This is a genomic window from Amycolatopsis pigmentata (genome assembly GCF_042684065.1).
In the GTDB taxonomy this organism is placed as follows: Bacteria; Actinomycetota; Actinomycetes; order Mycobacteriales; family Pseudonocardiaceae; genus Amycolatopsis_E; species Amycolatopsis_E pigmentata.
In genome coordinates this window covers 56,679-114,349 of the sequence record NZ_JBHUKR010000006.1, presented here as the reverse complement: position 1 = coordinate 114,349, position 57,671 = coordinate 56,679, and the positions used below count along the sequence as shown (strand labels likewise).

Genomic DNA, 57,671 nt, shown 5'->3' with positions numbered 1-57,671 from the left:
TCCAGCCGAACGGCAGATCCGTCCGCTCGATCAGCGGAGGCCTGCCATCCAGGATCAGCGAAACGAGCTATTCGACTGCTACAAACGGGTAGTTCCACGGTCGCGAGGAATATTCTTCATCCCCCTGACGTCGGCACGGGAAGAAAACTCGCCGCGCTTTCTTTCCAGGGTGGTGGTGGAGATCCTCGATGTCGATTCCGGCGATCCGTCGACGGCCGTTCCGGCGTTCGCCCGGCTGCTGGCCCGGTTGCGCAAGGCGGCCGGGCTGACCCAGGAAGGACTGGCGGACCGGTCGGGCATCAGTGCGCGGGCGATCAGCGACATGGAGCGCGGCCGGGTCAGACGGCCGCAATACCGGACGCGGCTGGCGCTCGCCACCGCGTTCGCGACCGTCGGGCAGTCCTCTCATGATCTTCTGTTGTCCGCCGGGGAACGGAGCGGCCCGGGCGGGGAACCCCTTGCGCGAGCGGACCGCGCCGAGCCAGAACCACGTTTTGAACGGCTGTTACGGGAGTTGCCCCCGGAGGTCGCCGACATCACCGGCCGAGAGCGGGAACTGACCCGCCTCCTGCGCCTGATCAAAGACCGGGCGGCCGACGATCACCCCACCGCGACCGTGATCACGCTGTTCGGCCTGCCCGGTGTCGGCAAGACCACCTTCGCGGTGCACATCGGCCACCGGCTGATCGAGCACTATCCCGACGGTTGTTTCTTCCTGGATCTGCATGGCATGGACGCCGGACGGCTCACCCCGGAGCAGGCACTCGGCCACCTTCTGCTCGCGCTGGGAGTCGCCGAGGGGCGGCTCCCTCAAGGCGTCGAGGAACGCGCCGGGCTCTACCGTTCCCTCCTCCGCAACCGGAAGATCGTGCTGGTGTTCGACAACGTCGCGGACGAGGCGCAGATCCGGCCCCTGCTTCCCGGCAGCCCGCACTGCCTGGTGTTGCTGACCAGCCGCCGGGCCTTGCCCGGTCTGGAATCGGTTCACCGGGTCCTGCTGGACGTGCTGTCTCCCGAGGCTTCGGTTTCCCTGCTCGGTTCCATCATCGATCCGGCCCGTGCGGCGGCGGATCCCGAGGCCGCCGCACGCGTGGCGGAACTGTGCGGCCACCTTCCGCTCGCCCTGCGCATCGCGGGCAACCGGCTGGCCAGCCGCCCCCGGTGGCCCCTCGGCACCTTGGTCCGCCAGCTCGACGACCAGCAGCGCAGGCTGACCGCGCTGACCGCGGGCGATCTGGAAATCCGTTCCGCGTTCGAGGTCTCCTATCGCCTGTGCGAGGAGCCCACCCGGAGCTTGTTCCGGCGCCTTTCGCTGGCCCGGGGAGACGAGATCACCGTCGACATGGCGGCGCAGCTCGCCGCCGTGGAGCCGGACGTCGCGGAACACACCCTGGAAGCACTGGTCGATGCGAGCCTGCTGGACACCTCGGTGGTGGAAGGCCAGTATGTCCTGCATGACCTGCTGCGCTTGTTCGCCCGTGAACGACTGATCGCCGAAGACCCGGCGGACGAGGTCCGGCGGATCGCCGCCCACATGACCGACTGGTTGTCACGCACGGGAGCCCGCGCGGTGCGACTGCTTTCCACCACGCGCGGCAGTGCCGAAAAGCCGCTTCTCCTGCCCAGCGCGTTGGGCACCGACCCGATGGCCGCCGCACTCGGCCTGGACGCTTGACGGGGCGGTCCGTGCCGGGGAAACCGAACCACCGCAGAGGAAATCCCGCCATGACCGACCATGCTCCGGCCCCCGTCGAGCAACCGGTTCTCGACGACCTTCGTGCCCGTCTCCGGGCGTATCGGCGGGTGGACGTGCCACCCGGTTTCGGCTGGGACCGCGGAGCCGACGCGGATTACCTCGCCGATCTGGCCGGGTACTGGGCCGACCGCTATGACTGGCGCGAGCACGAAGCCCGGATCCGGAATCTGCCGTGGGTGCTCGTGGACGCCGGCCACACGCCGGTGCGTGCGGTGCACCTGCGCGCGCCGGACGCCGACGCGGTCCCGGTGCTGCTGCTGCATGGCTGGCCCGACTCGGTCCTGCGGTTCGAGAAGGTGCTTCCCCTGTTGACCGGCCTGCACCTGATCATTCCCGCCCTGCCCGGCTTTCCCTTCGCGGCGCCGTTCCCCCGCCGCGGCCTGTCGGCGCCCGCGATGGCCGAGGCGATCGCGGGCACCATGGCCGGACTGGGCTACCAGCACTACGTCATCTCCGCCGGAGACGTCGGGTGTGATGTAGCCGAAGCGCTCGCGGCCGCCCATCCCGACCGGGTCGCCGCCCTGCACCTGACCGACGTGTCCCAGTACCGATTCCTGGTCGACCCGCCATCGGACCTGTCCGACGCCGAGCGTGCCTACATCCGGTACGGCCGGCACTGGCAGGCGACCGAGGGTGGTTACATGCACGAACAGTCGACCAAGCCGCACACCCTCGCGGTCGCGCTCGGTGACTCGCCCACCGGAATGGCCGCCTGGATCCTGGAAAAGCTGCGCGGCTGGACCGATTGCGGCGGGGACGTGGAAACCGTGTTCACCCGAGACGAACTGCTGACCTGGATCACCGCTTACTGGGTGAGCGGCGCTATCGGTACCTCCTTCACCCCCTACGCGGAGAGCGGAGCGAAACCGGCCGGACGGATCGCGGTGCCGACCGCCTTCACGATCTTCCCCAAGGACCTGGTCAACGCGCCCCGCGAGTTCGCGAACCGGTTCTTCGACGTCCGGTCCTGGACCGAGCACACCGCCGGAGGCCACTTCGCGGCGTGGGAATGCCCGGCGGACTACGCCGCGGGGGTACGGACAGCGGCGGATCTCGCGCGCGCCTGAAAGGGACGCTGCCGGCGGACGGACGAAGACAAGGCCAAGCTGCGCGGAAAGAGCGGCGTCGCGTGCCGTGACCTGGCGCCGTTGAATGGTGCCGCACGGCCTCGCGTGGGACCGTCGACGCATCGGCGCCGTCGGCGCGGGGGGTACATTTTGGCCCAGGCACGGCACAGAAGGTCGCCGCTACCGTGGAGCCCGGTCCGCGACGATGAAACGAACTGTGAGACGACCTATGCCATTTTCCGTGCTCGACCGCTTGGTCGACGCCATCAACAAGCACGACATCGATGCGCTCACCGCGTGCTTCTCGCCCGATTACGTGAGCACCTGGCCGGTGCATCCGGCCCGCACGTTCACCGGCCGGGACCAGGTGCGGCGCAACTGGGAGATGATGTTCGAAGCCCGTCCGGACATCAAGGCCGCGATGACCGCGCGCGCCCCTGCCGGTGACGAGGCCTGGGCGGAGTGGGAGTTCGTGGGCACCGAACGAAACGGCGCCCGGTTCCATCAACGGGGCGTGATCATCGCGGTCGTCGAAGACGATGTGATCACCCGGACGCGCTTCTACATGGAGCCGGTGGACGCGCCGCTGGCACAATGACCGTGTGGAGCGAGACAGCGACTTCGGCGCGACGCTGCGCGCCTTCCGGGAACTGCTGACGCCGGACGCGGCCGGTCTCGCCTCCACCTCGCCCGCCGCGCGGCGCGTTTCCGGCCTCCGCCGGAGCGAGCTCGCCCACCTCGCGGGCGTGTCCGAGGAGCACCTGAGACGGCTTGAGCAGGGCCGTCGACTGCCGTCGGCGAGTGTGGTCGATGCCCTGGCCAGGGCGCTACGACTGGACCGTGACGACCACGAGCGTCTCCGCCTCGCCGCCGGGTTCGCCCCGCACGGTCACCGCGACCGGTGGCACGAACCGGGCGGCGGGCGGGTGCCTCAGGAAATCACCCCGTCCGCACGGCGGATACTGGACCGGGTCACCGAGGTCCCGGCCTGCCTGTGTGATGCCGCTTGGAACGTTCTGACCGGCAACCGCCGCTGGCTGGCTTTCAACTGTCGCGCGGCGACGGCGAGCGGACGCGATCGCAACATGGCCTGGCGGACCTTCACCGACGCGCCGACCACGGTCGTCCGCTCCCCTGGGCGGCTGACCGCCTTCCGCGCCGCCATCGTCGCGGGTCTGCGCACCACGGCCCGCCGCTACCCCACCGACCCGGAGTTGCGCGCCCTCCTCCGCGACCTGCACAAGGTCAGCGAGGACTTCGCCGTCCTGTGGGCCGAGGAAGACCTGCCGCGGCCCCAAGCGGACCGGGTCACCGTCGACGACCCGCGTCTCGGCCGCTTCACGCTGGACAAGGACGTGCTGACGGTGGAGCCGGGCGACCTGCGCGTGGTCGTCCTCAGCGCGCCCGTGAACTCACCGGAGGCCGACCGGCTCGCAGCGATAACCTGTTGAGGAAAGCGGGCATCGACTGCCCACTCGACGGCCTGCTTGCCCGTGAGGCACCCCGTGGCGGCAACCCGATGTAGTGAACCTGTGGCCGGTCACACACTCCGGGATTCTCCGAATGGATCTTGTGCTACACGTTCTCCAACGGTCAGGGCAAGCAGTGCAGCTTCACTCTCCCGAGAGGACGTCATGAGCACCCCGGAAGCCGGAACGGCGGTCGACCCCGTCGACACCGAGAAATACCCGCTCACCGAACCCGGGGGCGCGGCTTGGCGGGAACTCGTCGACCGGACCCGGGCCGAGCTGCGGGAAGTCGGCTGCAGCGTGCTGAAGGACTTCATCCGCCCGGAGTCGCAGGATCTTCTGCGCACCGAGTGCGCCGCCCTCGCGCCCTACGCTCATACCAAGGTGGAACGGGTCAACGCCTACAACATCGCGCTCGACGCGCCGCTGCCGGACGGGCACCCTGGCCGCACGGTCATGGAACGGGGCAACGCCTTCGTGGCCCGCGACCGCATTCCGGCGACCACGATCATCCAGCAGCTCTATACCAGGCCGGTGTTCCAGCGGTTCGTCGCCGACTGCTTCGGCCTGCCCGAGCTGCACGAGCTGGCCGACCCGCTGGCCGGGCTCACGATCAATGTCATCGCGCCGGGCCGTGCCCACCCCTGGCATTTCGACACGAACGAATTCACGGTCAGCCTCCTCACCCAGGAGGCCGACGGGGGCGGGCGGTTCGAATACTGTCCGAACATCCGGTCGGCGGCCAGTGAAAATCTCGACGGCGTCCGCGCGGTGCTGGCCGGGGAAAGCGCTTCCATGGTCCGGCTGGATCTGCGGCCCGGCGATCTCCAGCTGTTCCGTGGCCGGTATTCCCTGCACCGGGTCACCGCCGTGGAGGGCACGACCGCCCGTCATTCGGCGATCTTCGCCTACAGCCGAAGCCCCGGGGTCATCGGCAGCCCGGAAAGGACCAGGCAGCTCTTCGGCCGAGTGCTGCCCGAACACCTCGCCGAGGCCGTTCGCGGCGACGAGCTACTCGACTAGTGAAAAACACAGACCAAGTTCTCCACCCATCAGATACCTTCGAGGACAAGGATGACCGTGAGCGATCCGGAGTGGTCCCCCCGTACGTTCGGCAACGAGGAGAGGCTGCCTCGCGTCCCGCTGCCCACGCTCGAGGACACCTGCCACCGGTTCCTCGAATGGTGCGCGCCGCTGCTGACCGCGGAGGAGCTCGCGCGGACCGAAGCCGCCGTCGCGGAATTCCTGGCGCCGGAAAGCCCGGCGCACGAGTTGCAGGCCTCGCTCGAGGCCTACGAGAGGTCCGAAGGCGTGCTCAGCTGGCTGGACACCTTCTGGCCGTACCGCTACCTGGGCCGCCGGGACCGGATCGCGCTCAACGCCAACTTCTTCTTCCTTTTCCAGCGGTCCCCGCTCGGACAGGTCGAACGCGCGGCGGAACTGGTCGCCTCCGCGGTCGACTACAAACTCAAACTGGACGACGAGCTGATCGCGCCGGTGGTCGTGCGCGGGCGGCCACAGTCGATGCGGCAGCACAAGTTCCTCTTCTCCGCGACACGAATTCCCGGCCGGGTACTGGACATCGCGCGCACGCCTTACCGCGAGGACTGGCCGGGCCCCTCGAACGCGCGGCACATCGTCGTGTTCTTCCGGAACACGCCCTTCCGGATGGACGTGCTGGCACCGGACGGCCGCCCGTACGGCCCGGGTCAGCTGGCGGAGGGCCTGCACTCGATCATGAAGACCGGCAAGGTCACCGGCGATCCCACGGCCGCGGCCGGGCACTTCACGACCAAGGCGCGGGCCGAGTGGGCGTCGACCCGGGAGGCACTGCTGGCCGCGGGCAACGCCGAAGCGCTCGACACCATCGAAACGGCCTTGTTCTGCCTGTGCCTGGAGGACTTCACCCCGGCGGACACCCAGGAGGAGTGCGACAAGCTGCTGCACGGCGACAGCGGGAACCGGTGGTTCGACAAGGCCGTCTCGCTCATCGTGTTCGGTAACGGCGCGGCGGGGATCAACGTCGAGCACTGCGAACTGGACGGGACCACGATCCTCAATTTCACGGACGCGCTGCTGAGCGGAGAACGGACGTCACGGGAAGCGCCGGAGGGCACACCGGCGTTCGAGGCCGTCGAGTTCGTCCTGGACGACGCCTTGCGGGAGGACGCTCGCGCGGCCGGAGAATCCTTCGCCGCCTACGCGGACGCGACGGCGACGAAGACGGTGTCGTTCGACTTCGGTGCCGACCGCGCCAAGCGACTGGGAATGTCGCCCGACGGTTTCGCCCAGATGGCCTATCAACTCGCGCACAAGCGGGCCAAGGGCCTGACCGGCGCGACCTACGAGTCCATCGCGACCCGGCAGTACCGCAACGGCCGGACCGAGGCCATGCGCGTCGTCACCCCGGAAGTGCTGGCGTTCGTCGCGGCGATGGACGACCCGGAAGCCTCCACTGAGGCACGGCGGGCGGCCTTCGTCACCGCCGCGGCGAAACACGTGGCGCGGGCGAAGGAATGCCAGGCGGGTGACGCGCCGGAACAGCATCTTTGGGAGCTGCAGCTGATCCAGAAACGGCGTGGGAGCACCGAAGAGCCGGCGCTGTACTCCTCGCCGGGCTGGACGATCATGCGGGACGACTACTTGAGCACCAGTTCCGCGCCCTCGCAGAACATCCAGTACTTCGGGTTCGGCTCGACCAGTCCTCAGTGCATCGGCGTCGCGTACGTACTCCTCCCGGACCGCTGGAACATCTATCTGAGCACGCCCCGGCACGTCGCCGGGGAGATGGTCCGCTTCGCCGAAGAACTCACCCGCGCCGTCGGAGAACTGCAGGACCTGCTTGCCGGATGACCTCTCGTGGGCCGGTTTCGTGATCAGGCAGCGTCGATCAAGCAATCGATCAAGCAGCTTCGCGCGCCTGTTTGTGACCGACTCCGCCCCAGATCGCCGACTCCTCCGGAGCGGCGAACCGCACCGCGGGAGCGCCGGGACCGCTCGCTTCGGGATGCCAGAGCGAGGTCCAGGTCATGCCCGGTGCTATCCCCGCGAAATCGCCCATCAGCGCGCCGATCTCGGCCCGCGAGCGCCAGATGACCGGGGAGCCGGATTCGTCGTATTTCCTTTTCAGGCCGACCAGGGCATCCGCCAGGCCGACGGGTACCCCGTCGTCGGTGATGTGGGAGATGGCGAGGTAGGACCCCGGTGGCAGCAGCTCCCGGTATCGGGCGACGGAGGCGGGGCCGATCTCGGTCCCGTCGGGCCCGGGTTGTTGCACGTGCAGTACCGCGATCAGCAGCAGCGCGACCGGTTTGCCGAGGTCGATCAGGCCGGTGTCCGCCATCTGCCGCCACAACTCGTCCGGCTCCCGGAGATCGGCGTGGAGCACCGCATGGCGCCGCGGATCGCCGGAGGTTTCGAGCAGCGTCCGCGAATGCGCCACCGCGGTGGGTTCGTGGTCGACGTACACCACGCGCGTATTCCGGCCGGTCTCGTCGGCGACCTGGTGGGTGCTGCCCATGGTCGGCACTCCGGAGCCGATGTCGACGAACTGCGACACACCCCGCTGGGCCAGGTACCGGACGACCCGGTGCAGGAAAAGCCGGTTCGCCCGCGCGATCGGCTTCAACAACGGGAAGTCGGCCAGCACCTTCTCGCCGAACTCCCGGTCGACCTCGTAGTTCGCCGTACCGCCGAGGTAGTAGTCGTACACCCGGGCAACACTCGGCCGGTCCAAGTCGACCTCCAACGGTCCTCGCCGAAAAGCCGCGGCCGGGCTTCCACCGACGGCACTGTCCTCGTCCACTTGTACCAAAGATCGGTCCGTCCGGACCACAGATCACCGGCTTCGGCGGTCACTGGACTTACCCTCCGAGGAGTAAACCTGGGAGTGACCGGTTGTTCATCCGGCGGCCGTCGGGCCTTCACCGCGTCCGGTAACCCCGGCCGGGCATTCACGATGAAGACGCGGACGTCATTCACCGGACATCTGGGACGACCCCCGGTTAGGACACGCGAATGCACAGCGACGACGACCGCTCCAAGCGCGCGGTCAGAATGCCGAGATTCCAGTTGATCGTCACGGACACCGACCTCGTCCGCTGGCGATTGCTCGGTTCGAACAATGTCTGCCTCGGTATGGGTGCCGACGGCTATCCTGGCGCCGGCCACTGCGTCGCCGCGATCCGGCATCTGTGCGAGCACGTCGAAGCGGCGCGTGCCGAATTCCGCCACGACAACGGAATCGACTGGCGCTGGCTGCTCCACGACGGTGCCACGCCGATCGCGAAATCCGGTCACGCCTACGGCCGCAGAATCGAAGCGGTGCGGGGGCACGGCCGTTTCCTCGCCGCGGTCGGTGAGGCCGCCCGCGGAAAAGACGTCGAAATCACCCGGGCGAAACACCGTATTGGGCAGCGGGGTCTGTTCGTCGGGCATTAACCGCAACGCCGTCGGGCGGGAAGGTGATGAACCGGCAATCGTTCAGCGGCGCGCTCGATCTTGGTCTCGGCCACGGAACCCCGTGGCCGAGACCAAGAGGAAAGAGCGCACTGAATATGCGTACTCGCACCGCCCGGTTCGTGGGCGTATCCGCCGCGGCCGCCGGGGTCTGCCTGCTGGCCACGGGCACCGCGAACGCGGTACCCGCCCCCGACGGGATCCCGGAGGTCGTCGCGGCCGCCGGATCGGACACCATCTACGACGTCACCGGCGCGATCTTCACGGCCGCGAACCACGATGCCGGGAACACCGACCCGGACCAGTTCGTCAACGTGCCGCCGGTCCTCGCCGCGGGCCAGACCTTCAAGGTGCCCGGCGACTTCTACGACAACGGAACGACCTACGACGCGACCACCAACACTCCGCCCAACGGCTCCGGTTCCGGCAAGACCGCGCTGGCCAACGCGGCGGCGGCCGGTACCGCGGCGATCGACGTCGCGCGTTCGTCGTCGCCCCGCTCGTCGAGCGACCCGGCGACCTTCGAGTACTACGGATTCGCCAAGGACGGCGTTTCGTGGTCGGCCTCGTCGACCGGTGCCGCCGCGAAGGTCTCCAGCCTCACGCTGGCCCAGTTGCGGGGCATCTACAGCGGCACGATCACCAACTGGAACCAGGTCGGTGGGGCCGACGCGCCGATCAAGGTGTACCTGCCGCAGGCGGGCTCCGGCACGCGGGCGTTCTTCACCGGCACGGTGCTCGGCTTCGACCCGCTCACCAAGCCGGTCACCGTGCACACCTTTCAGGAAAACGAGGGCGCCACGATCCCGGCGGCCGACCAGGCCGCCGCGATCGCGCCGTACTCGGCCGCCCAGTGGGTGGCCCAGGCCAACGGAACCGCCACTGACAAGCGGGGCGGCTTCTTCGAGGGCGACCTCACCGGCGCGGGCACCGACGGTGTCCCGATCGTCGCGAGAACGGGCGCGAAGTGGGCGCCGAACTTCTCCGACGGCTTCCTCGGCTCCCGCACCGTGTACTACGTGCTGGATTCCCGTTCGCCGTCCTACCGCGCGGCCTTGCGTTACGTCGGGTTCGACGCCACCGGCGGCAGCCCGCTGTGCAGCGGCTCGCTGGCCGGCACCTTGAGCGACTACGGCTTCAAGCCGCTGGCCAAGAACGGTAACGGCATCACCTGCACCAAGGAGTAACCCCACTGGCACAACGAAGGCTCGTGAGCGAGGGTGACTCGCTCACGAGCCTTTATGTCCATGCCGGGAGAAGGCGCCAGAGCGCGGCCGCGGCCAGTACCGCCAAAGCCAGCAGCGCCGGCGTCGTGATGATGTAGGTGGAAACCGGGCGCCAGCGACGGTAGAGGTAGGTCGCTCCCGCCGCGGCCGCGAAGAACCCGCCCAGGGACAGCACGAGAGCGGCCCAAGCTCCGCTGTCCCCGGACCGCCCGTCCTGTGCGCCGGCCCTGCCGTTCTGGGGAGTCGGACGGAACGGTTTGCCGTCCATCGCGGCCGTCACCACGGTCGCCCGCTCGGACGAAACCGGCCACCAGGACGCGGACGTGACCAGGGTGAGCCGGTCATTGGGCGTCTTGCCGTAGTCGGCGTCCTCGTCGAGCGCGCGGGTGTCGGTCCGCGTCACGGTATAGACCGATTTGCCCTGCGTAGTGGCCACGACGATCTGATCGCCCGCGGTCAGTTCTCCGACCCGCCCGAACGGTGCGCCGTAGCCCGAATAGCGGCCGGCCAGCGCGGCGTTGCCCGGTTGCCCCAGACCTGCCGTGCCTGGCACATGCCCCGGCCCCGAAGCCGTTTCCCCGGGCGAGACGCCTTCGAAGACGACCTGCTGCAGCCGGAGCCGGGGAATTTCCACGACCGCCACCGGCGAGCCGAACTCCGGCGGCTTGGTCGGTGGCGCCGCGCCGAGGAGGGTCTTGGTCTCCTCCAGTGCTTTCGCCGTCTGGGACCGAATGTCGGTCAGCCCGGCACGCTGGTCGTTGTTCTGCATCATCGGGCCGAGCGCGTACACGACCACGACGAAACACACCACCGTCGTGACGAGCCAGCCCACCACCACCCCGGCCGTCCACTTCGGACTGAACGAGACGGGCCGTTCGAGGACGGTCACGATTTCCTCCGTGGGTCGAGACGTCGTAGGAACCCCATGAGCGCGGGCGGCACCGGTCGCCCGGCCGCCGTGTAGGCGGTCAACGCGGGAAGCCCGACCAGGATCACCAGCGCCAGCAAGGGAAACAGGACCCCGAGAGCGCCCGCGCCCGGGAACAGCGGGATTCGCATGGAAGCCGCCATGTTCTTCGCTTCTCCGACGCTGGCCTGGGTGGGCGCCTTCCGCTCCAGTCCGCCCGCGCCGCCGCCGACGTCCGGGCCGAGCGCGGGCGGGGCGGGAAGTCCGCCGCCCGCGGCGAATCCGCCGGTGCCGCCCAGGGAACCGGCTCCCGGACCGTTCGCGGTCTTGCGTTCCTGGCAGGCGGCGTCCGCGGTGCCAGTGCCGATCTTTCCGGTCGCGTCCTGCGCCTGAGCCATCAGCTCGGGAGTCAGCTGCGTCATGCCCTTGCCCAGGCCGCCCTGCCCGCCGTTGATCGCGGCCTTGACCAGGGTGGTCAGCGTGGCCTGTTTCGCCTGCTGCGGTACGCAGTTCGAGTCGACCAGCGGATTCGTCGGCACGGCAAGGGATTCGACGAACGTGAGCGGATACGCGGCCGGATCCGCGGCCCCCTGCCCTGGCTGGAGCGAACCGTCCTCGCCGACCGTCATGTGCGCGGCCGCGGCGCGCAAGGACGCTTCGGCCGGTGCCACGAAACCGCCGCCGGCTCCGGGCAGCGCGACCGGGACCCAGCCGTATTCGGTGGCCGTGGCCAAGTCGGTGACCACCCAGTTGAGGCAGCCGTTGACGCAACCACCCGCGACGCCCAGCGTCGCCTCGTTGACCTGCTTGCGCACGTTGACCCGGCCGGTCTTCGCGTCCACGTTGTGCACGTTGCCGAGTCCCAGGTTCAGGTCGTTGAGGTCGGTGACCGTGCCGACCGGCTTCCCGCCGAGCATCGTGCCGCCGTCGGAGAAGCTCGCGGTCGTGCCGTACACCCAGGACTGGCGCGCCGCCGTGGACAGCAGTTCGCTCAGCCGGAGCGGTACGGTGCCCTTCCCCGCCTCACCGGTGACGCCGTAATAGCCGGCATCACCGGCGGCAGTGCGGCCCTCCCGCGCGTCCGGCGCTTGGACGGGACTGGCGGGCCCGCTGATCGCCGCCAGCGCCGGGTTACGCGTAACCAGGGCGGAATCGCCGTGAAAAATTCCTCCGCGGCCGGTCGCGTCGGGCAGTTCACCGCCCTTGCTCAGCATGTTCGCCACATCGTCCCAGCTGAAGTCCAGTTTCCTGGAAAGCCGGGAAAGCAACGAGGATCCGTTGTCCGCCCGGTCGGTCGGCGACCAGCCGACGGCCGCGACCACGACCGCGTTGAGCGCGACCGGCACGTACTGTCGCTTTCGGACGGTCTGGCTCGCGAGCCGTCCGCCCGCGCCGGTGATCGCGATATCGGAGTCGCCCTTGTCGAAGGAGGCCAGCCCGGCGTCCTCGGTCTCCGAGACGACGTTGGCCGGCTGCGTGGTCTTGCTCGGCCCGCACAGCATCTGGTTCCACGAGACCGCCGTCTTGCCGAAGCGCTCGGGCATGCTCGCGCTGAGCGTGCCCGCGCCGACGCCCGCGCAGCCCTGGACCTTCAGGCCCGGCGCCGAAGGCGCGAACGAGATCGAGTCGTCGTAGACCGTCTGACCGGACGCGCTGATCTTCACCATCATCGTGCACGGGTTCTTCTCGTCACAGGTGAACGAGTACTGGTGCTTGTCCGGATTGGCGGGCCACACCAGCGTCGCGGTCTTGGCGGTCGCCGTGTACTCGGGGTCGTAGGTGATGAATCCCGGAGCTCTCGAACCGCGCGGCACCGAAGTGTCGAGGACGATGTCCCCGGTCGCGGCACTGCGCGGCCGGTCCGTCACCGGAGTCTTGAACGAGTCCCCGGAGAGCTCGTCGTTGAAGAACACGCAGTAGGCCGCCACCCGCGAGGCCACCGAATGGTCGGGCACCCCCACGATGGTCCTGGTCGCGGTGTCGGGGCGTTGCGTGATCAGGCCGTCCCGCAGGTTCTTCGGGCAGATGGAGAAGTTCGCCGTGGCATTCGCGGGCAGGCCCGAGATGGTGATCCTGAGCGGATCTCCGTCCTGTGCGTTCGAAAGGTCCGCGCCGCTGGTCCGGATGGAGTAGGACAATGGCGGCGTCTGCGCGGCCGCGGATGGCACGCCGAGCAGAAAACCCGCCGCGAACAGGGCGCACAGCAGTAGAACACCAAGTTTCACGCGCTCAACGTCGCCGGTGACCCTCGCGGCCGTCAACGGGCATATCGAGAACCGCCGGACTGATTCATCTACACGCCGTCGGGCCTTCCCTGTTCCGCAACCCCCACCCGATCACCGGCACGCATACTCCCCCCGTGACCTTTCCGATCCGGCGGCCGATCGCCGACGTGGCTTCCGGCGCCGACCGCGCATTCCGCCGGATAACCACGGTGGCCGGCCTCTCCGTACTGGCGTTGCTGATCGTCATCGGGTTTTTCCTGGTGTACCGGGCTGTCCCGGCCTTCGAGGTCAGCGGCTTCGGGTTCTTCACCACCATCCGGTTCAACGCGGCCACGGGCGCCATGGGTGTGCTCGGGCTGCTGTACGGAACCGTCGTGGTCGCCCTTATCGCGGTGGGCGTCGCGGTTCCGCTTTCCGTGCTGGCCGCGCTTTTCATCACCGATTACGCGGGCCCCGGCACACGCGGTTTCCTCACCGGACTGGTGGACCTGCTCGCCGCGATCCCGAGCCTGCTCTACGGATTGTGGGGATTCAGCTTCCTGCGGCCCTACATCACCCCCTTCTCGCAGTGGCTGAGTGACAATCTGGGCTGGTTTCCCCTGTTCTCCACCAGGGCGGGTGCGGTTCTGTTCAATTCCATGTTCCTGGCCGGGCTGGTCGTCTCGCTGATGGTCATTCCCATTACCACCTCGGTGATCCGCGAGGTATTCGTGCAGACCCCGCTCGGTGAGAAGGAGGCCGCCCTGGCGCTCGGCGGCACACGCTGGGGCATGGTGCGCACCGTCGTGCTGCCCTTCGGCCGCGGTGGCATCATCGGCGGTTCGATGCTGGGGCTCGGCCGCGCGCTCGGCGAGACGATCGCCGTTTCGCTGTTGCTCCCCCAGGTTCCCCAGATCACCACCCACCTCCTCGAGTTCGGCGGTGCCACCATCTCGGGTTTCATCGCCAACAACGCCGGCATGTCCGGGATCGGCCTCAACGGGCTCATGGCCGCCGGGCTCGTGTTGTTCCTGTTCACCCTGGCGACCAACTTCACCGCCTCGGTGATCATCTCGCGTAGTCGTTCGGGTGCGGGTGTCGACGCGTGACCGCCACAGTGGTCGAAGAGCGGGTCGAGACGCGCGTGACGCCGCTCGTGCGGCGGCGCACGTCCGCGACCACACCGGCCGACCGGGCCAGCGCGCTCGGATGCGCGGCCTCCGCGGTCCTGCTCACCTGGTTCCTCATGCACGTACTGCTGACCTCCCCCGGCTGGCCGGCGGATCTGGTGGTGGCGTTCCTGCTCTACCTCGCGATGCTGTTCCTGGTCACCTGGGACCGCCTCGGCCGCCTCGCCGCGGTGGACCGGCTGGTGTCCGCGATCGTGGTCAGCGGCGCGACGGGCCTGTTGATCCCGTTGCTGTTCCTGCTCGGTTACATCGTGCTCAAGGGACTACCCGGACTGCGCCTCGGTTTCTTCACCCACGACATGTCCGGCGTCGGCCCGACCGATCCCGCGACCGCGACCGGCGGCCTGCACGCGATCATCGGCACGTTGGAACAGACCGTGCTCGCGCTGGTCTTCGTCGTGCCCCTGGGCGTGCTGACCGCGGTGTTCCTCAACGAAACCCGGGCGAGGCTGCGCAGACCGGTACGGATCTTCGTGGACGCGATGAGCGGGCTGCCGTCCGTGGTCGCGGGCCTGTTCGTCTACGCCGCGCTCATCCTCCCGCCGCTGCAGACCGGGTTTTCCGGCTTCATGGCCACGCTCGCGCTGACGATGATCATGCTGCCGACGGTGACGCGGACCGTGGAAGTGGTTCTGCGACTGGTGCCGGACGGGTTGCGCGAGGCGTCGCTGGCGCTGGGCGCGAGCCGGGCGCGGACGGTGTGGTCGGTCGTGTTGCCGACCGCGCGCACGGGGGTGACCACGGCGGTCATCCTCGGGATAGCCCGGGTGGTCGGGGAGACCGCGCCGCTGCTGTTCACGTCGTTCGGATCCTTGTCGCTCAACGGGAACCCGTTCGCCAACCCGCAGGAGAGCCTCCCCCGGTTCGTCTACCGGTACATCAAGGAACCCCTGGAATCGGCGCAGCAGCGCGGGTACATCGGCGCCCTCGTGCTGATTCTGCTGATCTTCGCCCTGTTCGCGCTGGCCCGCCTGGCGGGCCGGAAGCGGTGGCGGGCACGGCACCAGTGCCGTTCGTTACCAATCCGACGGCAGCCACGGCGGAAACGGGTGTCGACAAGCAGATCGGGCTGCGAACCGTCTCCGCCTACTTTCGGTCGGATTGGTAAAAGGGAGCAAACCCAGTGAGTCAAGCCGTCGACGACGAAGTGATCGCCACCCGCCTGATCGGTGGCCCGCCGCCCGGAGCGGCAACGCTGGAAAGCCGCGGTGTGGCCGCGTGGTTCGGTGACCGGCTCGTGCTCGAAGACGTTTCCCTGCACATGCCCGCCCGCGAGGTCACCGCGCTCATCGGCCCGTCGGGCTGTGGCAAGTCGACCTTCCTGCGCATCCTCAACCGGATGCACGAGCTGGTGCCGAACGCCGGCCTGGCCGGTGAGGTCCTGCTGGACGGCACCGACATCTACGCCGACGGCACCCGTGCGCAACAGGTGCGCCTGCGCATCGGGATGGTCTTCCAGAAACCGAACCCCTTCCCCGCCATGTCCATAAAGGACAATGTGCTGGCCGGGCTGAAGCTGGCGGGTGTGAAATGTGACGACAAGGACCAACTCGTCGAGCGGAGCCTGGAGCGGGCCGGGCTGTGGCGCGAGGTGCGCGACCGTCTCGGCGCTCCGGGCGGTGCCCTCTCCGGCGGCCAGCAGCAACGGCTGTGCATCGCGCGGTCCCTTGCGGTGCGGCCGAACGTCCTGCTGATGGACGAACCGTGCTCGGCCCTGGACCCGACCTCGACCCGGCGTATCGAGCAGACCATCGCCGAGATCGGCCACGAGGTCACCGTCGTCATCGTGACGCACAACATGCAGCAGGCACAACGGGTTTCCGATCACTGCGCGTTCTTCCTGGCCGCGGAGAACGAGCCCGGCCGGGTGGTCGAGCACGGCCCGACCGAGAAGATCTTCTCGGACCCGGAGGATCCACGGACCCACGACTACGTGCACGGGCGGTTCGGGTGAAGAAGCTCGCCGGCTTCGCCGTGTTCGTCATCGTGGCGCAACTCGCGTTCGCGCCCCAGGCCGCCGCGCTGGGGCAACTCAACGGCTCCGGATCGACCTATGTCGGCCTGGCCATGAGCGACTGGCAGAACGGGGCCGGTTCGCGGGGCATCCCGGTCAACTACAGCGCTCTCGGCTCGCCCGCCGGGGTGAACCAGTACGGGGACCGCACGGTCGACTTCGGGGGCACCGAGGCCGAGGTCAGTTCGTTGCAGGCGGCCGGTGGCGGCGGGATCAGCGCCGCCGCACGGGGATACCAGTACGTGCCGGACGTGGCCGGCGCGGTCGCGGTGATGTACAACGTCAGCGACGCGGCGGGCCGGCGAGTCACCACCCTGCACCTGACCCGGGCGACGATCGCCCGCATCTTCGCGCGGAGCATCACCCGCTGGAGCGATCCCGCGATCACCGCCACCAACGGCGGGTTCGCCCTGCCCGACCAGCCGATCACCCTCATCGGCCGCGGCGGGCAGTCCGGCACGACGGCGCTGTTCTACGACTTCGTCGCGCACATGGCGCCGGATGCCTACAACCAGTTCATCGCGCGCAACGTCGCCGAAATCGGCAACCTGTCCGCCGGAGTACGCCCGATCCAACTGCCGACCTCGGGCCAGGACGGCACCGCGTACCGGCTGTTCGCCGATTCCGACCAGATCGCACAGACCGTCGCGAACGGCAGCGTCCCGTTTTCGATCGGATACGACGAATTCGGCTACGCGAAGAAATACAACGCGCCCACCGTGTGGGTGGAAAACCAGTCCGGCGGCTACACCCAGCCCTACGCGCAGAACATCTCCGCCGCACTGACCAGGGCGAACCTCCGGCCGGACCTTTCCCAGGAACTCAGTGGGGTCTACACGAACTCCGATCCGCTCACCTACCCCATTTCCGCCTATTCGTATCTCATGATGCCGTGCTCAGGTGGCCGCGACACGTGCAAGGGTGGCTACGGCGACCAGGGCAAGACGGACACCGCCGCCGCGTTCGTCTCCCACGTCGCCTGCGACGGGCAGATCAACATGGCCCGTATCGGCTATTCGCCGTTGCCCCCGAACCTTTCCCAGGAAATGATGAACGCGGTCGCCCGGCTGACCGGCGCGCCCGCGCGGCAACTGAATCCCGGCAACTGCTCGAACCCGACGTTCCACGGCAGCCTGGGCGCGGGTGCGACCTCGCCGCCGGACCCGTTCGAGGCTCTCGGCGGCGTGAAAGCGCTTACCCACGGCGGCGCGGGCGGCAACCGGCCCTCGGCACAGGCAGGTGCGGGAGGTCCCAGCGGCGCCACCGGAGGCCCCAGCGCGGCCGACGCGTCACTGGCCAACGGCGGCTCGGCCGACTGGCGCGACGCCGAACCGGCCGCCTACGACCGTGACGGCTTCGGCACCTTCGGCCCGATCGCGGCCCTGGTCCTCGCCGTGACGCTCCTTCTCCCGCTTCTCGTCAGGGCAGTGCTCCGCAGGTTGCGCCGCTCCTGAGCCACCAGCCAGGAGTCAGGAGCCCACCTCACCCTCATCAGGCGATGCCCGCCTCCGCGCGCAAGCCGCAAAATCGGGAACCCGTCACGGTGAACGTCGGGAGGCGGGCATGACCGAAGAGGCGGTGCGACCCCGGCCGAGGCCGGCATGAGGATTTCGCTGATCCCCGCCGTGACGCTCGCCGCGGCGCTGCTGTTCGCGGGCGGTTGCGCGACCCCGTCGGAGACGGCGCCCGCGGGCGCCGTCTCCCCCGCCGACAACAGCCCCGGCCAGCCGTGGACGCTCGACAACGTCACCTACACCGTCGACTGGGCCGCCAAACCGGACGGTGACGGCGAAATCCGGGGCCCGCACGTCGAGGTCGACGTGCACGTCGACAACCGGGGCAACACCGACGCCCACTACCCCGACCCGTCCGTCGAATACAACGGCTCCATGGTCGCCGTCGCCGGCTGGACGCAACCGTATCGGGGCGCGCTGGTCTCCCCCGGGCAATCCGCCGATTTCCGGTCGACCTTCCCGACTCCGCCCCCGGGCGGGCAATTGCGGGTCCGGGTGCTCGCGTTCGTCGGGGAGGACGAAACCGAGGTCCACTGGTCCGGCATCCTGAACTGCGCGCCCTACTGTCCGTAGGGTGACCGGCGAAACGCGCACGATGCCGGCACCACGACGATTCCTCTGCTGCAAAGAAAATCCTAACCATCCGGCGCTGGCGGCCGACGTTTGGGCAGCCCCGCGTCCGTGAAGGAGGTGCGGGGATATGCCAAGGTTCGCGGTAGGCGTTGCTTTGGGGCAGCATTGATTCCCCGGACTGCCCCATGACGTTGTCCGAGGATCGGTTTGCACTCTTATCGGCGAGGATGTGGTGGCGTGGTTACGTGCGCATGGAGTGGAGGGTGTTGCGCCGTGGTCTGCGCTCGGGATCCACATAGGACGGTGGGATGTACTCCGGGAACCCTTGCATCATGCGGACTTTCCACTCGCTGTGATGTAAAACTCGATGGTGATAGTGGCAGACGAGGGTCAAGTTCTCCAACGCTGTCGGCCCACCGAAATACCATTCTAAAATGTGGTGAGCGGCGCACCACTTGGCCTTCTTCGCGCACCCCGGAAATGAACAACCGCGATCCCTGCGGATCAGCGCCCGGCGGATAGCACGAGGGACGACCCGGGTGGCACGTCCGATGTCGAGAATCTCGCTCTTCGAGCCCAGTACCACGGGCACGACGGCTGCGTCGCAGGCGATGCGGCGGATCTGGGCGGCGGAGAGGTTCCAGTAGCCATCCACCAGTCCGTGCCCGATCCCTGACTTCAACTCCTCCAACGTGATACTGACCATCAAGGTCGCCGGTTCCCCCGCCTCACTCGGCGTGCTCTCACACTGGGCGGCGAGGGTGAGGATGTCGCGGAACGCGTCGCCGTAACGTTCGCTGCGCGAACGTCGATCGGGCTCGTCTTCTGTGGGCTGCGGTGCGGTGTGCGGGGAGAGCAGGGTCGTCAGGAGTGCTCCGGTTTCGGTGTCGAGGTCGAACCGGCCCAGCACGCGGCCATCCCGGGTCTCCTGCACATCCAGTCGCCGCTGCGGACGTAGCAGGTCCTTGTCTTTCGGCTCGTCGCCGTCGGGATCCAGACGCAGCGCGATCTCGTCGCCGAGTCGTTTGACGTGGGACGGTTCACTGGTGATGGCGGCCTCGCACAGGATCTTCTCCGCGATCGCCCGGTCTTCGGGGGAGGCGGTGTCCGGCAGGCCGGTGACGGCCTTGCGGATCGCCTCCACATGACCTGGCGAGATCATCCCGTCGGCCAAGGCGTCGGCCACCACGGGAAGCTGCGGGTCGATGCGGGCGCCGGTGGGTGTGACCGTGCCGCACAGGGCTTCGGCGTGGGCGACCATTCGCTGTGCCTCGGGGGAGCTGAGGTTGAACATATCCCGCAGCAGCGCGGACGTCTCGATATGGATTCCCCGGCTCGTCGTGATACCCCGCGCCTCGATTTCGGCGACGAGGACAAGCTCGTCTCGATACAGCTGACGGCGCCGGATCTCCGCTTCCCGCAACGCATCCAGCACTGCCGTGTCACTCAGCGAGGACACGTGCACGGGAGTCAGTGGAGCCATGCGCCCATTCTACCGACGTATCGAACAGGTGTTTATACACGTTCGGGTGAGCTTCAACGGAACGAAAGGACCATTCGCTCCCTGGGGCGGGTTCCAGAGGGCAGTGCACCACCCGGGATGACGATCTGGACGGTGGCGGGCGGAGCTGCGGGTGGGCCGTGATCGCCCGTTGGATTTGCTGGAGCGCGAGGCGATCGCGTTGGGGATCAAGAGGCGGCAGCAGACGAAATCGCGCGTCGGCTCGCAGGCCGGATGAACACGCCGCCCGAACTGCTCAACAACAGCATCACCTGCGACCACTGCAACGAAATGACCCGCCAGGCACGGTTCATCATGACCACCGGGATGCTCCTCTACTTCTGCGATCCGCACCCGACCTGGCTGCGCGGCAGCAACGAGAAGACCAACAGCCTCCTGCGCCAGTACTTCCCGAAAGGCGCCGGCCTGCCCGGCCACACGCAAGAAGAACTCGACAAGGTCGCCGGCGGAACGACCGTCCACGACAGACACTCGGCTCAAGCCCACCGAAGTCTTCAACAACCTCTTGCTGGACTCCGCATCCTGAACAGATGTACCGCGTGAACTCGCCCGCGCCGGTTTCGCCGGAACGTCGCCCGCAGGCAGGGCTCAGCTCCGCTCCTCTTCGGTCTCCTCGACCGCCATGTCCATGCCGGGGTCTTCGGGCGTCGCCCGGCGCGCGGCGACGCGGGAGCCGAACGCGTCGACGGCGCGGCGGCTGAACGCGACCAGATACGGGTGGAGCGGCACGCCCAGAAAGGCGATCGCGGTGCCGACAGCGGCTCCGCCCAGTACGTCGTGCGGATAGTGCGCTCCGATATAGACCCGCGAAAATCCTACGAGCACGGCGAAAATCGTGGCGTACACGCCCCAGCGGCGGCGCACCAGGAACACCGCGGCGGCGAACGCGGCGACGGCAACGGTGTGGTTGCTGGGAAACGAATAGACGGTCGGGGCGTCGCACGGCAGCAGGGGGTGCACGCCGGCCAGCGCCCGGCAGGGTCGCGGTTCCGCGATCGTGATCTTGAGAAGCCAATCCACGCCGTAGGCCAGCACCACCGCGCAGGGCACCCACAGCACCCGCGCCGCGGTGTCCACGCCGCGCGTTCGCAACCACCAGCCGATCGCCAGGAACGCCGGGAAGATCAGGAAGATCGCGTACTCGCTGAACGCGACGGCGGGGCCGGACAGCCACGGAAGCGTCTGGGCGAAGCCGGTGACCGAGCGATACCAGCTGTCGTCGATCATCGGCGACCCCGGAACACGAGCCTGCGCATCCAAGGAATTTTACCAATCCGACCAAAAGTAGGCCGAGACGGACCGCAGCCAATCTGCTTGCAGACACCCGTTTCGGCCGTGGCTGTGGTCGGATTGGTAACGATCGGCACAGTACGGCCGGACCCGCCGGCGCGCCGGGTCAGATCTCGATCCGGGAACCCATGATGACCGTGCGCTCGCGGGGCAGCCGGAAGTACTCGGCGGCGTCGGCGGTGATGTAGGAGGTGGCGATGAACAGCCGCTTGCGCCATTCCGCCATCGTCGGCTCGTCCCCGCGCCGGAGTTCGATCTTGGACAGGAAGTAGGACGCGTCGGTGAGCTCCAGCGGACCCTCGGTGGCGTCGGGAGCGAGACCGGCGAGCGCGCCGGGCACGTCCGGGGTTTCCATGTAGCCGAACCGGGCCTCGACATAGGTGATGCCGTCGTCGCGGTAGCCCAGGTCGTCGACGGAGACCCGCTCGCCCGCCGGCACCCGGGGCACCGGCTCGGTCTGGATCGAGAGGATCACGATGTGCTCGTGACGGGCGTGGTTGTGCTCGACATTGGCGCGCAACGCCAGCGGCGCGGTCTTCTGGCCCCGGTTGAGGAACACGGCGGTGCCCGGGATGCGCCACATCGCCGAGCTCTTCTTCCGCAGCTCCTCGACGAACTCCCGCAGTGATCCCTCGTGCCGCTCACGCTCCGCGGTGACGATCGCCCGGCCCCGCTGCCAGGTGGTCATGATCGTGAACGCGGTGAGGCCGATCAGCAGGGGCAGCCACGCGCCGTGGACGAGCTTGGTCACGTTCGCCGCGAAGAACAGCAGGTCGACGGCCAGCAGCACGGTCGCGCCGACGGCGATCAGCCATCGTGGGGTGTCCCACTTCCGGCGGGCGACGCGGAAGAACAACAGCGTGGTGATGGTGATCGTCCCGGTCACCGCCACGCCGTAGGCGAAGGCCAGCGCCGACGAGCTCCGGAACGCGAAGACCAGGGTCAGCACCGAGACCATGAGCAGCCAGTTGATCCACGGGACGTAGATCTGCCCCCTGGTGGACTCCGAGGTGTGCGCGATCCGCAGCCTGGGCAGGTAGCCGAGCTGGGCCGCCTGGGAGGCCACCGAGTACGCGCCGCTGATCACCGCCTGGGAAGCGATCACCGTCGCCGCGGTGGCCAGCAGCACCATCGGGATCCGCCCCCAGCCGGGCACCAGCAGGAAGAACGGGCTGCTCACCGTGCTCTCGTCGCCGAGGATCAACGCCCCCTGGCCGAGGTAGCTGAGCACCAGCGCGGGAAAGACCAGGAACAGCCACGCCCGGGTGATCGCGGGGCGCCCGAAATGGCCCATGTCGGCGTAGAGCGCCTCGGCGCCGGTGACCGCGAGCACGACGCCGGACAGGGCGAAGAACGCGGTGCCGAAATCATTGGCCACGAACTTCAGCGCATAGACCGGCGAAAGCGCCTTCAGGATGTCGGGGTGGTGAAAGATACCGCCCACCCCGAACACGCCGACGACCGTGAACCAGACGATCATCACCGGCCCGAAGATCCGGCCCACCAGTTCGGTGCCCCGGCGCTGCACCAGGAACAGCACGATGATGATCACCGCGGTGATCGGCACGACCAGCTCGGCCAGGGACGGCTCGACGACCTTGAGCCCTTCGACCGCCGAGAGCACCGAGATCGCCGGGGTGATCATGCTGTCGCCGAAGAACAGCGAAGCACCGAAGATGCCCAGCCCGGCCAGCACGAGGGTGGCCCGTCCGCCGCGCTGCGTGCCCCACCGCCGCAGCATCGCGATCAGGGCCATGATCCCGCCCTCGCCGTCGTTGTCGGCGCGCATCGCCAGCAGCACGTAGGTGACCATGACGATGATCACCACCGACCAGAACACCAGCGAGACCACGCCGAACACGTGCTCGATGCTGACCGGCACGGGATGCGGGTCGGACGGGTTGAAGACGGTCTGGAGGGTGTAGATCGGGCTGGTCCCGATGTCCCCGAAGACCACCCCGAGCGCACCGACGACCACCGCCAGCTTGGCCGTCTGAGGCACGCTGGGGCCGGGGTGCGGCCCGTCCGCGTCCGCGTCCGGCGTGGTCACGTAGTGCCGATCGCTCACGGGGCTCCTCCTCCGGCCATGCCGGGGACGATACCGCTCCGTGATCGGGACGGCCGCACGCGGACCGGGGCCCGTCCCGCCGGGGATGGCGACGGGACGCGGCCCCGTAGGTCAGCTCGAAGACTTCTCCAGCGAGATGCTGCGCTGGTTGCCGCCGAACCGGTAGAGGATGAACGCGGGCGCGAGCGTGCCCACGATGACGAACCAGCCGAACCATCCGACGTGGTTCGCGCCCGCGGTACCGCTGTAGAAGGCTCCCGCGATGAGCGGGCCGAAGACCGCGGACACGTGCCCGACACCGTCGGCCCATCCGGTGCCCACCGAGCGCATCCGGGTCGGGTAGATGGCCGCCGAGTAGTTGTACAGGTTGTTGAGCATCACGCCGAACCCGAACATGGCCAGGATCGTGCCGATCACCAGCATCCCGTACGACTTGCCGCCCACGAGGTAGAACACCACGCCGGCGGTGAAGACCAGCGAGGCGAACAGGACGAGCTGGCGGCGTTCGAACCGTTCGTTCAACACGGCGGCGAGGAACACCCCGACGACGCCACCGATGCCGCCGATCATCAGGATCGTGAACAGCTGCGAGGCGCTGAAGCCCTTTGACACGATGTAGACGCCCTGGAACGGCGTGAACCCGCCACCCGGCCCGAAGTAGAAGAACACCCAGACGGTCAGGATCACCATCGTCCGGCGGAGGTAGTGCCCGCGGAAGACATCGGTCATCCTGACCTTCGCGGTGTCGACGATCCGGTGCGCCTCGTAGTCGGGCTCGGCCAGTTCACCGTGCTTCGCGAGGGCCTTCGCCTCCATCTTGGACACGATCGCGTCGGCCTCGCCGTACCGGCCGTGGTCTTCCAGCCATCGCGCGGACTCCGGCATGGTGAGCATGATGAGCGGAATCGTCACCAGCGGCATCCCGGCCAGCACGAACACGTAGACGACGAAGTTCTGAGGCAGGAACACCAACGCGAGGGCGGTCCCGAGGAAAGCCAGCATCATCTGGGACAGCACCTGGGAACCGAGCATCAGCCGGTTCCGGGACGTCGGTGGACACCACTCCGAGTTGTACGACGGGACGATCGCCAGCGCGCCGCCGATGCCGAGCGCCGAAATGCCCACGCAGGCCAGCAGCAACGGCCACGACTTGGTGAAGGCCGCGGGCCAGGCGATGAGACCGGCCACGGCGCACGAGACGATCATGATGCGCTTGCGTCCGTACCGGTCGGCCAGATAGCCGAACAGCACGCCGCCGAGCAGGGGCCCCGCACCGGTCGCGGCGCCGACGAGGACCGAGTACTGGGTCTGGGTGATGATGTGCTTCGGACCCCAGTAGACGGGGTAGATCCGGGCCGCCATCGTGTCCAGCAGGAGGACCGACCCCCACATGAACTGACCGAGCAGGACGAGTTGCCAGTGCCGGAACAGCACCGGAATCCGGTCGAGCCGGGCCGCCACCCGGCTGATTCTCGGCTCCTCCGCCAGTGAAACGTCACTCGATGCTTGCGATTCCCGTGGCTCCATTGCCACCTCCCGATCGTCAGCGATTGGGTGCCGGTCCTTGCGTCGACTTCGACGGCGGCGGACCTGACCGCTGAGGGGGACGGCGAAATCGTCGCCTCCCTCCGTCCACAAAGGACGCTATTGGGCCGGTTCGCCCGGCGATGGTGCTACGGTCGTCAGCGCCACAACCTTTCGCTCTTCGGATGCCGACGGTCCTACTCCGGTATGCGGGTGAATTTCTGCAGCTGGTGCGGCGCGTGGTCGGCGGGCACGCGCCCGGGCCGGATGCCGAAGGTGTCGGTCACCTCGCCGACGTACACCGCGCCACGCGAGTCGACCGCGATGCCGTGCGGCGCGACGAAGTTGCCCGCGCTCGCCCGGCTCACCGTGGAGGCGCCCCACCGCGCGACGACACTCCCCCGCGGATCGAAAATGGTGACCCGGCCGGGCAGATCGGTGGGGGTACGGCCACGCGTGAACGAGCCGGTGCCACGAGGACGCCACAACTCCGCGACATAGACCAGTCCGTCGGCGTCCACCGCGAGATCGCACGGCCGCTGCACGTCTGTCCACTGGGTAATGTAGGTGCCGTCGAGATCGAAGACCTGGATCCGGTCGTTCTCCCGGTCGCCGACCAGGACCCGGCCGTCGGCGGTCACGCAGATCCCGTGCGGCAGATGGAATTCGCCGGGGCCCACGCCGACCTCGCCCCACGACTTGATCAGGGTGCCGTCCGGGCTGAACCGGTGCACGCAGCAGTTGCCGTAGCCGTCGGAGACGTAAAGATCCCCGGTGGGCGCGATGGACAGGTTCGTGCACCGGTTGAACGGACCCGCCGGCCTGCGCACGGTCTCCACGTTGTGGATCACCGCCCGGCCTCCCGGGGTGTGGCCCGTGTCGGTCGCGACGCCGGGCGTGCCGAGCGTCGTCAGCAACTCGCCCTCGGGGGTGAACTTCCGCACCGAATGGTCACCCGCGTCGACGCAGTACACGCTGCCGTCCGGCGCGACGGTGAGGCCGTGCGGCATCGTGAAGATCCCGTCGCCCCAGGAGGTGACGAAGGTTCCGTCGCTCTCGTAGACGAAGACGCGGTGTTCGTTGCGCGTGAAGACATACACGCGGTCGTCGGGTCCGATGTCCACCGCGACCACGTCCGCGTGGTGACGCTCCGCGGGCAGCCGCTCCCAGTCGTCGTCCACAGTGAACCGGGGCCCGAAATCCGTGGTCATTTCCCGCCCTCCGCTCCGGCCGTCGCCGGGAGCCATCCCCAGGGATGTGGGCCCCAGTGCGGATCGACCAGTTCACCGGACTTCACCGTCTGCACCGGAACGATCCCTTGGTCGCCGTGGAACCAGAAGTGGGTCGTGTCGCGGAAGGTGAAGTCGCCACCGACGAGGTCCAGCACGGTGATGTCGGCTTCCCGGCCCACCTGGAGGGCACCGAGGTCCTCCGCGCGCCCGATCGCCTTCGCCGCGTTGGCCGTCGTCATCCGGATGACCTCGGGGAAGGAATAGCCCACCGCCATGAACTTCGCCATGCATTCGACGAGACTGTGGAAGGACTGGCCTCCCGCGGTGAGGTCGCTGCTGATCGTGTCGGGGACCATGCCGCGCTGTGCCTGTTCCCGGGCCACCTCGTAGCCGAAGTTGCCCATGCCCACGGCCGGATCGAGGACGACACCACGCTCCCGCGCCTCGGTCAGGTTGCCCATGGACTCGTCGACCTCCTCCATCACGCCACCGGCGTTCGGGGTGCACAGGTGCGTGAGGATGTCGCCGGGCTCGAGGGTCTTGAGCAGGAACTGGGTGACTTCGGACAGTCGCTTCGGGTCACCGCCGCGGCGGGCGGCGGTGAAGTCGCCGATGTGGGTCATCAACGGCACCCCGTGCTCGCGGGCGACCGCTTTGGCCCTGGTGACCAGTTCCTCCCCGAGATCGGACACGATCGGCCCGACGAGCCGCAACTTCACGCCACTGATCAGGCCCGGGTTGTGCTCGACGCACGAGGCGATCGCCTTTTCGTTGATGTCGTCGAGGCTGTTCACGTCCGCCGGGCCCGGCATGGTGTGCGCGTAGCTGCCGATGTTGACGTAGACGATGACGCGGGTGCGGGCCTTCGGCAGGATGTGCGTCGGGAACACCCCGAGGTTGGCCACCCCGACCGAACCACAGTCGACCAGCGTGGTCACCCCGGACCGCACGCCGATCACGTCGGGATCGCAGCATCCCATGCCCACCCCGGCCGTCGTCGCCCCGTAGCCCACGTGGGTGTGGACGTCGATCAGCCCCGGCACCACGTACCGGTCGCTCCCGCGCAGGTCCAGCACCTGCCGTGCGGTGGAGGGGTCGATGTGCGGCTCGATCGCGGCGATCCGGCCCGCGGTGACGGCGATGTCCATCCTGCCGTCGAGGCCGGAGCCGGGATCGAGGACGTGCCCGTTGGCGAGCAGGAGGTCGTAGGTCACGAAAGGTTCTCCTCACTGGCGGCCCGGTGGGCCGCGACACAGCGCGTCGCGCGGCGGTGCGGAGCACCTCCGGAGGCCGTGACGGCGTTCGTTTTCGGTCAGGACAAGGGATTTGCGGCTCCGACAGGTTCGCCCTCGAGCGTAACCCCAGGTAAACCGCTCGTAGAGCGACAATTCCTTCGCGTTGTGTTGCGCTGGCGTCAACAGTGATCCCGGGTGCACAGACGACATTGACAAGTCGGGCATCCGCTCACAAGACTGCTCGGTGTGGAAGACTCACAGTCGACTCTTCGTCTTCCACCCCTCAACGCGCTCCGCATGTTCGAGGTCGCCGGCCGCAGGCAGAACATTCGTCAGGCGGCGGCCGAGTTGTTCGTCACCCCCAGCGCGGTGAGCAGGCAGGTCCGGGCGCTGGAATCGTGGCTCGGTGTCCAGCTGTTCAACCACAACGGCCGTTCCGTGCGGTTGACCGACGCGGGCGCCCGGTACCTCGAAGCCGTCACGAAGCACCTCGCCGCGATCTCCGAGGCGACCGACGACATCACCGGCCGGCGCCAGCGGGAGGCGTCTCTGCGCCTGCGCTCCTACACGCTGTTCGCCACGAGCTGGCTGGTGCCACGGCTCACCGAGTTCCACCGCGCCCATCCGTGGGTCGAGCTGGAGCTGATCACCTCCAGCCGCGCGGACGACTTCGGCCACTTCGACGTCGACGCCGAGATCCGCCCGGGCAGCGGGATCTGGACCGGGTGCCGGTCGGACCTGCTCGTCTCCGGTGACGTCGTGTTCGTGTGCAGTGCGGACTACCGTGACGAGCACGGGCTCAGCGAGCCCAGGGACATCCGCAAGCTCAACCCGGAGGATCTGCTCCGCTCGACCGCCAGCCCCGGCCTCTGGGAGCGCTGGCTCGAATCGGTCGGGATCGCCGGCGTCGACGTCGACCGAGGCCTGAGTTTCAGCGATTCGTCGCTCACCTGCCATGCGGCGATCGCCGGACAGGGCGTGTGCCTGGCGCCACGGGGGGTCGTGGAAGCCGATCTGGCCTCCGGGCGCCTGGTCGCCCCCTTCCCCTCGGTGGCAGGCCAGGGTCTGGAGTTCTACCTCGTCTACAGCCCGGACCAGCTCTACCGCCGGGCGTTCCACGAGTTCCGCGAATGGCTCGTCACCGCGCTCAAATGACGAACACCTCGAGTGGTGCTCACCGGTTCGCCCAGCGATCGGGCTGGGCGCCGCCGGACCAGCCGAGCTGACGCGAGAGCGCCAGTGAGGCGGTCAGCACCGCGGGCGCGAAATGCCGTGCGGTGGAACGGCTTTGCAGGCCGGTGACCGACACCGCGGCGACCACCTCACCACGTCTGCCGAACAGGGGCGCGCCGACACAGTGCAGGCCGATGCGGGATTCCTCCACGTCGTAGGCCACCCGGTGGCTGCGGATGGTGACCAGTTCGGCACGCAGCACCGCGGGATCCTGGATGGTCTTGGGCGTCATGCGGCGCAGCCCCGCCGCGACGACCTCTTCGAGCAGCGAGGCCGGGGAGAACGCGAGGATCGCCTTGCCCAGCGCGGTGCAATGCATCGGCAGCCGTCCGCCCGTGCGGGTATGCGGCACCGGAGCCGTGGGCGCCACGAACTTTTCCACATAGACCACGTCGAGGCCGTCCCGCACCGCGAGGTTCACCGTGTTCCGGGTGGTCACGTAGAGGTCTTCCAGATGCGGCAGGGCGACGTCACGCAGCTTGCGCGGCGAGGGCACCAGGTGACCGAGTTCGAACAACCGCATCCCGAGGCGCAGACCGCTCGGTGTCCGCTCCAGGGCACGCCACCGCACCAGGTCGGTGACCAGGCGGTGTGCCGTCGATTTCGGCATTCCCGCGCGATCCGCGAGCTCGGTGAGCGTGAGCTCGCCATCGCCGGCGCCGAAGACGTCGAGCAGGGTGAGCGCTCTGCTGAGGGAAGAAATCTGGTTCCGCATGTCGGGACGAAGAGTGGCATCGCGCGCGCCGAATGACAAGGTCCTTCTCAGACAGTGAGCTGGCGGGAGCAAGGAGAAACGGCCCATGGCGCTGGTCGAGGTCACCCGGCTGCGGGAAATCGTCCTCGGCATCCTGCTCGCGAACGAGGTCCCCGAAGCCGCCGCGCTGCTGCAGACCGAGACACTCATCGCCGCCGAATTAAGCGGGCATCCGTCACACGGCGTGCTGCGCCTGCGCCGGATCGTCGAACGCATTCACGCCGGGGTAGCCGACCCGCGAGCGACCGGACGGCACGAGTGGACGGGTGCCGCGCTGCTCGAGGTCGACGGGCTGCACGGACTCGGGCCGGTCGTGGCCATGTCGGCGATCGCCGCGATCACGGAACGGGCGCGCACCACCGGCGTGGCCGCCGCGGTCGTCCGGAACAACAACCACCTGGGCATGCTCGGCTGGTACGCCGAGCACATCGCGCGGGGCGGCCAGTCGGGGATCGTCACCTGCACGAGCGAGGCGCTGGTGCACCCCTGGGGCGGCCGGCGCGCCATGATCGGCACGAATCCGCTCGCCATCGGGGTACCCGCCGAGCCCCACCCGCTGGTCCTCGATATGGCCACCGGGCTGGTGTCGATGGGCAGGATCCACGACCACGCGCAGCGCGGCCTCCCGCTGCCGGAAGGATGGGCGCTGGACGCCGGAGGCGAACCGACCACCGACGCCCGCGCCGCGATCGACGGCTCCATCGCACCGTTCGGCGGGGCGAAGGGTTACGCGCTCGGGCTTTCCCTCGAGGTGCTGGTCGCGTCGCTGACCGCGTCCGCGCTCGGCACCGACGTGCGGGGCACGCTCGACTCGGACCGGCCCAGCTCCAAGGGCGACGTCTTCATCGTCTTCGGTGCGCCCGGCGAGGGCCGCGCCGACGCGATCGGCGCCTACCTCCAGGCGGTCCGTGACACCGAACCGGCGACGGGCGGCGGGCCCGTGACCGTGCCCGGCGACGGGGCACGGACCCGGAGTGAACTGGCGCTCGGACGCGGTATCGAAGTGTCCGATCAGGTGTGGAACGACTTACCGGCGCTGCGGCCGGCCACGGCAGGAAGCGAGCAACGATGAGCACCACAGGCCAGGCCACGACGGAGGCGGGCGCGTCCGGGTTGATCCGTGTGCCGCGCCAGATCATCTTCGGAGCCGGCCAGCGACGCGGGCTCGGGGCGGTCACCGCCGCGCTCGGCACCAACGCGCTGGTCTGTACCGACGCGCGGATGGCCGGAGCGCCGGAATTCCTGGAAATACGGGAAAACCTGCGCGCGGCGGGCGTGGCGGTGCACGTTTTCTCGGCGGTCGAGGCGGAACTGCCCGCCGGCTCGATCGCCGACTGCGTCGACGAGGTGGCGGCGCTGGGGATCGACGTGGTGCTCGGTGTCGGTGGCGGCAGTTGTATCGACCACGCCAAGGTCGTCTCCGCGCTGCTGGTGCACGGTGGCAAACCCGGTGACTACTATGGCGAATTCAAGATTCCCGGCCCGTCGCTGCCGGTGGTCGCGGTCCCCACGACGGCCGGGACCGGATCCGAAGTCACGCCGGTCGCGGTGATCGCCGACCCCGACCGCGAGATGAAGGTCGGCATCTCCAGTCCCCACCTCATCCCGCACACCGCGGTCGTCGACCCGGAACTGACCTACACCTGTCCGCGATCGTTGAGCGCCCACGCGGCGGCGGACGCGCTTTCCCACTGTGTCGAGGCATTCACGGCCATCCGCCGTCCGCCCGACCCCGCGCTGAGCACCGAGCGGGTCTTCGTCGGCAAGTCGCTGCTGACCGACAGCTACGCGCTGTCCGGCATCGAACTGATCGGCCGGAGCATCGTCGCCGCCTGCTCCGGCGGTGACGACCGGTCCGCCCGCGCCGAACTACACCTCGGCGCGCTGTACGGCGGCCTGGCGCTCGGCACCGCGGGCACCGCCGCGGCGCACGCGCTGCAGTACCCGATCGGCGCGCTCACGCACACGCCGCACGGCGCCGGAGTGGGCGCGCTCCTGCCTTACGTGATGGCCTACAACCTGCCCGCCCGGACCGCGGAGTTCGCCGCCGTCGCGTCGGCACTGCGCTGCCCACTGGACTCCGACGCCACGGTTGCCCCCGGCGCGGCGGACTCCGGCAGTGCGGCGGAAAGCGGTCGCGCACGAGCGGCCGTGCGCCGCGTCGCCGAGTTGCTCGGCGCCGTCGGCATTCCCCGCGATCTGGCGGAACTGGGCCTGTCCGAGGACCGCCTCGACTGGGTCGCGGAACGAGGCATGTCGGCCGCGCGACTGGTCGACAACAACCCGCGCCCGCTGGACTCCGGCGAGATGGGCCGCATCCTGCGCGCGGCCTTCGACGGTGATCTGGACGGCCTGCTCGGCTAGGGCGTGTTTCGGTCCGGCGCGTCCTGCCAGCCGGGATCTCCGCTGGTCAGCCACGTCCGGGGAGCGGGTCCGGAATCGGTTTCGGTCACGGCTCGAGGGCACCTGAGGGCTGCCCGCCCTCCCTTCGGTAGCCAAGCTAACTATCCCCTGGAGGGCCAGGATCCCTTATGCCCGACCCGGGGAGCAACCTGGGGCTCTGGGGCTTCGGAATCCCGGCACCTGGGCGAGACGGCCGCTCTTCACCATGCGAAACGCCGTCGCAAAAATGAGACGCCGGAGGCACGGGCCGTCCGTAGCGTGTCCGTCAGGTTCGGACGCGGAGCGCGGCGCCAATATCCTTCACCGGGAAGCACCCGCAGGAAACCTCGGAGGCCAGGAGATGACGACGCTGGCGGCGACTGGTGGGCCGGTGATTCCCCGCACCCCGGCCGAATGGGAGCGCGTGCGGGAAGCCAAGCTCGATGCCCTGGCCCGCGGCCCTCTGGCGGTGGACCCCGCGGACTATCCCGGCGTCCGTCCGGAAGTGGTGGCCTCGTGGCGGCGCTCGATGCTCGCCGGCGTGGACCCGGCGGCCACGCACTACGTCGTGGACAAGGATTTCCAGCCGAACAGCCGCCTCGCCGTGGTCGCCGAACCCATCATGAACCGGCTCAAGGACGAGATCTCCGATCTCAACGCGTGGGCCTTCCTCGCCGACCGCGCCTGCCGCCTGCTGACGCTGGTGGTCGGGGACTTCCCGCACGCCGAGCACGTGCACCGGCAGAACGTGCGGCCGGGAACGTTCTTCACCGAAGACATCATGGGCACCAACGGGATCGGCTGCGCACACGAGACGAAGAACGCGTTCATCATCTCCGGCACGGAACACTTCCGCACGGACACCGAAGTGCTCACCACCACCGGCGTGATCATCCGCGATCCCTTCACCAAGCGGTACGCCGGCACGCTCGGCGCCCACTGCAGGCGCGAATACACCTCCGCCGCCGTGGTGCCGCTGGTGATGGAGATCGGCCGGTCCATCGAAGCGCAGTTGCTGGCCAGCCGGTCGGACAGCGACCGGGAGTTCTTCGACGCCTTCTCCGCCGCCGAGCGCCGCTACCGCAGCCCGGTCGTCGCGGTGAGCAGACGGTTGTGCGTGGTGAGCACCCAGGCCCGTGCGCTCGTCCACGAAGCGGACGAAGAGCTGTTACGCCGACTGGCCCAGCAATCGGGTTCGCGGAACCGGAGCGTCCGGCGGCGCCTGAGTTCCGGGACGACCGTGACCATCCAGGTTCTTCCGGTGGACCAGCCCAAGGGCGAGTTCGCCGCGATCCTGGTGCTGCAACCGCTCGGGAACGCGGCACAGGAAAGCGGTCCGGGGTACGGGCCGGGGCCGCTCCACGACAACCCGATGAACGAGTTCCGTGACCGCCTGTCCCGCGCGATCCGGGACGGCCGCCCGATCCTGCTGACCGGCGAGCGGGGCTGCGGAAAGCGCTATCAGGCGCAAGCCGCCCTGCGGAGCCTCGGCCGTCCCGGACGCATCGCCGAGTTCGACGGCGCGCTGGCGCACCTGGAACCGCGCGAGTGGCTGCGCGGCCTCGTCGCCGTCCTGCGCCGTGGCACGGATTCGGTGCTCATCGCCCGCGTCACCGACGTTCCGGCCGATGTGATGAGAACCGTGGCCGACCTGGTGACGGGGGCGCGCACCCCGGTCATCGGCACCAGCACCGACGACACCGTGGAGCACAGCGCTGCGGTCCTGGTGCGCGAGAGCTTTCCCGTGACGCTGGCGGTGCCACCACTGCGCGAACGGCGGAGCGAGTTCAAGGCGCTGTGCACGAGCCTCCTCGCCGACCTCGCCGAAGGTGGCGGGAAACCGGTGGCGCTGGCGCCCAAGGCCGTCGTCGCCCTGATGGCGAGCGACTGGCCGGGCAACGTCCGCCAGCTCTTCCAGGTGCTGGCCAGCGCTCGGATCCGCGCCACCGGCCCGGTCATCGACCTGGACGACCTGCCGGCGCGGCACCACCGGAACCAGGCGGGCCGTCCGCTGGACGAGGTACAGGCGGCCGAGCGGCGCGTGCTGATGGCCGCGCTGCGCGACGCGGGAGGCGACCGCAACGTCGTCGCGGAGCGGCTCGGCATCTCCCGCGCCACGGTGTATCGCAAGCTCAAGCGCTACGAGCTGCGCTGACGCCGGGCCTCGCCCCCACGAGAGTCCATTGTGGACAAGTGATCGCGGGATACCGCCGGTCCGCGCTCGCGTGTGAAAGCCCGGCTCCGTTCTTTCACGGATGATCCGGTGCAACGTTCCACCTCCCGCGTGCGTCCGCGCGCGAAAAGACGAGTCCCCGTTTCGTTCTCGGAAACTCGGTGTTCGACGGAGCGAAATGGAAAAATCCCGGCGGGCGAAAACTCGCGTACGCGGTTGCCGACCGTGGCCGTCTGCGGACACTCTGGTGCGCATGGGGCGAGACGATTCGTCTTCCTTCCGCGGAATCTTCGCGGTCCGGGAGTTCACGTTCTTGTGGCTGGCGCACGTGCTGTCCGTGGCGGGCGACCAGATCGCGAAGGTCGCGATCACCGTCGTCGTGTACGACCGGACGGCCTCGGCCGGGCTGGCCGCGGCGACCTACGCGATCAGCTACGTGCCGGACCTGGTGGGCGGCTCGGTGCTGGCGGGCCTGGCGGACCGGTATTCCCGCCGTGCCGTTATGGTCGCCGCCGACCTGGCTCGCGCCGCGCTGGTGGCCGTCATGGGCGTGCCCGGCGTGCCGTTGTGGTCCCAGGTCGTGCTCCTGGTCGGCGTGCAGGTGCTGGCGGCACCGTTCGGCGCGGCCCGGCAGGCGGCGCTGCCGGACGTGCTCAACGGGGACCAACTGGTCAAGGGGCTGGGCATCCTGTCGGGTACCTACCAGATCGCTCTGGTGGCGGGGTTCGGCGCGGGCGGCGGGGTGATCGCCGGGCTGGGCACCGGCGGAGCGCTGTGGGCCGACGCGGCGACCTTCGCGGTCTCGGCCGCGCTCATCCGGTTCGGGCTCGGTCGCCACGAACCGGCCACGGACGCTCCGGCGCGCGCCGGGAACAGGCGAACGCCGGTGCTGGCGGGCTGGGTCCGGGTGGCCAGGAACCCGCGTCTGCGGTCGTTGCTGGCGATCGCCTGCTGTGCGGGCTTCTACGTGGTCCCCGAAGGGATCGCGGTGCCGTACGCGGCACAACTGGGCGTGGGCGCGGCCGGCGTGGGCTGGCTGCTCGCCGCCAATCCGCTGGGCACGGTGCTCGGCGTCCTGGTGATCGGGCGGTTGCCGGCGGCGGCCCGGTTACGCCTGCTGGGACCGCTCGCGGTAGGCAGCAGCCTGGTCCTGCTGCCTACCGGATCGGTCCCCGGGCTGATCGTCACGGTGCTGCTGTGGATGATCAGCGGCGCCTGCTCGGCGCACGACATGATCACCCAGGCCGAATACGTGGGAAGCGTCTCCCGTGACGAGCGCGCGCTGGTCGTCGGGGTGGCCATCGCCGCGCTCCGGGTGGCACAGGGCGCGGGCATCGTGCTCGCCGGCCTGGTCGCGCAGATTCTCGCCCCGTCACTGGTGATCGCGGGCGCGGCCGCGCTCGGCACGGTGGGGGCGGCGGCCGCCGCGACGGCATGGGCGCGCGCCAACCGCTCGGCCGCCGCGTCCGGGCACGACGGCACCACGATGTTCGGTGGGGGCGCGGCCCCCACACCCTCGCCGGGGGCAAGCCCCCAGCCGCCCGACTGACCGGCGGCACGACGGGGACGTTCATCAGGTCCAGTTGTTGTCGCGCATCTGGGCACCTCCTTCGTTCAGCCCGCGACCGCGGGTAGTGCTCTCCCGGCTTCCACCGCTCACCAGTTGTTGTCGCGCATCACGCCGCCTCCTCTCACCGCTCCGCCACAGGTCTCGCTTCGATCACCAGTTGTTGTCGCGCATCGCCGCTCCTCCTTCCCCGGCCTGCCGGACAAACCCGCCGGCACCCGTGCCCGGTTTCGTTCCTCGGGACACGCATTCGCTTTTGTTCCGCGAAATTCCCGTATCCGCCAGGCGCCCGCGATCGATCGGTTCCACCATTTCGACCACACCGCCTCCTCGCTGACCGGACACCCGTTCTAGTACGTCACCAGTTGTTGTCGCGCATCGCGACCCCTCCTTAACTCGGTCCCGCGAGCGGGACAAACTCTCCACCACCAGTCCCCGCCCGTAACCGGCCGTCGGCGCGTGCGTCGCGCATCCGGAATACCCGGCCGTGAGCACGGAAACTTTCACGTTCCCGCTTTCGCGTTCACCAGTTGTTGTCACGCACGGCGGCACCTCCTTCGTTCGTCCCGTTCCACCGAACCCGGCCACCGTCACCAGTTGTTGTCTCGCACGATGGCTCACCTCCTTTCCCACGCGCGAACAATCACACGAGCCTCATGCTCGGCTGTCCGGGTGACATCCGGCGCCTCACTTTTGCCGTCACGGTCAATACCGGCGACATGCCGTATGGACTCGATTACGGTAAGGGCATGATCACTCGACTCGCACCCGGCCCAGGGCTGGGATCATGCCGGGCCTGATCGTCCGCACCCGCAACCGGGTGTCGGGCTGGGGGTTGTGGCGCGTTCCGCGCATCGTCCTGACCTACGTGATGACGATCAACGCCGTCGCCATCGCGGCCACGGTGGGCACCGCGTTCCTGCGCCCGGTCCACCGGGCGGATCTGGTGCACCTGGCCACCCTGGTGGTCTTCGCGGTCGTGGCGATCGAGGGCACGCGCCGGGTCGAGCGGATGCGCGAGTACTCGCGCGGGCACAGCGTCGCCTACATCGACACCAAGAGCGTGTGGTCGGTGGCCGGGATGCTCATCCTGCCGCCGGTGCTGGCGAGCGCGCTGGTCGTGCTGACCTATCTCATCGCGTGGCTGCGGGTGTGGCCGCGTGACCGGCCGGTCGCCGGGCACCGCTGGGTGTTCAGCTGTGCCACGGTGCTGATCGGCACCCAGGCCGGGGTGATGATCCTGGCCGCCGGGATGCACCACTATCCGGGCGCCCCGGAGCCGGCCCTGCTGGCCGGTGCGATCGACCTCGCCGTGATCGCCGCCGCCTGCACGCTGCGCTGGGCGATCAACACCGGGCTGGTCATGTCCGCGATCGCGCTGTCCGTCCCGTCGACCACCGCGCGGGAACTGTTCAACGACTTCGAACAGCAGTCGCTCGAAGCCGGTGCGATGGCGCTGGGCCTGGTGTCCGGCTGCCTGCTGATGACGGGCAACCCGCTGGTCGTCTTCGTCGGTGTGATGGTCGCTCTCCTCGCGATGCACGGCGGACTGCTCCTGCCCCAGTTCCGCCGTCAGGCCCGGTACGACACCATGACCGGCCTCGCGGTGCGGAAATGGTGGCGGCAACTCGCCGACGACGCGCTCGGGCACGCCCGGCGCCACGGCGGCACGCTCGGCGTGCTCATGCTGGACCTCGACCACTTCAAGCAGATCAACGACCAGTACAAGCAGCACGCGGTGGGCGACGAAGTCCTCCGCAAGGTCGGCGAACTCCTCCGCCGCAGCACCCGCGACGACGACATCACCGGCCGGTGGAGCGGTGAAGAGTTCGTCGTCGCCGTGCCGGGTCTTCCCGGCCCCGACGAGCTGTGCGATCTCGCCGAACGCCTGCGCCGGGGCGTGGAAAACCTCGCCGTGCCGGTCTCCATCGGGCCCGAAGGGGCCGCGCGGCAGGTCACCGTCAGCGGCCGCACGATCTCCATCGGCGCGGTCTTCTACCCCGCGCCCGGTATGAACAACCTCGACGACCTCATGTGGGCGGCCGACGCGGCGCTCTACCAGGCGAAGAACAACGGACGGAACCAGGTGCACCTCGCACCGACCGCGCTTCCCTGACCACGCTTCGAGGGCTTGTCCGGAAGGAAGACGCGTCAAAGGCGCGCGGGCGATGCCGTCCCGGCGGACCTGGTCGAATCGCGGTTGAGGAATCTCCCCCGCCACACCAGGGAAAGCGCGCATCCCAGCGCGATGGCGAGGCACAACCAGGCGAACCAGTCACCGAAGCGGCTGTAGAGCGTCGCACCGGGACCGCCGGGCAGGTTCGCGACGACCGTGGTGAACGGCCCCGCTCCCCCGGTATGCGCCTCGGCCACCACACGGCCCCAGCCGTCGGCGACCAGCACCGTGCCGTTCTGATCGGACCACACCAGCGGCTGGCCGTTTTCCACGCCCCGCAACAGTGCGGTGCGGCTGTGCTGCCAGCCGTTGACGTTCTCGTCCGACGCGGGAACGGCCAGGAAACCGCTTCCCGTCTTCGCATAGTCACGACTCGGGCTCGGGAAGTCCACGTCGGCGCAGATCTCCACTCCCGCGACGGATTCACCGACCGGCACCTTGACGAGGTCATGCCCGGGCACGCTCACCGTGTCGTGGTGTTTCAGGTACGACACCGGCTCGCCGCCCTCGCCGGGAAAGACCAGGGCGAGGTTCCGGGGAGTCCGCTGGTCATAACGGACGAGGCCGAGCACGATGTCGATCCCACGCCCCCTGGCGGTTTCGCGCATCGGCTCGGCGAGGGCGGAGATGTCGGCGGCATGCGTCCCGAAAGCACCTTCGGGCAGTACCACGACTTTCACACCGGCCGGCAGGCTGTCGATCTGCCGCACATAAGCCGCGACGAGATCGCGACCCGCTGGAGTGCCGACCTCGGGCGCCCACTTGTACTGGTTGGGTGCTACAGCCGCCACCCGCGTCGCGCTGACAGGTGCCTCCGCGAGACGGAGGGCCCCGGACGCGAACGCGAGTCCGAGCACGGCGACGGCCACGGCTCCGGCGCGCAAGCGGACCCACCCCCGGTCGCCGAGGCACACGGCGGCCACGGCCGCCGGCGCGAACATCACCAGGAACTCCACGCCCCACATACCGGTGACCGCGGCGGTCTGCAGCACCAGCGGCACATCACCCTGGTCATTCGCGAGGCTGCCGACCAGCCCCGTCGGGTTGGCCACGCACACGACGTAGAAGGCGCCCACCCACGCCGCCGAAGCCGCGATGGCGGCCGTGAGGACGCGGCCTTTCCTTGCCAGTGCACGGAAAAGCAGCACGGTGAGGACGAACACCAGTGCCGTGCCGCAGTCGATCAGGATGCCGATGGGCACCAGCGCGACGTCGTGGGAACGGGCTTGGTAACTCCAGCTGTTCGCGGTGCCCAGCAGCGCGGCGGTGAACGCCGCGGCGGCCGCGGCCCAGCCCGACAGCCGTGGAGCCAGCAGCAGCAACGGAATCGGAGCGAACCACGTCAGCGCGGCGACCGGAGACAGTCCGGTGCCGAAGAAGAACAGCGTGGCCGAAGCGACCACCGCCGCCACCGTCCAGGAAAGCCTACGCGTGAAGCCCATCGAGAATCCTTTCCACGGTCCGGCGGCACAGCGCTCGGAAGTCCTTTTCGGACAAAGAAAAGCGCCCGCCGAGATACAGTTGAACCAGGCCCAGCACCGGCATGGTGAGGGCCAAGGCGACCTCCACCGGATCGTCGCGCCGCAGTACGCCTTCGCGCATCCCCTGCTCGACGACCTCGACCACCGGCGCGAACGCCGGTGAATCCGCCTGCTCCGGGAACGACCGCGCGCCCTCCCGGCGATCGGTGATCAGGAACGCGTAGAGATTCGGCTTCCCCAGGGCGAAATCCAGGAAGTCGTCGAACAGGCCGAAGAACCGGCCGCGAAAGGCGCGTCCGCCGCGCCGGCCCCACTTCCGGCCCAACTCGGCGAAAGCCTCCTCGGCGACGGCGCGCAGCAGCGTCTCACGGTTGGGGTAATGCCGGTAGGTCGCCATCGTCGTCACGCCGGCGTCCGCCGCGACACGGCGCATGGTCACCGCGGACGCCCCCTCGTCGAGCAGGATCTTCAACGCCGCCGACGCCACCCGGCCCGCCGTTCCGGTCTCTACCATGTGTACAACGTACACCTCCGGCGTGTACGTTGTACACATGGTCGCTGGCCTAAGCTGGTCCCATGACCTGGATTCCGGACCCGAGCCGTTACGACACCATGCGCTACCGCAGGACGGGCCGCAGCGGGTTGCTGCTGCCCCTGCTCTCCCTCGGACTCTGGCACAACTTCGGCCACGACCGTCCATTCGAGACACAACAGGCGATCTGCCGCCGCGCGTTCGACCTCGGGGTGACCCACTTCGACCTGGCGAACAACTACGGGCCGCCGTACGGGTCGGCGGAGGAGAACTTCGGCCGCCTGCTGCGCACCGATTTCCGGCCGCACCGCGACGAACTGGTGATCTCCACCAAGGCCGGCTACGACATGTGGCCCGGCCCCTACGGCAACCTCGGGTCGAGGAAGTACCTGCTGGCCTCGCTGGACCAGTCCCTGAACCGGATGGGCCTGGACTACGTCGACATCTTCTACTCCCACCGGTTCGACCCGGACACGCCGCTGGAGGAGACGATGGGCGCACTGGACACCGCCGTGCGCTCCGGACGCGCCCTCTATGCCGGCATCTCCTCCTACTCGGCCGCCAAGACCGCCGAGGCGGCCGCGATTCTGCGTGAAATGGGCACGCCGCTGCTGATCCACCAGCCGTCCTATTCGATGATCAACCGCTGGATCGAGGACCAGGATCTGCTCGCCACCCTGGACGAAGTGGGCGCCGGCTGCATCGCGTTCTCGCCCCTGGCTCAAGGCCTGCTGACCGACCGGTACCTCGACGGCGTGCCTGCCGACTCCCGCGTGGCCACCGGTGGTGCGCTGAAGCGCGAAATGCTCACCGACGACAACCTCGCCAGGGTGCGGGGACTGAACGAGATCGCCGCCCGGCGTGGTCAGAGCCTCGCCCAGCTCGCCCTCGCCTGGGCGTTGCGTGACGAGCGGATGACCTCACTGGTGATCGGCGCCAGCAGCGTCGGGCAACTGGAGGCGAACATCGGCGCCCTGCGGAACCTGTCCCTCAGCGACGACGAACTCGCCGAAATCGACACCTACGCGCGCGAGGGCGGGATCAACATCTGGGCCAAGTCGAGTACGCGATGAGGTTCTGAAAGCGCTTTCACTCCAGGCCGTCGCGGTCGGCCCATTCCAGCAGGGTTTCCAGCGAATAGGCCTCGTCGTCGATACCCTTGTGCAGGTCGCCGAGCCGGGCGAACCGGGCGGGCACGGTGGCGATGGTGCAGTCGCGCGGGTCCACGTCGTCGATCTCGTCCCAGGTGACCGGCGTGGACACGGTGGCCTCGGGCACGCCCCGGACCGAGTACGCGCTGGCGATCGTGTGGTCCCTGGCGTTCTGGTTGTAGTCGACGAACACCTTCTCCGGGTCGCGGTCCTTGCGCCACCACGCCGTCGTCACGTCGTCCGGCGCGCGGCGCTCGACCTCCTTGGCGAAGGCCAGCGCGGCGCGCCGCACGTCGGAAAAGCCCCACCGGGGCTCGATCCGGATGTAGATGTGCAGCCCGTCACCGCCCGAGGTCTTGGGCCATCCCACCGCGCCGAGTTCGCCGAGCACCTCCCTGGCGACGCGAGCCGTCCGGCGCACGCGGTCGAATCCGCAGCGCGGCATCGGGTCCAGGTCGATGCGCCACTCGTCCGGCCGCTCCGTGTCCGCCCGGCGCGAGTTCCACGGGTGGAATTCCACAGTGGACATCTGCACGGCCCAGATCACGCTGCCCACCTCGGTCACGCACAGTTCGTCGGCGGTCCGGTTGTATCGCGGGAACTTGACCCGCACCGTCTCCACCCAGGGCGGCGCACCATGGGGAATCCTTTTCTGGTGCACCTTCTCCCCCGAGACGCCGGACGGGAAACGGTGCATCATGCACGGGCGCTCGCGCAGCGCGCGGACGATGCCGTCCCCCACCGCGAGGTAGTACCGGACCAGATCGAGTTTGGTCTCCCCGCGCGCGGGGAAATACACGCGATCCGGATGGGAAATGCGCACGGTGCGCTCGCCCGCCTCGACCTCCACCGCGGAATCCTTGGTCATGCGTGTCGAAGGTAGCCGGTAAACCCGGCTACGGCAGGTCCATGGTGATGATGTGTGCCTCCACCTCCCCGACCGGCGCCCGGTAGGTGATCGTGTCGCCGGGCTTGTGCCCGGTCAGCGCGGTCCCGAGCGGGCTGTTGGCGGTGATCATGCTGTCCTCCTGGCCGGCCGGGATCTCCTCGGTGACCGCGACGACCACCATCGTCTGTTCGCTGCCGTCGGCGAACCGCAGCTTCACCCGGGTACCGTCCGGCACCCCTTCGCCCACGCGCCCCCTCGCCAGGAGTTCGGACAGCGAGGCGATGCGGTCGTCGATCGCGGCGAGTTCGTCCCCCAGCCGCAGCGCGAACGCGCTGTCGGCCTGATCGCCCACCGGGTCCCGCGATCGGACTTCGGCGGCCAGCTCCTCACGACGGTCACGCAGCGTGGCGATCTCCTGCTGAATACCCTCGCGCGCGGCGTCGTCGAGCGCGGTACGGCGGGCGTCGGTCATGGGGGCTCCTTCCTGTTGCCTCACGCGCCGACGGGCTTGAACCGCGCTCAGTGGCTCTGGGCACTTCAAGCGCGCTGCCGGTCGCGCGAGCCTTTCGGGCTCACCGTGGTGGTCGCCTTACCTGACCACCCGGTTACCCACTGCCGGTCGGCGGATGCACCGTCGGCCATGGAGAAAGCGGCAGTCCATCAGCCGAGTATCCCCCTGGCCACGAAAACGGGAAACTCGGTGCGCGCGCGATCACGGTGGGTGAAACGTCACCGACCCGCGGAGTGCCCGTGCGCCTTGGACTGATGCGCGTGCCGCATGTCCGCGCCGTGCGAAAACGAAGCGGCCTCGCGTCCGCGCTGCGGTTTTTCCTGCCGTCGCAACCGGGGCAGAATTTCCTTCAGGTCACTCATGAACAGGTCGGCGAGATCGTGGCTGAAACCGTTTCGCACGACGATCCGCAACACCGCGAGATCCTCACGGTTGGCCGGGAACGTGTAGGCCGGGACGAGCCAGCCGTGTTCCCGCAACGCCGCGGAAACGTCGAACACCGAGTAACCGTCGTCCTGGGCGAGCGTGAACGCGAACACCGGGAGCTCCGTGCCGTCACTGAGCAAACGGAACGGGCCGAGTTCGCCGATCCGGCGGGCCAGGTCGGACGCGACCTCGCGGCAGTAGCCCTGTACCCGTCGGTAACCGTCGATGCCGAGGTTCAGGAACGTGAAGTACTGGGCCGCGACCTGCGCACCGGGGCGCGAGAAGTTCAGCGCGAACGTCGGCATGTCACCGCCGAGGTAGTTCACCCGGAACACCAGATCCTCGGGAAGGGCCTCCTGGTCACGCCAGACCACCCAGCCGACGCCGGGATAGACGAGCCCGTACTTGTGGCCCGAGGTGTTGATCGACGCCACCCGGGGCAACCGGAAGTCCCACTCCAGGTCCGGGTCGCAGAACGGGGCGATCATGGCTCCCGACGCGCCGTCCACGTGCACCGGGATGTCCCAGCCGCGCTCGGCCTCCAGACGGTCCAGCGCGGCACAGATTTCGGCGACGGGCTCGTAGCTGCCGTCGAAGGTCGAGCCGAGCACCGCGACCACCCCGATGGTGTTCTCGTCGCAGTACTTGACCGCCTCCTCCGCGGTGAGGTGGTAGCGCTCGCCGTCCATCGGCACCAGGCGGGCCTCCACGTCCCAGTAGTTGGCGAACTTCTCCCAGCACACCTGCACGTTGATGCCCATCACCAGGTTCGGCTTCCCGCCGGTGCGGCCCGCCTTCTCGCGGGCGTGCTGCCACCGGCGTTTCAGCGCCAGGCCGGCCAGCATGCACGCCTCGCTGGAACCGGTGGTGGAGCAGCCGACGGGATGGTCGGGCTCGGGCGCGTGCCACAGGTCCGCCAGCATCCGGACACAGCGCTGCTCCAGCTCGGCGGTGCGCGGATACTCGTCCTTGTCGATCATGTTCTTGTCGAAGCACTCCGCCATCAGCGTCCTGGCCTCGGGCGGCATCCATGTGGTGACGAAGGTGGCGAGGTTCAGCCGGGCGTTCCCGTCGAGCATCAACTCGTCGTGAACGACCTGGTAGGCGATGGCGGAATCGAGTTCGCCGCGGGGCATCCGGTTCCGCGGGATCCGCACCGGCTCCCGCGTGAAGACCGGGTTCACACTGAGTTCTCCGCGACCGGACCGGTGCGGCTGGGACGGATGAGCCAAGGTCATTCGACGATCTCCTAACGGAAGGCTGCCGCCGATAGTAGGAGAATCGTCGCGGAGCGTCCGCTGTCCACGCCGGATACTGATACCGTGATTGTTCTCCCACTCCCCCGGACAGAAGGGAGCGAACGACGATGTTCACCGGTTCCGACGAGGTTCTCCGATTCATCACCGACGAGAAGATCCAGTTCGTCGATGTGCGGTTCTGCGACCTTCCGGGGATAATGCAGCATTTCACCGTCCCGGCGGCCGCGTTCGACGCCGAGGCGTTCGAAGAGGGCGTCGCCTTCGACGGCTCCTCCGTGCGCGGTTTCCAGTCGATTCACGAATCGGACATGCTGCTCCTTCCGGACCCGTACACCGCGCGGCTGGACCCCTTCCGGGCCGAGAAGACGTTGATGATGAACTTCTTCGTGCACGATCCGTTCACCCGCGAGCCCTACAGCCGTGACCCGCGCACCATCGCGCGCAAGGCCGAGCAGTACATCAGCGAGTCCACCATCGCCGACCGGGCGTACTTCGGGCCGGAAGCGGAGTTCTACATCTTCGACTCGGTACGGTTCGACACCACCGAGAACGGCGCGTTCCACCATGTCGATTCGGTGGAAGGCTGGTGGAACACCGGACGCGACGAAACGGGCGGGAACCGCGGCTACAAGACCCCGTACAAGGCCGGGTATTTCCCGGTCGCCCCGCGTGATCACTTTTCCGATCTGCGCGACACGATGGTGCTCAACCTCGCGTCCGTGGGCATCGACGTGGAAAAGGCCCACCACGAGGTGGGCAGCGGTGGCCAGGCCGAGGTCAACTACCGGTTCAACACCCTGCTGCACGCCGCGGATGATCTGCAACTGTTCAAATACATCGTGAAGAACACCGCGTGGGCCGCGGGCAAAACGGTGACGTTCATGCCCAAGCCGCTCTACAACGACAACGGTTCCGGTATGCACTGTCACCAGTCGCTCTGGGACGAGAACGGCCCGCTGTTCTATGACGAAAGCGGCTACGGCGGCCTGTCCGACCTGGCACGGCACTATGTCGGCGGCATCCTCCATCACGCGCCGAGCCTGCTCGCCTTCACCAATCCGACGGTGAATTCCTATCACCGCCTGGTCCCGGGATTCGAAGCGCCCATCAACCTCGTCTATTCCCAGCGCAACCGCTCGGCCTGCGTGCGCATCCCGGTCACCGGATCGTCGCCGAAGGCCAAACGCATCGAATTCCGCTGCCCGGACTCGTCGGGCAATCCGTACCTCGCCTTCTCCGCGATGCTCATGGCCGGACTCGACGGCATCAGGAACAAACTCGAGCCCCCGTCACCGATCGACAAGGACCTGTACGAGTTACCGCCCGAAGAGGCGCACAACGTCGCCCAGGTGCCCGCGTCCCTGGACGCGGTCATCGACCGTCTCGAAACCGACCACGAGTACCTGCTCGCCGGCGGCGTGTTCACCCCCGATGTGCTGGAGAACTGGATCGACTTCAAACGCGAACACGAGATCGACCCGCTCCGGTTGCGTCCGCACCCCTACGAATTCGCGCTCTACTACGACGTGTAGTCCCGGGAGCCGTTTCAGTGCCCGGCCAGCGAAAACGCCGGTCAGGCCACGCTCCCAGGCCGTCTACAGGCCGTCCGAGCGAAGGACACCAGCCGTTTCGCGCTCTTACCGCGGCACCGCGCTCGAAGCTCGGCCCTGGCATCATCCTCGGTCAAGCCGGTGACAATGACCGGTTCGCCTAGCAGGGTTGCGGGAACCGGGAAGGAGATCTCCTCCTCGAGCACGGTCAGGAACGCGGTCGTCTCCTCCGCTTCCCCGTAGGCGTCAGTCAAAATGGTCTCGACATCGTCGTGCAGGCGCGCCGCTGCTTCCGGGCCACCGCCAGACAGACGGGCGAACCGGGCGTTGATGTCGGCCCGGTCGTAGGGAATCCAGGCTGGTTCGTCGTCGCCCTCGCACCAGTCCTCGACCGGCGCGTCACCGCGGCCCGCCACACAGACCGGGTAGCTGGCGGCCGGATCGGGCTCGGCGGATTTCTCCATCTCGATGTCGTGCGGCCAACGGTCACCGAAGTCGTACATGTAGGAGATCGACTTGCGATGGCGGTCGAAAACCTCGGCTATCGTGATCTTGTTCTCGTTGCCGTCCACGGGCCGTCATACGTCGTCGAAGAACGACCGCCGACGACGACCGGCAGCAACGACAAACCACCGGGTCAACCCCAAGGCGGCTGAACACGGCCACGCCGCCAGTCCTCGACTTCTCCGGACGAAGCCAACCGGTGGCGAGCAAGGCGTCGATGGCACTGACGTAGCCGTTCTTGGCAACAACGGCCTTACCGGCAGCGGCGCTTGGAGGTACGGTATTTGCGGCACCTGCTCGCCGACGAGTGAGAGGCGTCAGTAGCGCGTATCGACCAAAGTGGACTCCCACTGGTCCAGATCCGCCAGCTGGCGCTGAAGTTTCTCCCGGATCCGGCCTACGGCTTCCGGTCCGAGCGGTAGCCGCAACGGCGTGCCGTCCTTGCCCGCCAGATCGACGATGATCGCGGCGGCTTTGGCCGGGTCGTTGGGCTGGTTGCCGTCCTGGTCCCGGAAGCGCGCACGGAGGGCGCCTGCCGGGGTTACCCGGTAATCGGCGATGGGCTCGGCGAAGGTCATGGACCTGCCCGCGAACTCCGTGCGGAACGGCCCCGGCTCGACGATGACCACGCGGATACCGAAGGGCGCGACCTCCCCGGCGAGCGCCTCGGACATCCCTTCCAGCGCGAACTTGGACGTGGCGTAGATGGCGTGCCCGGGATTGCCGACCACGCCACCCACCGACGACATCTGCACGAAGCACCCGTGACGGCGGGCACGCATGTGTGGCAGCACCGCGCGGGTCACCGTCATCACGCCGAACACGTTGGTCTCCATGACCTCGCGCACCTGTTCTCCGGAAAGCTCCTCCAGCGCGCCGACCAGGCCATGCCCGGCGTTGTTCACCACCACGTCGATCCGGCCGAACCTGGCGATCGCGGCCTCGACCGCCCGGTGCACCGATCCCTCGTCGGTGACGTCAAGGCGGGCGGTGAGCACCTGTTCCGGCGCGCGTTCGGCGAGATCCTTGACGGCGCTCACGTCGCGCGCCGTCGCCACGACCCGCCCGCCACGGGCGAGGACGGTCTCGGCCAGCGTGCGGCCGAAGCCGGTGCTGGTACCGGTGATCAGCCAGACGCGTCCGGCCTGGTCCTGTGCGGTAGAGGTCATCGGGTGCTGCTCCCGTGCCGTGGTAGTTTGCGTCTCGAGGTAAATTAGCGTATCGGCCGGATTTCGCGGCAGTTCCGGCAAATCCTCGCTCCCGCCGCCGCGCGGCACGAATTCACCGTCGGCGATTGGGAAGCACTCTCGGTCCTGCGACGCTCCGAGGAAGAGTTCGGACCGGCTTCCCGGCACGACGTCACCCGATAGTCCGCAGGCCGGGAGGTCAAGGAGCGGGTTCGTGACGAGAGGCCTGGCGACCCTTACCGGAGGGCGACGGTGAGCAGCATCACGGAGTCGGCGAGCGCGTCGACACCGTGACGTTGCGGTGGCATGGGCAACAACTCGCCGTTGTCGAGGAGCCATTCGTGATCCGCGGTGTGCAGGCGGACCCGCCCGGTGAGTACCTGGAGCGTGGCCGCGGCGGGGGCGTCGTGATCGGCCAGCCGCGTCCCCTCGGTCAGGGCGATCACCGTGCCCCGCTGGGACGTGCTCGACGCGATGGTGCGGGCCGCGCGACCGGAGGGATGATCGCGGGCCTGGTCCAGCAGTTCCCCGGCGAGTTCGGCCAGCCGGACCACGGCGTGGTGATCCGGCGTGTGGTCGCTCATGGCACCCTCCGGACTCCGTCAGCCGAGCGCGTGGAGTTCGGGGAAGAACCGATGCTCCGCCGCCTTGCGCAGCCAGCTTAGCCCGCTGGTGCCCGCGGTGCCGGGCTGAGTGCCCAGGACCCGCTCGACCACGACCAGGTGCTCCGAGCGCCAGCGGGTGAAGTTGTCCGCTATGTCCGCCAGTGCCTGGCCGATGTCGAACAGATCGGGATGGTGTGCGGGATTCCGGTAGACCTGCCGCCAGGACCAGGCCATTCGCCGGCGCAACAAGCCGGTGACGGCGTCGGGAAGGCTGTGGTCCCGGTGGACACCGACCAGTTCGGCGTACACCTCCGGCTGGTCACGGTGCCTGTCGAGCAGATGAGCGTCCTTCTTGCCGAGCATGAACTCGAAACGACGGTAGGCCGCGGACTGAAAGCCCGACGCCGAACCGAAGGCATCCCGGAATTCGGCGTAGTCGCCCGGCGTCATGCCCCGCAGCAACTGCCAGCAGGTGAGGAGAACCGATTGGGTCTGCCGCACCCGGGTCAGCGCGCGCAACCCGGTGTGCGTGTCGTCGTTGTCGAAGGCGTCGCGGGCCGCCCGTGCCTCGATGAAGGCGAGGTCGAAGAGGATCTCCATGACCTGCGCCGACATGAGGAAAGACGGTTCGGCCGCGGCGGAGGTCAACGGGGAAGTCGCCGCGCGCAGCGTCTGGACACCGACATACTCGGCGAAACTCGTGTCCATGTTTCCTTTCCACTCTGCCTGACAAAAACCGGCGGTCAGCCTGCGACACATTCCACGATGGCGTGCGCGGCGGACACCGGGACGATCCGGGCCACCCGCATCCCGGCGCCGCGGACCAGAGCGCGGGTCTCCTCTTCGGTCCGCATCCTGCCGTCGGTGTAGGTCAGGAGCCGGAGGTCCAAATCGGTGAACCGCGGCCAGTAGCTCTCGTCGAACGGGAACGGCTCGATGATCAGGATCCGGCCGTCCGGTTCGACGGCTTCGGCGCAGCGCGACAACAGAAGCCGGGCACGATCGTCGTCCCAGTCCTCCAAGACGTCGTAGACGAGCATGACATCCGCGCCGGTCGGCAGCGGATCGAAGAAACTCCCGCCGTGCACGCGGCATCGTTCGGCCACGCCCCGCGCGCCAAGGCTGCCCAGCGCGGCCTCGGCCGTCTCGGGCAGGTCGACCAGCGTGCCTCGCAGATGGGGAACGGCGCTCAGCAGTTCACCGAGCAGAATGCCCATGCCACCGCCGACGTCGGCCACGTGCCTCACGGTGGTCCAGTCGTAGCGGGCCACGATCTGCCGGGCCAACTCCTTCGACTTCGCCGCCATCACCTGGTTGAACGAGTCACGAAACCGCGGATCGGTGTCCAATGTGGTACGGAAATCCTCACCGGCGGCCTCCCGGTAGGCGTTCGCTCCACTTCGGACAGTTCCCAGCAGGTGCGGGAACGCGAGATCGGCGCGGCCGAGACCGCCTTCGAGGTCGAGCCACTCCCGCAGGACGCCGGGGTGATCGGACTTCAGCGTCTCGGCCGCCTCGTTGAGGCCGAACACCTCAGGCTCGGTTTCACGGAAGACACCACGCAGAACCAGGTGACGCAGCAACCGGGTGAGCCGGTCCGGGTGAGCCCCGCACTTCAGGGCGAGCGTGGTGGCGGGAAGCGGGCCGTCGGCGAGGATGTCGGCCACGCCCAGCGTCGCGGCGATCCGCACGGCATACGGTGTGACCAGGTCGGCGAGTGCCGAGACATCCACGGGTCCCGCGGTCGTGCTCAAGCCTGTCCTCCTTCGGCGGGCGACATCGAAATTTTCTTCCGCGAGAAAACTCGCAAGGCGAATGAACCAGGGATTTCGACAGGTGCGGACCCGGCATTCGAAAGGAACCCTACGAGAAACGCGCATGGCACGACAGGGGGCTGAGGAAGATTTGAGCTTCACCCGCGAATCCCCCGAAGGTGGATCAAACCATGGTCAAGCGTGTCTCAAATCTTGCTCAAGACCGCTTTTTGCCGGTGATGTTCCGCTCCTACGTTAAGCGAACACGCGGAGAACGTGGACCGAATCGAGGTGAACCGACCGTGATGACGATTTTGGCCGTCGTCGGGGTGTACCTGGTGGTGGTGATGATCCCGGGGCCGATCTTCGTCTTCGTGGTGCACACCGCGTCGACCACTTCCCGCCGCGCCGCTTTCGCGGCCGCCGTCGGCATCACCGCCGGCACCGTCGTACTGGCAACCGCCGCGGTGCTCGACGCTCGAGGAATTCTGGGGCATTCCACCGTGCTGGACCGCCTGTTGCGCATCGTGTGCGGTCTCTATCTGGGTTATCTCGGCATCAAGCTCTGGAAGAGCACGCGGAAACCCGCCGATGTCGCCACGGACGAACTGACCATGCCGAGCCGCCGCTTCTTCTGGCGCGGCGTGGTCGCCACCGTCACCAATCCCAAGGCACTGCTGCTGTTGGGGGGCCTGTTCGCGACGCTGGTACCTGGCGGAGTCTCGCTCGGCTTCCGTGGCGTCATCGTCGTCGCCATCGCGGTGGCGACACTGTGCTGGCACGCGGCACTCGCGATGACCTTCTCCACCGGCCTGATCCAGCGCGCATACGGCAGGATGCAGACCAAGCTGGACATCATCGCGGGCACGCTCTTCGTCGGGCTCGGGACCGGCATCGCGCTCAGCTGAGGACTGGTCCACCTACCCCGGCGGTCGCGCGGCGGCACCTCCACCGCGCAACCCGACCGGGACGTGAGGTTCGCGACCGTCGTGCCCTGAAGTCACCGACCGTGACCCGCGCGCGAGGTCGGGACCGAAGCGGTCTCCCAGACGAACCCGTCCGGGTCGGCGAAGGGTTCGGCAGCGCCGACGACCGCGATCCGGTGCGATCCCGTTCCGTCGGGCGAGACTCCGGCGTCCTTGGCGAGGGCACGACGCCGGTACAGAGCCAGTTTGACCGGGCTCGACCCGGTGTCGAACTCGACGTACATGCGGCCGAAGCTTTTCCCCACGGTGAGGCCCCGGTCGAGGTAGAACCGCTTGCTCGCCGCGACGTCGTCGACTCCCAGCAGGAGCACGATGTCGTTGATCCGCCGGGTCGCCGGGCCGGTGTCCTTCTTCGCGGATGTCGCGACCTTCCAGATCGTCCCGTCCGGAGCCTGAACGACACCGCCGTAGCCCCACAGCGATTTCGCGGCGGGCTTGAGGGCTGTCGCACCGGCTTCGATCGCGGCGTCGATCAGGGCCTTCGCGTCGGCGGGCTGGGAAACCATGAGCGACAGCGTGAAGCCGCGGAAACCCGTGCTCGATTCCTGCGACGTCCGCAGGCGCAGCCGGTCGCCCAAGCCGAAGGCAGTGTTGTAGAAGTGTTCGGCGGCCGCGGTGTCGGCCACCTCGAGGGTGATGGATTCGATGGAAGTCATGGCGAAAACGCTAGGTGGCGCCGGCCCGCCGGCGCTTCTCGATTCCTGACCGGCTCGCGAGCATCGTCGCGGTGGCCACGACGGGATGGCCCACGAATCCGAGCGGAACTCCAGGGTGCGCACGGCGGTGACGGCTTCGGGGTCTGGGCGCAGAGCAGGCCGAGGGAGACCCCGCGGATAGCCGCTTCTCACTCAGGCGGAAACCGGGGTCGCGATCCGGCCCTCACGCTCCGGCGCCTTCGTACCGCGCATGTCCGGAAAGCGCTGTTCGAGGTCCACCAACAGCGGCGCCAGCGCCATCAGCACCAGCAGCCCAAGCCCCGCGTACGCACCCACCACTGTCATGATCGTCATTTCGGCTCCCGAGTCCCCGTGCCGCCCGCTCCGGCGGCCCGCAACCAGAATCGCCGGCCGAGGGGGTACGCCGGATCAGCCATCCGGCGGTCAGACCCTGGCCGAACGGCCCGTTCCCCCGGCCCGTTCGGCCGACCGGCCGACGCGCTGGATCCGGATATGGATAGCCGCGACATCCGGAAATGGATAGTGGATACCTCCGAAGGATACCGACCCCCGCCCTGGCCGGTATCTGATCACGGGTTCGGTTCGGGGTGACGTCGATTCCCCGACCTGGCCCGGGACCGGTCGATTGCTCCGGGTGGCGATGTTCGGGCTGACCGTCGGCGAGATACGCGGCTCGCTCCCCCCGGTGCCACTTCTCGATCGAATAGCCGAACACGGCGTCGAGTCCTTGATGGCATCCCCTACCGAGACCCCTGATCTCCGGGACTACGCCGAACTCGCCGCCAGCGGCGGTTTTCCACAGCCTGTCCTGCGTTTGCCACCCTCCGAGCGTGGGCCCTGGCTGGAAAGCTATGTCGATCAATTGCTCACCCGTGACATCGAAACGATCACGACCCACCGTGATCCGCGGTTGCTGCGGCGATACCTGGAATCGTGGGCGTTGAACACCGCGGGGGTCACCGACCACCGCGCCATCTACGAAACGGCCGGAATAGCCAAAGCGACCGGAGAGTCCTACGAGCGATTGCTTCGCAACCTCCTGATCATCGACACGCTGCCGGCCTGGTGGACCAATCGCATCAAAAGGCTGGTCCGCGGCCCGAAGCGGTACGTCATCGATCCCTCGGTCGCGCTCGCCGCCCTTCGTGTCGGCGTCGCCGGACTGATGAAGGACGGGGATCTGCTCGGCCGCATCGTCGACACGTTCGTGATGGCTCAACTCCGCGCCCAGGTCGCCGGCTGTGAAACCCGGCCCCGCCTTTATCATCTGCGCCAGGAAAAGGGGCAGCACGAGATCGACGTCGTCGTGGAATACGGCGGCGGGCGCGTGTTCGCGTTCGAAATCAAGGCGAGCAGCGCACCCACCCGCGACGACGCCCGGCACTTGGCGTGGCTGAGCGCCGAACTCGGTGACCGGTTCCTGGGCGGTGCCGTGCTCCACACGGGTCCGAGGGCCTTCCGGCTGGGCGACGACATCGCCGCCGTCCCCATCGCCGCCCTGTGGAGCTGAGTCCGCCGCTCGAAAGCGCGAGGCGGAAGATGCGATACGGTCGTTTCCGGGGCACTGTAAGCGAAGGAAGGACACAAATGCCTACGGCCACCACCCGGCACGGCGCCGTCCTCGGCGAAACCATCGACGGCGTCACCTCGTTCAAGGGCATCCCCTACGCCGCGCCGCCTTTCGGCCCGAATCGCTTCCTGCCTCCGCAGCCGGTCGAGCCCTGGGACGGCGTCCGCGACGCACGCGACTACGGGCCCACCGCGCCGAAGGCCCCCTACCCCGCTCCCACCAGCGAACTCCTGCCCGAACCGGACATCCCCGGCGAAGACTGCCTGAACCTGAACGTCTGGACCCCCGATCCGGCGGCCAGGCTGCCGGTCATGGTCTGGGTGCACGGTGGCGCCTTCACCAACGGCTCCGGCTCCGTGCCCAGCTATGACGGCAGCCGGTTCGCCCGGGACGGCGTCGTCTGCGTGACCATCAACTACCGCCTCGGCGTCGACGGGTTCCTCTTCCTCGACGACGGTGCGCCCGCCAACCTCGGCCTCCGCGATCAAGTGGCGGCGCTGCGCTGGGTCCGGGAAAACATCGCCGCGTTCGGTGGCGACGCGGACAACGTCACCGTGTTCGGCGAGTCGGCAGGCGGCATGAGCATCGGCGCCCTGCTGGCCGCGCCCGAGGCCACCGGTCTTTTCCGCCGCGCCGTCCTGCAGAGCGGCGCCGCGCACCACGTCGTCACGGCGGCGACCGCGGACCGGATCGGCCGTCACCTGACCACGATGCTCGGCATCCCGGCGACCAGGGAGGCGATCGCGGCGGTCCCCGTCGAGCGGGTCGTCCAGACGGTGCAGGAGTTGCGCGCCGCGATCACCGCGGAACCCGATCCCGCCCGGTGGGGCGAAATCGCGTACAACCTCATGCCCCTCGAACCCGTGGTGGACGGCGACTTCCTGCCGACCACCCCGATCGAGGCGATCGCGGCAGGCTCCAGCGCGGGCGTCGACGTCCTGGTCGGCAACAACAGCGACGAGTTCCGGTTCTTCCTGGTGCCGGCCGGCGTCATCGACCACATCGGCGATCCGGCCGTGCGCGCCACGGCGGCCGGGTACGGCCTCGACGCGGACAAGGCCGTCGCCACCTACCGCGCCAAATACCCGGACGCGTCCCCCGGTGATCTGATGGCGGCTCTGGCCACCGACTGGTTTTACCGGCTTCCGGCCATCCGCCTCGCCGAAGCGCGTGAGGGCCGTCCAGGCTCCAGCTATCTCTACGAATTCGCCTGGCAGCCGCCCACCTTCGAGGGGCGCCTCGGCGCCGGTCACACCATCGAGATCCCCTTCGTCTTCGACAAACTCGACGATCCGGCGTTCGCCCCGCAACTCGGCGCCGAACCGCCGCAACCGCTCGCCGACGCCATGCACGCCGCCTGGGTTTCCTTCGCCACCAACGGAAATCCCGGCTGGCCGGCGTATGACACCGCCCACCGGACCACCATGCGTTTCGACACCACCCCGGAAATCCTCACCGACCCGGACCCCGACCAGCGAACGTTGTGGGACGGGCATCGCTGAAAACCTCCACCCGGGCCGCCGGCCTCATCGGGCAGGCGCCCCGGCGAGGTCGGCGGTCGCCTCCCACACCCGCGCGGCCATGACCGGATCGAGACCGGCCTTGCCCTGCCGGCGAACGGCCGGGTAGCCCCGGAGCCCGCCGAAGCCGTCCGGCCCGACGTAGGAGTTGCCGGGAACGTCCTGGGTGGCGGCGTAGAGCACCGAAAGCGCTCCACGCTCCGGATCGTTGGTGAGGAAGGTAAAGCGGTTGATGAAGTTCGACCGCGAATGGGCGGCCAGGGCGGTGCGGGCGATACCCGGGCTGGCGAGCACCGAGCGGACCCGGCTGCCGGATGCGCTCAGCCTGCGCTGAAGTTCGAGAGAGAACAGCACGCCGGCGAGCTTCGACGCCTCGTAGGCCCGCATCCCGTCGTACTTGCGCGTGCGCCAGTCCAGATCGCTCAGGTCGATCTTGCCCTGCCGGTGCAGTTGGCTGGTCGCGTGCACGACCCGATCGGTGATGTGCTCGAGCAGGAGGTTGGTCAGCACGAACGGACCGGTGTGGTTGGTGGTCGTCTGCAGATCGAGGCCGTCCGCGGTGCGCTCGGCGGGGATGTCCATCACACCGGCGTTGTTGATCAGAATGTGGAGGTCTCCCGACCAGGAGCCCGCGAAGGCTCGCACCGAGGTCAGATCCGCCACGTCGAGCGGCCGGATGTCGAAGGTGCCGGGCACGCCGGTGACGGCGCGCTGAGCCTTGCCGGTGTCGCGGACACCCATCACGACGTGGGCTCCCGCGCGAGCGAGCTCACGCGCCGTGATCAGGCCGAGGCCACGGCCCGCGCCGGTGATCACCACCGTCCGGCCGGTCAGGTCCGGAAGGTCGTTCGCTGTCCACTTGGTCATGGGTTCGGCTCCGTTGTCTTCGGTTCGGGGCGATCGGTGATCGCCCCGACAGTCAACGTGCCGCGCCACGGGCGGGGGAAGGACACGCGCAACCACTGACTGGCAGGTCGTGGCTCAGCCACGCCGGAGGGTCGACGATAGGAACCATGAACCGTACGTTCGACCGCTCATCCCTCGGCGCTTTCCTGCGCGCCCGGCGCGCGGCGCTGCAACCGGAGGATGTCGGACTGCGCAGAGGGCAACGACGGCGTGCCCCGGGGCTGCGTCGCGAGGAGGTGGCGGAGCTGTGCGGTATGTCCGCCGACTACTTCGCCCGGCTCGAACGCGGCGACGGTCCGCAACCGTCGGAACACATGGTCGCGGCCATCGCCCGTGGCCTCAGGTTGACCCCGGACGAACGCGACCACGTATTCCTGCTCGCCGGCTACCGCACCGCCCACCGTGACCTGCGGGCCCAGCACGTGAGTCCAGGGCTGATGCGCGTGATGGACGGCCTGACCGGCACCACCGCACAGGTCATGGGCCCACTGGGCGAGACCTTGCTGCAGACCCCTTCCGCAGTGGCGCTGCTCGGCGACCAGACGCAGTACGCCGGCAATGCGCGCTACGCGCCGTACCGCTGGTTCACCGATCCGGTCGAGCGAGAGCGCTACGACCCCGAGGATCACGGTGAGAACAGCCGGATCAACGTCGCGCTCCTTCGCAGCGCAGTCACCCGGAACGGACCCGGCTCCCCGGCGGCCGACCTCGCCGACCTCCTGCAGCGCACCAGCGCCGAGTTCGCCGAACTGTGGCAGCGCCACGAGGTGGGCCTCCGCTGGAGTGACACCAAACGGTTCATCCATCCCCAGCTCGGCCGGCTGGACCTTTACTGCCAGCTCCTGCTCGAGCCGGACCAGGGGCAGTCGCTGCTCGTCTTCACCGCCACCCCAGGCACTGAAAGCCACGAGAAACTCGCTCTGCTCACGGTGCTGGGGACCGACCAGTTCGCTTTCGACACCGAATAGGCCCGGTTTCCCGCCGGGCTCGACCGGCCACGACCGTACGGGTGTCGCTGTCCACGCCCTGGGCCGAAGGATCCCTTTTTTGCGCGGGCCGTACCAAATCGTTGGCCCGTTCAGCCCAAAAAACCCGGATTTCAACGACGATGCGGTAACGCGCTGGCACAATCGCGGCGGGTAGAGCGTTGCCGACGCCGACGACGTTTCGCGTGACCCGTGACCGTATTCTCGTCGTTAAAGTGGAGCCCCCTTGCCATCGCATTGCTTCGTGTCTTCATGCCGTTTTCGCGCTTCGCTGTGCGCCCGCCGGGCGGAGGCCCTGGCGTGACGGAAACATTGGTCGTCGGCGGCGGGCTCGCGGGCCTGACCACCGCGCTCAGCCTGCACGCCGCCGGACTCCCCTGCCGTGTCGTGGACAAGGCACGCACGCTGACCGCGGCCGGGGTGGGAATCAACCTGCAGCCCCAGGCGGTGCGTGAGCTGACCGAACTCGGTTTCGGTGACGATTTGGCCGAACTCGGCGTGCCGACAGCCGAAATGGTGCACTTCGACCGATTCGGCAACCGGATCTGGGCCGAACCACGGGGCACCGCGGCCGGATACCTTTGGCCGCAATACTCCATCCACCGCGGCGCGTTGCAAATGCTGCTGCTGCGCGCGGTACGCGAGCGGCTCGGCCCGGAAGCGGTCACCACCGGCGTCGCGTTCGAAAGCTGCACCGAGACACCGGACGGGTTGTCGGTGCGCCTGCGCGACCGCGCCGGCAAGGTGGTCGAGACCACTGCCGACGTGGTGGCCGGCGCGGACGGGTTGCACTCCGCGGTCCGGGCCTGGCTGCATCCCGACGAGGGACCGCTGACGAGCCGGGGAATCCGGATGTGGCGCGGCACGGTGGAAGCCGAGCCGTTTCTCACCGGCCGCACCATGATCATCGCGGGCACCAACGCGGCGGCCAAGTTCGTCGCCTACCCGATCACGCCCACGGTCGACGGTCGCACCACGGTCAACTGGTGCGCCGAGGTACGGATGCCGGACGGGGGCCTCGTGCCGGACTGGACCCTGCGCGGCCGGCTCGAAGACGTCCTCCCGCACTTCGCGGACTGGCGGTTCGACTGGCTCGACGTGCCCGCCCTGCTCAGGCGTACCGAGGAAATCCTCGAATACCCGATGGTCGACCGGGATCCGTTGTCCTCATGGGGTTCCGGCCGGGTCACCCTGGTCGGCGACGCCGCGCACCCGATGTATCCCGTCGGCTCCAACGGCGGGTCCCAGGCCATCATCGACGCGCGCGTCCTGGCGCACTACCTGGCCACCACGCCCGACCCGGTCGCCGGGCTCGGCCGGTACGAGGCGGAGCGACGCGAGCCGGCCAACGCGATCCTGCTGGCCAACCGCGGCCTCGGCCCGGATCGCGTGCTGCGCACCGTCGCCGAGCGCGCGCCGAACGGTTTCAGCCGCATCGAGGACGTGCTCTCCGCCGACGAACTGGCCGAGATCGGCGCCTCCTACCGCCGGACCAGCACCCAGGACGCGGAGACGGTCAACACCCGCCCGTCCTGGCACACCGGCCGGAGCGTCGTCACCGGCTAGCGCGTGTCTCATAAGTCCGTGTTGGCGCACGAGGCGAGGAAGTGCGCGAGTGCCGAAGGCCTCGGATTTCCGGAGGC

50 protein-coding genes and 1 pseudogene are annotated in these 57,671 nt (G+C 68.6%); 27 read left to right on the top strand and 24 right to left on the bottom strand.

The window, feature by feature from the left end; genetic code table 11:
* Positions 1–169 precede the first annotated feature (169 nt).
* From ACFSXZ_RS08525 to ACFSXZ_RS08500, 6 genes are all read left to right on the top strand, one after another.
* Positions 170–1,675, top strand: a complete 1,506-nt coding sequence (locus tag ACFSXZ_RS08525; RefSeq protein WP_378263100.1) for a helix-turn-helix domain-containing protein — start codon at positions 170–172, stop codon at positions 1,673–1,675.
* A 50-nt stretch (positions 1,676–1,725) separates the two neighbouring features.
* Positions 1,726–2,823 (top strand): epoxide hydrolase family protein, encoded by a 1,098-nt coding sequence (locus tag ACFSXZ_RS08520; RefSeq protein WP_378263098.1) that lies wholly within the window; start codon positions 1,726–1,728, stop codon positions 2,821–2,823.
* 241 nt (positions 2,824–3,064) lie between these two features.
* Complete coding sequence (locus ACFSXZ_RS08515) at positions 3,065–3,421, top strand: nuclear transport factor 2 family protein (RefSeq protein ID WP_378263096.1); 357 nt, start codon at positions 3,065–3,067, stop codon at positions 3,419–3,421.
* Between the two features lie 4 nt (positions 3,422–3,425).
* Positions 3,426–4,274, top strand: a complete 849-nt coding sequence (locus tag ACFSXZ_RS08510; RefSeq protein WP_378263094.1) for a helix-turn-helix domain-containing protein — start codon at positions 3,426–3,428, stop codon at positions 4,272–4,274.
* A gap of 183 nt (positions 4,275–4,457) precedes the next feature.
* A complete protein-coding gene (locus tag ACFSXZ_RS08505) occupies positions 4,458–5,315 on the top strand; it encodes a HalD/BesD family halogenase (RefSeq protein WP_378263092.1) in 858 nt (285 codons plus the stop codon).
* 51 nt (positions 5,316–5,366) lie between these two features.
* Positions 5,367–7,145 (top strand): choline/carnitine O-acyltransferase, encoded by a 1,779-nt coding sequence (locus ACFSXZ_RS08500; protein ID WP_378263090.1) that lies wholly within the window; start codon positions 5,367–5,369, stop codon positions 7,143–7,145.
* A 49-nt stretch (positions 7,146–7,194) separates the two neighbouring features.
* Here ACFSXZ_RS08500 and ACFSXZ_RS08495 read toward each other — a convergent pair whose 3' ends face one another.
* Positions 7,195–8,028: an SAM-dependent methyltransferase gene (locus ACFSXZ_RS08495; protein WP_378263088.1), complete on the bottom strand. Its 834-nt coding sequence runs from the start codon at positions 8,026–8,028 to the stop codon at positions 7,195–7,197.
* Positions 8,029–8,309: 281 nt separating this feature from the next.
* Between ACFSXZ_RS08495 and ACFSXZ_RS08490 the strand changes: the two genes are divergently transcribed.
* On the top strand, positions 8,310–8,732 hold the full coding sequence (locus tag ACFSXZ_RS08490) for a DUF1508 domain-containing protein (RefSeq protein WP_378263086.1): 423 nt from the start codon (positions 8,310–8,312) through the stop codon (positions 8,730–8,732).
* 116 nt (positions 8,733–8,848) lie between these two features.
* On the top strand, positions 8,849–9,937 hold the full coding sequence (locus tag ACFSXZ_RS08485; protein ID WP_378263084.1) for a substrate-binding domain-containing protein: 1,089 nt from the start codon (positions 8,849–8,851) through the stop codon (positions 9,935–9,937).
* Positions 9,938–9,989: 52 nt separating this feature from the next.
* Here the strand turns inward: ACFSXZ_RS08485 and ACFSXZ_RS08480 are convergent, their stop codons facing one another.
* Together ACFSXZ_RS08480 and ACFSXZ_RS08475 are read right to left on the bottom strand one after the other, a co-directional pair.
* On the bottom strand, positions 9,990–10,865 hold the full coding sequence (locus ACFSXZ_RS08480; RefSeq protein ID WP_378263082.1) for a sortase: 876 nt from the start codon (positions 10,863–10,865) through the stop codon (positions 9,990–9,992).
* Positions 10,862–13,108, bottom strand: coding sequence for a hypothetical protein (locus tag ACFSXZ_RS08475; protein WP_378263080.1), 2,247 nt, complete (start codon positions 13,106–13,108; stop codon positions 10,862–10,864). Before ACFSXZ_RS08475 ends, ACFSXZ_RS08480 begins: the two co-directional genes overlap by 4 nt.
* A gap of 146 nt (positions 13,109–13,254) precedes the next feature.
* Between ACFSXZ_RS08475 and pstC the strand changes: the two genes are divergently transcribed.
* The 5 genes from pstC (at position 13,255) to ACFSXZ_RS08450 (ending at position 18,378) form a co-directional block, all read left to right on the top strand.
* Entirely contained in the window at positions 13,255–14,196 is a 942-nt protein-coding gene (pstC, locus tag ACFSXZ_RS08470) for a phosphate ABC transporter permease subunit PstC (protein WP_378264750.1), read from the top strand.
* Complete coding sequence (pstA, locus tag ACFSXZ_RS08465) at positions 14,193–15,404, top strand: phosphate ABC transporter permease PstA (protein ID WP_378263078.1); 1,212 nt, start codon at positions 14,193–14,195, stop codon at positions 15,402–15,404. The genes pstC and pstA overlap by 4 nt, the downstream gene beginning before the upstream one ends.
* A 35-nt stretch (positions 15,405–15,439) precedes the next feature.
* Positions 15,440–16,231 carry a phosphate ABC transporter ATP-binding protein gene (locus tag ACFSXZ_RS08460; protein WP_378264748.1) on the top strand — a complete coding sequence of 264 codons (792 nt, stop codon included), beginning with the start codon at positions 15,440–15,442 and terminating at the stop codon, positions 16,229–16,231.
* The gene (locus ACFSXZ_RS08455; protein WP_378263076.1) at positions 16,228–17,745 is read left to right on the top strand and encodes a substrate-binding domain-containing protein; all 1,518 of its coding nucleotides are present in this window, start codon (positions 16,228–16,230) and stop codon (positions 17,743–17,745) included. Before ACFSXZ_RS08460 ends, ACFSXZ_RS08455 begins: the two co-directional genes overlap by 4 nt.
* A gap of 147 nt (positions 17,746–17,892) precedes the next feature.
* Complete coding sequence (locus tag ACFSXZ_RS08450; RefSeq protein ID WP_378263074.1) at positions 17,893–18,378, top strand: hypothetical protein; 486 nt, start codon at positions 17,893–17,895, stop codon at positions 18,376–18,378.
* 241 nt (positions 18,379–18,619) lie between these two features.
* On the opposite strand, the gene ACFSXZ_RS08445 is transcribed toward ACFSXZ_RS08450, so the two are convergent.
* Positions 18,620–19,861 (bottom strand): HNH endonuclease signature motif containing protein, encoded by a 1,242-nt coding sequence (locus ACFSXZ_RS08445; protein WP_378263072.1) that lies wholly within the window; start codon positions 19,859–19,861, stop codon positions 18,620–18,622.
* Positions 19,862–20,197: 336 nt separating this feature from the next.
* Here ACFSXZ_RS08445 and ACFSXZ_RS08440 point away from each other — a divergent pair.
* Positions 20,198–20,388: pseudogene (locus tag ACFSXZ_RS08440) on the top strand (transposase); the annotation flags it as partial.
* Positions 20,389–20,488: 100 nt separating this feature from the next.
* Here the strand turns inward: ACFSXZ_RS08440 and ACFSXZ_RS08435 are convergent.
* From ACFSXZ_RS08435 to ACFSXZ_RS08415, 5 genes are all read right to left on the bottom strand, one after another.
* Positions 20,489–21,127 (bottom strand): phosphatase PAP2 family protein, encoded by a 639-nt coding sequence (locus ACFSXZ_RS08435; RefSeq protein ID WP_378263070.1) that lies wholly within the window; start codon positions 21,125–21,127, stop codon positions 20,489–20,491.
* Positions 21,128–21,296: 169 nt separating this feature from the next.
* Complete coding sequence (locus ACFSXZ_RS08430; protein WP_378263068.1) at positions 21,297–23,258, bottom strand: potassium transporter Kup; 1,962 nt, start codon at positions 23,256–23,258, stop codon at positions 21,297–21,299.
* 111 nt (positions 23,259–23,369) lie between these two features.
* Positions 23,370–24,785: an MFS transporter gene (locus tag ACFSXZ_RS08425; protein ID WP_378263066.1), complete on the bottom strand. Its 1,416-nt coding sequence runs from the start codon at positions 24,783–24,785 to the stop codon at positions 23,370–23,372.
* 194 nt (positions 24,786–24,979) lie between these two features.
* On the bottom strand, positions 24,980–25,993 hold the full coding sequence (locus ACFSXZ_RS08420; RefSeq protein ID WP_378263064.1) for a peptidyl-alpha-hydroxyglycine alpha-amidating lyase family protein: 1,014 nt from the start codon (positions 25,991–25,993) through the stop codon (positions 24,980–24,982).
* Entirely contained in the window at positions 25,990–27,228 is a 1,239-nt protein-coding gene (locus tag ACFSXZ_RS08415; RefSeq protein ID WP_378263062.1) for an amidohydrolase family protein, read from the bottom strand. Before ACFSXZ_RS08415 ends, ACFSXZ_RS08420 begins: the two co-directional genes overlap by 4 nt.
* Positions 27,229–27,495: 267 nt before the next feature.
* Between ACFSXZ_RS08415 and ACFSXZ_RS08410 the strand changes: the two genes are divergently transcribed.
* On the top strand, positions 27,496–28,404 hold the full coding sequence (locus ACFSXZ_RS08410) for a LysR substrate-binding domain-containing protein (protein ID WP_378263060.1): 909 nt from the start codon (positions 27,496–27,498) through the stop codon (positions 28,402–28,404).
* A gap of 19 nt (positions 28,405–28,423) precedes the next feature.
* Here ACFSXZ_RS08410 and ACFSXZ_RS08405 read toward each other — a convergent pair whose 3' ends face one another.
* A complete protein-coding gene (locus tag ACFSXZ_RS08405; RefSeq protein WP_378263058.1) occupies positions 28,424–29,197 on the bottom strand; it encodes an IclR family transcriptional regulator in 774 nt (257 codons plus the stop codon).
* 85 nt (positions 29,198–29,282) lie between these two features.
* Here ACFSXZ_RS08405 and ACFSXZ_RS08400 point away from each other — a divergent pair, with 85 nt between their 5' ends.
* The 4 genes from ACFSXZ_RS08400 to ACFSXZ_RS08385 all read left to right on the top strand — a co-directional run bounded on the left by ACFSXZ_RS08400 (position 29,283) and on the right by ACFSXZ_RS08385 (position 35,340).
* Positions 29,283–30,308, top strand: a complete 1,026-nt coding sequence (locus ACFSXZ_RS08400; protein WP_378263056.1) for an Ldh family oxidoreductase — start codon at positions 29,283–29,285, stop codon at positions 30,306–30,308.
* Positions 30,305–31,600, top strand: a complete 1,296-nt coding sequence (locus ACFSXZ_RS08395) for an iron-containing alcohol dehydrogenase (RefSeq protein ID WP_378263054.1) — start codon at positions 30,305–30,307, stop codon at positions 31,598–31,600. The genes ACFSXZ_RS08400 and ACFSXZ_RS08395 overlap by 4 nt, the downstream gene beginning before the upstream one ends.
* 379 nt (positions 31,601–31,979) lie before the next feature.
* Complete coding sequence (locus ACFSXZ_RS08390; protein ID WP_378263052.1) at positions 31,980–33,773, top strand: sigma-54-dependent Fis family transcriptional regulator; 1,794 nt, start codon at positions 31,980–31,982, stop codon at positions 33,771–33,773.
* 271 nt (positions 33,774–34,044) lie between these two features.
* Positions 34,045–35,340, top strand: coding sequence for an MFS transporter (locus ACFSXZ_RS08385; RefSeq protein ID WP_378263050.1), 1,296 nt, complete (start codon positions 34,045–34,047; stop codon positions 35,338–35,340).
* A gap of 171 nt (positions 35,341–35,511) precedes the next feature.
* Here the strand turns inward: ACFSXZ_RS08385 and ACFSXZ_RS08380 are convergent, their stop codons facing one another.
* Positions 35,512–35,679, bottom strand: a complete 168-nt coding sequence (locus tag ACFSXZ_RS08380; protein WP_378263048.1) for a hypothetical protein — start codon at positions 35,677–35,679, stop codon at positions 35,512–35,514.
* 466 nt (positions 35,680–36,145) lie between these two features.
* On the opposite strand from ACFSXZ_RS08380, the gene ACFSXZ_RS08375 reads away from it, so the two are divergent.
* Positions 36,146–37,474, top strand: coding sequence for a GGDEF domain-containing protein (locus ACFSXZ_RS08375; protein WP_378263046.1), 1,329 nt, complete (start codon positions 36,146–36,148; stop codon positions 37,472–37,474).
* Positions 37,475–37,509: 35 nt separating this feature from the next.
* Here ACFSXZ_RS08375 and ACFSXZ_RS08370 read toward each other — a convergent pair whose 3' ends face one another.
* Together ACFSXZ_RS08370 and ACFSXZ_RS08365 are read right to left on the bottom strand one after the other, a co-directional pair.
* The gene (locus ACFSXZ_RS08370) at positions 37,510–38,976 is read right to left on the bottom strand and encodes a nitrilase-related carbon-nitrogen hydrolase (RefSeq protein WP_378263044.1); all 1,467 of its coding nucleotides are present in this window, start codon (positions 38,974–38,976) and stop codon (positions 37,510–37,512) included.
* Positions 38,960–39,529 (bottom strand): TetR/AcrR family transcriptional regulator, encoded by a 570-nt coding sequence (locus ACFSXZ_RS08365; RefSeq protein WP_378263042.1) that lies wholly within the window; start codon positions 39,527–39,529, stop codon positions 38,960–38,962. The genes ACFSXZ_RS08370 and ACFSXZ_RS08365 overlap by 17 nt, the downstream gene beginning before the upstream one ends.
* A gap of 62 nt (positions 39,530–39,591) precedes the next feature.
* Here ACFSXZ_RS08365 and mgrA point away from each other — a divergent pair, with 62 nt between their 5' ends.
* A complete protein-coding gene (mgrA, locus tag ACFSXZ_RS08360; protein ID WP_378263040.1) occupies positions 39,592–40,620 on the top strand; it encodes an L-glyceraldehyde 3-phosphate reductase in 1,029 nt (342 codons plus the stop codon).
* Between the two features lie 16 nt (positions 40,621–40,636).
* Here the strand turns inward: mgrA and ligD are convergent, their stop codons facing one another.
* The 3 genes from ligD to ACFSXZ_RS08345 form a co-directional block, all read right to left on the bottom strand.
* Complete coding sequence (gene ligD, locus ACFSXZ_RS08355; protein WP_378263039.1) at positions 40,637–41,566, bottom strand: non-homologous end-joining DNA ligase; 930 nt, start codon at positions 41,564–41,566, stop codon at positions 40,637–40,639.
* 28 nt (positions 41,567–41,594) lie between these two features.
* Positions 41,595–42,059, bottom strand: a complete 465-nt coding sequence (locus ACFSXZ_RS08350) for a GreA/GreB family elongation factor (RefSeq protein WP_378263037.1) — start codon at positions 42,057–42,059, stop codon at positions 41,595–41,597.
* A gap of 257 nt (positions 42,060–42,316) precedes the next feature.
* Complete coding sequence (locus ACFSXZ_RS08345) at positions 42,317–43,762, bottom strand: glutamate decarboxylase (protein ID WP_378263035.1); 1,446 nt, start codon at positions 43,760–43,762, stop codon at positions 42,317–42,319.
* Positions 43,763–43,890: 128 nt separating this feature from the next.
* On the opposite strand from ACFSXZ_RS08345, the gene glnA reads away from it, so the two are divergent.
* Positions 43,891–45,315: a type I glutamate--ammonia ligase gene (gene glnA / locus ACFSXZ_RS08340; RefSeq protein ID WP_378263033.1), complete on the top strand. Its 1,425-nt coding sequence runs from the start codon at positions 43,891–43,893 to the stop codon at positions 45,313–45,315.
* A gap of 41 nt (positions 45,316–45,356) precedes the next feature.
* Here the strand turns inward: glnA and ACFSXZ_RS08335 are convergent, their stop codons facing one another.
* The 5 genes from ACFSXZ_RS08335 to ACFSXZ_RS08315 all read right to left on the bottom strand — a co-directional run bounded on the left by ACFSXZ_RS08335 (position 45,357) and on the right by ACFSXZ_RS08315 (position 49,383).
* Positions 45,357–45,905, bottom strand: coding sequence for an IS1096 element passenger TnpR family protein (locus ACFSXZ_RS08335; protein WP_378263031.1), 549 nt, complete (start codon positions 45,903–45,905; stop codon positions 45,357–45,359).
* Positions 45,906–46,154: 249 nt separating this feature from the next.
* On the bottom strand, positions 46,155–47,006 hold the full coding sequence (locus ACFSXZ_RS08330) for an oxidoreductase (protein WP_378263029.1): 852 nt from the start codon (positions 47,004–47,006) through the stop codon (positions 46,155–46,157).
* Between the two features lie 254 nt (positions 47,007–47,260).
* Entirely contained in the window at positions 47,261–47,608 is a 348-nt protein-coding gene (locus tag ACFSXZ_RS08325) for a hypothetical protein (RefSeq protein WP_378263027.1), read from the bottom strand.
* Between the two features lie 18 nt (positions 47,609–47,626).
* The gene (locus tag ACFSXZ_RS08320) at positions 47,627–48,337 is read right to left on the bottom strand and encodes a tryptophan 2,3-dioxygenase (RefSeq protein ID WP_378263025.1); all 711 of its coding nucleotides are present in this window, start codon (positions 48,335–48,337) and stop codon (positions 47,627–47,629) included.
* Between the two features lie 35 nt (positions 48,338–48,372).
* The gene (locus tag ACFSXZ_RS08315; protein WP_378263023.1) at positions 48,373–49,383 is read right to left on the bottom strand and encodes a methyltransferase; all 1,011 of its coding nucleotides are present in this window, start codon (positions 49,381–49,383) and stop codon (positions 48,373–48,375) included.
* A gap of 305 nt (positions 49,384–49,688) precedes the next feature.
* Here ACFSXZ_RS08315 and ACFSXZ_RS08310 point away from each other — a divergent pair, with 305 nt between their 5' ends.
* Positions 49,689–50,291 (top strand): LysE family transporter, encoded by a 603-nt coding sequence (locus ACFSXZ_RS08310; RefSeq protein WP_378263021.1) that lies wholly within the window; start codon positions 49,689–49,691, stop codon positions 50,289–50,291.
* 92 nt (positions 50,292–50,383) lie between these two features.
* Here ACFSXZ_RS08310 and ACFSXZ_RS08305 read toward each other — a convergent pair whose 3' ends face one another.
* Entirely contained in the window at positions 50,384–51,025 is a 642-nt protein-coding gene (locus ACFSXZ_RS08305; protein ID WP_378263020.1) for a glyoxalase, read from the bottom strand.
* A 192-nt stretch (positions 51,026–51,217) separates the two neighbouring features.
* On the bottom strand, positions 51,218–51,379 hold the full coding sequence (locus tag ACFSXZ_RS08300) for a hypothetical protein (protein WP_378263018.1): 162 nt from the start codon (positions 51,377–51,379) through the stop codon (positions 51,218–51,220).
* Between the two features lie 397 nt (positions 51,380–51,776).
* Here ACFSXZ_RS08300 and ACFSXZ_RS08295 point away from each other — a divergent pair, with 397 nt between their 5' ends.
* Positions 51,777–52,556 carry an ATP-binding protein gene (locus ACFSXZ_RS08295; RefSeq protein WP_378263016.1) on the top strand — a complete coding sequence of 260 codons (780 nt, stop codon included), beginning with the start codon at positions 51,777–51,779 and terminating at the stop codon, positions 52,554–52,556.
* A 77-nt stretch (positions 52,557–52,633) separates the two neighbouring features.
* Complete coding sequence (locus ACFSXZ_RS08290; RefSeq protein WP_378263015.1) at positions 52,634–54,118, top strand: carboxylesterase/lipase family protein; 1,485 nt, start codon at positions 52,634–52,636, stop codon at positions 54,116–54,118.
* 24 nt (positions 54,119–54,142) lie between these two features.
* On the opposite strand, the gene ACFSXZ_RS08285 is transcribed toward ACFSXZ_RS08290, so the two are convergent.
* Positions 54,143–55,003, bottom strand: coding sequence for an SDR family NAD(P)-dependent oxidoreductase (locus tag ACFSXZ_RS08285; protein ID WP_378263013.1), 861 nt, complete (start codon positions 55,001–55,003; stop codon positions 54,143–54,145).
* 146 nt (positions 55,004–55,149) lie between these two features.
* Between ACFSXZ_RS08285 and ACFSXZ_RS08280 the strand changes: the two genes are divergently transcribed.
* Both ACFSXZ_RS08280 and ACFSXZ_RS08275 read left to right on the top strand, forming a co-directional pair.
* Positions 55,150–56,010 carry a helix-turn-helix transcriptional regulator gene (locus ACFSXZ_RS08280; protein WP_378263011.1) on the top strand — a complete coding sequence of 287 codons (861 nt, stop codon included), beginning with the start codon at positions 55,150–55,152 and terminating at the stop codon, positions 56,008–56,010.
* A 318-nt stretch (positions 56,011–56,328) separates the two neighbouring features.
* A complete protein-coding gene (locus tag ACFSXZ_RS08275; protein ID WP_378263010.1) occupies positions 56,329–57,594 on the top strand; it encodes a flavin-dependent oxidoreductase in 1,266 nt (421 codons plus the stop codon).
* Positions 57,595–57,671 lie beyond the last annotated feature (77 nt).

Excerpts from the sequence above, each read along its gene's own strand:
- ACFSXZ_RS08520 (WP_378263098.1), top strand. The coding sequence starts at position 1,726 with ATGACCGACCATGCTCCGGCCCCCGTCGAGCAACCGGTTCTCGACGAC.
- ACFSXZ_RS08505 (WP_378263092.1), top strand. The coding sequence starts at position 4,458 with ATGAGCACCCCGGAAGCCGGAACGGCGGTCGACCCCGTCGACACCGAG.
- ACFSXZ_RS08500 (WP_378263090.1), top strand. The coding sequence starts at position 5,367 with ATGACCGTGAGCGATCCGGAGTGGTCCCCCCGTACGTTCGGCAACGAG.
- ACFSXZ_RS08490 (WP_378263086.1), top strand. The coding sequence starts at position 8,310 with ATGCACAGCGACGACGACCGCTCCAAGCGCGCGGTCAGAATGCCGAGA.
- ACFSXZ_RS08485 (WP_378263084.1), top strand. The coding sequence starts at position 8,849 with ATGCGTACTCGCACCGCCCGGTTCGTGGGCGTATCCGCCGCGGCCGCC.
- ACFSXZ_RS08450 (WP_378263074.1), top strand. The coding sequence starts at position 17,893 with ATGAGGATTTCGCTGATCCCCGCCGTGACGCTCGCCGCGGCGCTGCTG.
- ACFSXZ_RS08445 (WP_378263072.1), bottom strand. The coding sequence starts at position 19,861 with ATGGCTCCACTGACTCCCGTGCACGTGTCCTCGCTGAGTGACACGGCA.
- ACFSXZ_RS08435 (WP_378263070.1), bottom strand. The coding sequence starts at position 21,127 with ATGATCGACGACAGCTGGTATCGCTCGGTCACCGGCTTCGCCCAGACG.
- ACFSXZ_RS08425 (WP_378263066.1), bottom strand. The coding sequence starts at position 24,785 with ATGGAGCCACGGGAATCGCAAGCATCGAGTGACGTTTCACTGGCGGAG.
- ACFSXZ_RS08420 (WP_378263064.1), bottom strand. The coding sequence starts at position 25,993 with ATGACCACGGATTTCGGGCCCCGGTTCACTGTGGACGACGACTGGGAG.
- ACFSXZ_RS08405 (WP_378263058.1), bottom strand. The coding sequence starts at position 29,197 with ATGCGGAACCAGATTTCTTCCCTCAGCAGAGCGCTCACCCTGCTCGAC.
- ACFSXZ_RS08400 (WP_378263056.1), top strand. The coding sequence starts at position 29,283 with ATGGCGCTGGTCGAGGTCACCCGGCTGCGGGAAATCGTCCTCGGCATC.
- ACFSXZ_RS08395 (WP_378263054.1), top strand. The coding sequence starts at position 30,305 with ATGAGCACCACAGGCCAGGCCACGACGGAGGCGGGCGCGTCCGGGTTG.
- ACFSXZ_RS08390 (WP_378263052.1), top strand. The coding sequence starts at position 31,980 with ATGACGACGCTGGCGGCGACTGGTGGGCCGGTGATTCCCCGCACCCCG.
- ACFSXZ_RS08385 (WP_378263050.1), top strand. The coding sequence starts at position 34,045 with ATGGGGCGAGACGATTCGTCTTCCTTCCGCGGAATCTTCGCGGTCCGG.
- ACFSXZ_RS08375 (WP_378263046.1), top strand. The coding sequence starts at position 36,146 with ATGCCGGGCCTGATCGTCCGCACCCGCAACCGGGTGTCGGGCTGGGGG.
- ACFSXZ_RS08370 (WP_378263044.1), bottom strand. The coding sequence starts at position 38,976 with ATGGGCTTCACGCGTAGGCTTTCCTGGACGGTGGCGGCGGTGGTCGCT.
- ACFSXZ_RS08365 (WP_378263042.1), bottom strand. The coding sequence starts at position 39,529 with ATGGTAGAGACCGGAACGGCGGGCCGGGTGGCGTCGGCGGCGTTGAAG.
- mgrA (WP_378263040.1), top strand. The coding sequence starts at position 39,592 with ATGACCTGGATTCCGGACCCGAGCCGTTACGACACCATGCGCTACCGC.
- ligD (WP_378263039.1), bottom strand. The coding sequence starts at position 41,566 with ATGACCAAGGATTCCGCGGTGGAGGTCGAGGCGGGCGAGCGCACCGTG.
- ACFSXZ_RS08350 (WP_378263037.1), bottom strand. The coding sequence starts at position 42,059 with ATGACCGACGCCCGCCGTACCGCGCTCGACGACGCCGCGCGCGAGGGT.
- ACFSXZ_RS08345 (WP_378263035.1), bottom strand. The coding sequence starts at position 43,762 with ATGACCTTGGCTCATCCGTCCCAGCCGCACCGGTCCGGTCGCGGAGAA.
- glnA (WP_378263033.1), top strand. The coding sequence starts at position 43,891 with ATGTTCACCGGTTCCGACGAGGTTCTCCGATTCATCACCGACGAGAAG.
- ACFSXZ_RS08330 (WP_378263029.1), bottom strand. The coding sequence starts at position 47,006 with ATGACCTCTACCGCACAGGACCAGGCCGGACGCGTCTGGCTGATCACC.
- ACFSXZ_RS08325 (WP_378263027.1), bottom strand. The coding sequence starts at position 47,608 with ATGAGCGACCACACGCCGGATCACCACGCCGTGGTCCGGCTGGCCGAA.
- ACFSXZ_RS08320 (WP_378263025.1), bottom strand. The coding sequence starts at position 48,337 with ATGGACACGAGTTTCGCCGAGTATGTCGGTGTCCAGACGCTGCGCGCG.
- ACFSXZ_RS08310 (WP_378263021.1), top strand. The coding sequence starts at position 49,689 with ATGACGATTTTGGCCGTCGTCGGGGTGTACCTGGTGGTGGTGATGATC.
- ACFSXZ_RS08305 (WP_378263020.1), bottom strand. The coding sequence starts at position 51,025 with ATGACTTCCATCGAATCCATCACCCTCGAGGTGGCCGACACCGCGGCC.
- ACFSXZ_RS08300 (WP_378263018.1), bottom strand. The coding sequence starts at position 51,379 with ATGACGATCATGACAGTGGTGGGTGCGTACGCGGGGCTTGGGCTGCTG.
- ACFSXZ_RS08295 (WP_378263016.1), top strand. The coding sequence starts at position 51,777 with ATGGCATCCCCTACCGAGACCCCTGATCTCCGGGACTACGCCGAACTC.
- ACFSXZ_RS08290 (WP_378263015.1), top strand. The coding sequence starts at position 52,634 with ATGCCTACGGCCACCACCCGGCACGGCGCCGTCCTCGGCGAAACCATC.
- ACFSXZ_RS08285 (WP_378263013.1), bottom strand. The coding sequence starts at position 55,003 with ATGACCAAGTGGACAGCGAACGACCTTCCGGACCTGACCGGCCGGACG.
- ACFSXZ_RS08280 (WP_378263011.1), top strand. The coding sequence starts at position 55,150 with ATGAACCGTACGTTCGACCGCTCATCCCTCGGCGCTTTCCTGCGCGCC.